Genomic DNA, 57671 nt, shown 5'->3' with positions numbered 1-57671 from the left:
GCCACTGAAAAGAAAGAATTAATTATAAATTAAATAACAAACAAGGTATGCCTGAAGATAATATTGATAAAATAAATTTCGAAGAAATTAGCAAATCTGCAATTTCTAAGCCTCTAGTTTCACATATATACACAGCTGATCCCTCGGCGCATGTATTTGAAAATAAAATATATATTTATCCTTCCCATGATATCGAAGCTGGGATTCCCTTTAATGATAATGGTGATCATTTTGGTATGAAAGATTATCATGTGTTTTCGATGGATTCTATAGAATCAGAAACGGTAGATCATGGTGTTGCACTACATGTCGATGATGTAGCATGGGCAGAAAAACAAATGTGGGCTCCAGATGCGGCGTGTAAAAATGGTAAGTATTATTTGTATTTCCCAGCAAAGCGTGCAGATGGAATTTTTCAAATTGGCGTTGCAGTGAGTAATTCGCCTACAGGGCCTTTTGAAGCTCAAAAAGAGGCGATAAGTGGAAGTTACAGTATTGACCCTGCTGTTTTTGAGGATGATAACGCTAAGCATTATATTTATTTTGGAGGTATTTGGGGTGGACAACTTCAAAAATATAGAAATAATAAATATGATATCAATAACCAAGAACCATCTGATACTGAACCTGCTTTAGGTCCCATCGTAGCAATGCTGTCAGATGACATGCTAGAATTTGCAGAAATACCAAGGGAAATTAAAATTCTCGATGAGAATGGAGAACCGCTGAAGGCTGGCGATAATGATCGCCGTTTCTTTGAAGCTTCTTGGGTTCATAAATACAATGGTCAATATTATTTTTCATATTCGACTGGAGATACACATTATATCTGTTATGCAATAGGCGACAATCCTTATGGCCCCTTTACTTATCAAGGCCGTATTCTTAATCCAGTGATAGGATGGACATCACATCATTCGATTTGTAAAGTAAATGACGAATGGTATTTGTTTTATCATGATTCGAGTTTGTCAAAAGGAGTGACGCATTTGCGAAGTATTAAAGTAACTAAAATCGACTATACAGATGACGGAAAAATCCTTACCATAGATCCATATGGTTTAAGAAGAGCAACGGAGTAAATGTAGCTTGTTAGAATCTTATGCAGTTTAATCAAATTATACTGCATAAGATTTTAATAATATAACGAGCAAAGTAATCAAGAAAAGTAAACTTAATTATCTGATAGTCTAGGGACGCTATTTGTTGAGGCCGAATGTGATTTTAATTTGTTTAATGAAGAGTAGGAAAATTACATAGTACTACATCTTATGTTTTTTTATGCAATTTTTCTTTCTCTGTTAAAAAAAATTAGAAAAAAAGTCATTCATTTTTTTACTCTATTTTTTAAAAAATAATTAATAGAATTTCAATTTTTGTGGAATTCAGATCGAATAAAATTGATAAAAAACAAATATTTTGTCAATTTTATTATAGAGACTGTTTTTTACTATACATTTTTTTGCTTATTTGTTAAAGATATTATCAAGCAACCGGTTGTTTTTTCAAATGTTTTTTTATATTTGTAATAAGTACACTTATTAATTATTTGCATTCAATTATTTTATAACCACACATTTCAAAGAGATGTTAAAATACAAGAACTAATTAAAATGAAACACCAAAAAATATTTCTACTGCTATCCTTATTATTTCTTTTTTCATTTAATGAAATAAAAATTAAAGATTCCCTTGTAAAAGCGCAAATTGGTAAAATGCCAATCTTTTCAAATGTTGTTTATACAGGCAATGATGATATTTATAAAAATAATCCTTTAAAATCAGACGAGTTTTATACTCCAATTTTGCAGGGATGTTATCCTGATCCTGCTATTACCAGAAAAGGAGATGACTATTATATGGTTTGCTCTTCTTTTGCCATGTTTCCAGGAGTGCCAATTTTTCATTCTAAAGATTTAGTGAATTGGACTGATTTAGGAGGGGTTTTAAATAAGGTTTCAGAATTTAATCCTCACGATACTGGAATTAGCCAAGGAGTATATGCGCCGGGTATAACTTATAATCCTCATAATGATACTTTTTATATGATTGTAACTGCCTTTACGGGAGGAATGGGGAATATTATAGTAAAAACAAAAGATCCAATGAAAGGTTGGGGAAGCCCTATTAAATTGGATTTTAACGGTATTGATCCTTGTATTTTTTTTGATGATAACGGAAAAGGATATATTGTACATAATGATGCACCAGACAAAGGAAAAGAATTGTATGAAGGTCATCGTGTAATTAAAGTTTGGGAGTATGACCTTGCAAATGATAAAGTAATTCCAGGCTCAGATAAAATTATTGTAGACGGAGGTGTCGATCTTTCTAAAAAACCAATTTGGATTGAAGCACCACATTTATATAAAAAAGACGGTCGTTATTATTTAATGTGTGCCGAAGGCGGAACTGGTGATAATCATAGCGAAGTTGTTTTTGTTAGTGACAGTCCGAAAGGTCCTTTTAAACCAGCATCAAACAACCCGATTCTGACACAAAGGTATTTTCCACAAGATAGACCTGAAAAAGTGGACTGGGCAGGACATGCTGATTTAGTATTAGGTCCTGACAATAAATATTATGGAGTATTTCTTGGTATTCGTCCTAATGATAAAAATAGAGTGAATATGGGACGAGAAACTTTTATGTTGCCTGTAGATTGGTCTGGCGTTTTTCCAGTTTTTGAAAACGGACTAGTTCCTCTCAAACCAAAAATGAAAATGCCTAATGGTGTTATTGAAAACAAAACTGGAAAAGACGGATTTTTTCCTAATGGAAATTTCACGTTTACTGAAAACTTTACATCTGAAAAATTAGATTACAGATGGATTGGACTTAGAGGACCTCGTGAAAATTTTATTTCGGTAACAAAAAGCGGACTCGAGATCAAGCCTTTTGCAGTAAATATTAAAGAAGTCAAACCAACTTCAACACTTTTTTATAGACAGCAGCACAATAATTTTTCTTTCACATCAACTTTAGATTATAAACCTTCATCTGAAAAGGATTTGGCTGGAATTGTTTGTATGCAGAGTGAGCGCTTCAATTATGTTTTTGGCATAACTAAAAAAGGCAAGGACACTTATATCATATTGGAAAGAACAGAAAAGGGAGAATCAAAAGTTATTGCAAGCGCTAAAATTGAGATCAATAAAAACATACGTCTTCAGGTAAAAGCAACAGGCGACAGTTACCAGTTTAGTTATGCTTTAAACGGTGTTGATTTTGAAAATTTAGGAGGAAGTGTTTCTGGCGATATTCTTTCTACAAATGTCGCTGGAGGTTTTACAGGAGCATTGGTAGGATTATACGCTACTAGTACAAATGACGCTTACGCAGAATAAAAAGAGAAATTTTAAAAACAGTTGAATTTTCTAATTCAACAATTAAACAATAATTTTTGACATTAAAATAGCACCATATAATGAAATCAATAATTAGATTTTTTGCATTTGCTGTTCTTTTTTTTATAGGACAAAAAGGATATTCTCAAGATCCAAATTTTCATGTTTATTTGAGTTTTGGCCAATCAAATATGGAGGGTTATGCTAAAATTGAACCGCAGGATATCACCGCAGTTGATGATCGTTTTCAAGTTTTAGCAACAGTAGATTGTCCAGAAAATGGGCGTTCAAAAGGCAATTGGTATACGGCAGTTCCTCCATTATGCCGATGTAATACTGGGCTGACTCCAGTAGATTATTTTGGAAGAACTTTAATTGCCAATCTACCAAAAAATATAAAAGTTGGGGTGATAAATGTGGCTGTTGGAGGCTGTAAAATCGAACTTTTTGATGTAAATAAAACATCAGAATATGTTGCAACTGCGCCAGATTGGATGAAAGGTATTCTAAAACAATACAACGACAATCCGTATCAAAGATTGGTTGAAATGGCTAAGATTGCTCAAAAAAAAGGTGTAATTAAAGGAATTTTACTGCATCAAGGAGAATCAAATACGGGTGATACACTTTGGCCGAAGAAAGTAAAAATCGTTTACGATAACCTGATGAAAGATTTAAATCTGGATCCTAATAAAGTTCCACTGCTTTCAGGTGAAACTGTAAATGAAGATCAAAATGGTAAATGCGGAAGTATGAATAAAATCATAGCCACACTTCCTAAAACAATACTAAATTCGTATGTCATTTCTTCAAGCGGATGCAAAGCCGAACCAGATTTTCTACATTTTAACGCAGCAGGTTATCGTGATTTAGGTAACCGTTACGGCGAAAAAATGCTATCGCTATTAGGCTATAAATTGTACAATGGAAAAGAGTTTTTCAGGGTTAGCGCGCCAATTGGTTTTGATCAGGTAAATTCAAATGCTCCAACGGGTAAAGTAGAAACAATCAGTTATGAGTCTAAAACGGTTGGAACGGTAAGAAAAGTAAATGTATATACGCCGCCTGGATTTAATAAAAAGAAAAAGTACTCTGTACTATACCTCCTGCATGGTATAGGCGGTGATGAAAATGAATGGTTGAAAGGAGGAAATCCGCAAATTATATTAGACAATCTTTATGCAGAAGGAAAATTAGAACCTATGATTGTTGTAATGCCAAACGGAAGAGCAATGAAAGATGATAGTGCTACAGGAAATATCATGGCTCCAGATAAAGTAAAGGCTTTTTCAACCTTCGAAAAAGATTTATTGGGTGATTTAATTCCGTTTATTGAAAAAAAATACCTTGTTTATAAAGACAGAGAACACCGTGCAATTGCCGGTTTGTCTATGGGTGGTGGACAATCTTTGAATTTTGGCTTAGGGAACTTGGATAAATTTGCTTGGGTTGGTGCATTTTCAGCTGCGCCAAATACCAAAATGCCAGAAGAATTACTCCCAAATCCTGAAGAAGCAAAAAAGAAATTAAAATTACTTTGGATTTCGTGCGGTGATAACGATTGGTTAATTAGCAACAGTAAACGCACTCACGAATATTTGTATAAAAATGATGTGCCTCACATTTACTATTTAGAGCCGGGTGTGCATGATTTCAAAGTTTGGAAAAATGGATTGTATATGTTTTCACAGTTTTTATTCAAATATGTCGATCAATCCAATTTTGCAGCATATACGATTTTAGGCGATCAGGCGCAGACCAATATTCGTAATGCTAAGTATCCGCAACTATTACCAGACAATCGTGTTGTTTTTAAAATTAAAGCGCCAGAAGCGTCAAAAGTTCAAATTGATTTAGGCAAAAAGTATGATATGTCCAGAGATTCAGACGGACTATGGACTACAACAACAGGAGTAATTAATAAAGGATTTAATTATTATTCTTTGCTAATTGATGGTGTAGCTGTAGCTGATCCTGCTAGTGAAACATTTTATGGTATGGGACGCATGGCCAGCGGTATTGAAATTCCAAATAAAGAAGGGGATTTTTACGAATTAAAAATGGTTCCCCATGGTGATATCAGAATCAAAAAATATTTTTCAAAAGCAACTAATTCTTGGCGTGAAATGTATGTTTATACACCACCCGGTTATGAAAATTCAATCGAAAAATATCCTGTTTTATATCTGCTTCATGGAGGAGGCGAAGACCAAACCGGATGGGCAACTCAAGGCAAGGCGAATTTGATTTTAGACAATTTAATAGCCGAAAGGAAAGCAAAGCCAATGATTATCGCCATGCTTGATGGAAATATGGGAACTGCAGGTTTCAATGAAAATGCATTGAAAGCATTTGAAAATGAATTAAAAGAGGGCGCAATTCCTTTTGTAGAAAGTAATTTTAAAGTAGCAACAGACGCTAAAAATAGAGCATTGGCCGGATTATCAATGGGAGGACTGCAGACATTGTACGCTGGGGTTAAAAATTCAGATATGTTTTCAAGTATAGGTGTATTCAGCTCGGGTTGGTGGGCCAATAATGATACATTGTCAGGACCTCAATATGAATTTATGAAAAATAATGCCACTGTTATTAATTCTAATATCAAGAATTTTTGGATTTCAATGGGAGGCAAGGAAGACATTGCTTATGAAAACTGCAAAATAATGTTGAGCAAATTTGACCAAATGGGAGTTAAATACAAATACAGCGAATATTCAGGAGGACACACATGGCCAGTTTGGAGACATGATTTGTTTCTGTTTGCGCCGTTATTGTTTAATTAATTAATTTTTAGATAGCAAGAATTTCCAAAAACAAAATAATGATGAAAAAAAGTCTGAGTACCATATTGATTCTATTGGGAATTTCATTAGCTGCACAGCAGAAAGATGATTTGAAACTTTGGTACAAAAATCCTTCAGGAACAGTATGGGAAAATGCCTTGCCAATTGGAAATGGCTTTCAAGGCGCTATGGTATATGGAAATGTCGAAAAAGAAATTTTTCAACTAAATGAAGCAAGTGTATGGAGCGGAAGTCCAAATAGGAATGATAATCCTGATGCAAAAAATGCACTAAGCGAAATTAGAAGACTTATTTTTCAGAAAGAATATAAAAAAGCAGAAAAACGCATCAATGAAAATATAATCACTAAAAAATCCCACGGGCAAATGTTTCAGCCTGTTGGAAATTTAGAATTGGATTTTTTGAATCATCAAAACTTTACCGATTATTACCGAGAACTTGATATAGAGAATGCGGTTATAAAAACAGTTTATAAAATACAGGGCGTTACCTATACCCGTGAAGCATTTATGTCTTTTCCTGATCGGGTTCTAGTGATAAAACTTTCTGCTGATAAACCGGGAAAATTGTCGTTTACAGCTGCTTTTACCTCTGAACATAAAAAACAGGAAATTAAAGTTGAAAATAACAATGAACTTTCACTTTCGGGAACTACAAGTGATCATGAAGGCATAGACGGAAAAGTCAATTTTAATGCATTGGCAAAGTTCAAAGTCAATGGCGGAGGAATAAAAAGTATTGGAAATTCTATAAAAATTGAAGGAGCAGATTCTGTTTTGATTTATGTATCTATTGCTAGTAACTTTATTAATTACGATGATATCAGCGGTAATGAAAAGGAACTTGCAAAATCTTTTTTGAACAAGGCATTTGATAAAGAGTATAACAATATGAAAAAAGCTCATATTGCTTATTATCAAAAATATTTTAAGAGAGTCAAACTTGATTTTGGAACAACTGAAGCATCCAAACTGCCAACAAATGAAAGATTAGCGAATTTCAGAAATGTTTCTGATCCATCTTTTGTAACGCTTTATTTTCAGTATGGCAGATATTTATTGATTTCATCTTCACAGCTTGGAGGTCAGCCTGCAAATCTTCAGGGAATTTGGAATCACAGCATGAATCCTGCATGGGACAGTAAATATACGATCAATATAAATACAGAAATGAATTACTGGCCCTCTGAGAAAACCAATTTATCAGAAATGCACGAGCCTCTTTTAAAAATGATCCAAGAATTAGCACAAACCGGAAAAGAGACTGCAAAAGTAATGTATGGAGCCCGTGGCTGGATGGCGCATCATAATACAGATATTTGGCGAATTAATGGTGCTGTTGATGGCGCAACTTGGGGAGTATGGAATGCAGGTGGAGGCTGGTTGAGCCAACATCTCTGGGAGCATTATCTCTATACAGGCGATAAGGATTATCTTCAATCGGTATATGAAACCCTTAAGGGAGCAGCGGATTTTTATGCTGATTTTTTGGTAAAAGATCCTGAAAGTGGCTGGTTGGTTGTAGTTCCAGCGAATTCACCTGAAAATGCTCCAGCAGCGCATCAAGGTTCTTCAGTAACTGCCGGATCTACGATGGACAATCAGATTGTTTTTGATGTTTTTAGTACAGCAATAAAAGCATCTGAAACATTAGGAAAAGACAAACAATACATTGATAGTTTAAAAACGTTGCGCAATATGCTTCCGCCAATGCAAATTGGTAAATACAATCAGTTGCAGGAATGGATGGATGATGTCGATGATCCTAAAGATAATCATCGCCATATTTCGCATTTATATGGGTTGTACCCTTCTAATCAGATTTCAGCTTATAAAACTCCAGAGCTTTTTGCAGCAGCAAAGAATACATTATTGCAAAGAGGAGATATATCTACGGGTTGGAGTATGGGCTGGAAAGTAAATTGGTGGGCAAAAATGCAGGATGGAAATCATGCTTACAGTTTGATTCAAAACCAATTGACTCCGCTTGGTGTGAACACCGGTGGAGGAGGCACTTATAATAATCTTTTTGACGCGCATCCACCTTTTCAAATTGACGGAAATTTTGGATGCACATCAGGAATTGCTGAAATGTTGATGCAAAGTTCAGATGAAGCGATTCATTTGCTTCCGGCTCTTCCAGATGCGTTGAAAGAATATGGAGAAATAGCAGGTTTGAAAGCGCGTGGAGGATTTGAAATTAAAGATATGAAATGGAAAAATGGAAAGTTAGTTGCTGTCAGTATTCAGTCCAATCTTGGTGGAAATCTTAGATTGAGAACTCCAAATCAAATCATTCCTAAAAATAAAATGGATTTTAAAACTGCTTCCGGAGGTAATTCAAATGTTTTTTACGAAACAGATGCGATCAAAAAGCCCATGATGGCTAAAGAATCAACGATAAGACCTTTAAATATTCAACCGACATATTTATATGATGTTGCTACTGAAAAAGGAAAAATATACCATTTTTCGATTAAGGAATAGAATGAATCAAATGCAGTCATTTCAAGAGAAGTGACTTAGATTAAAAGTTTTTTTTTTAAAATTTAAATTCAAAGAAAGCATGAAAATCAGTTATCTATTTATCATAAGTTTACTATCATTTTTTTGTGCCAATGCACAGCAATATCCTTTTAAGAATCCCTCGCTTAGTTCTGCTGAAAGAGCAAAAGATCTAATTTCACGATTGACTCTTGAAGAAAAAGCAACGTTAATGTGCGATCAGAGTGATGCTATACCACGATTAGGAATCAAAAAATTCAATTGGTGGAGCGAAGCTTTGCACGGTTATGCGAATAATGATAATGTGACGGTTTTTCCTGAACCTATTGGCATGGCAGCATCATTTGATGATCAGTTGTTATATCATGTTTTTGATGCGGTTTCAGATGAAGCCCGTGCCAAATACAATCAGTGGATTAAAAACGGCAACGAGAATAAGCGTTTTTTAAGCCTTTCGGTTTGGACGCCTAATGTAAATATTTTTAGAGATCCGCGCTGGGGCCGTGGTCAGGAAACTTATGGCGAAGACCCGTATCTTACTTCGCGAATGGGAATTTCTGTTGTTAAAGGATTACAAGGCCCTGAAGATGCTAAATACCGAAAACTTTTGGCTTGTGCGAAACATTTTGCGGTTCATTCAGGTCCTGAATGGAGCAGACATGAATTGAATCTTAATAATGTAAATCCTAGAGAGTTATATGAAACGTATCTGCCAGCATTTAAATCATTGGTTCAGGAAGCTGATGTTCGTCAGGTAATGTGTGCTTATCAGCGTTTAGATGATGAACCTTGCTGCAGTAATAGAAGATTGCTGCAAGGCATTCTTCGTGATGAATGGGGCTATAAATATATGGTAGTGTCGGATTGCGGAGCGGTTACTGATTTTTATACCACACATAAAGTTTCGTCTGATGCAACACATGCAGCATCTAAAGCGGTACTTGCAGGAACTGATGTCGAATGCGTTTGGGAAAAATATCCTTTTAAAAATTTGCCAGAAGCAGTAGAGAAAGATTTAATAAAAGAGGCTGATATCAACAAAAGCTTGCTTCGCGTTTTAATTGGTCGTTTTGATTTAGGCGAAATGGATGATGATGCTATTGTTCCCTACGCTCAAATTCCGGTAACTGTTCTCAATAGTAAAGAGCATCAAAAGTTAGCACTTGAAATGGCTCAGGAGTCAATGACACTTTTGCAAAACAAGAATAATATACTTCCTTTGAATAAATCCATAAATAAAGTTGCTGTTATTGGTCCAAATGCCGATGACGAGCCAATGTTATGGGGAAATTATAACGGTACGCCTGTTAAAACTATAACGATTAAAAACGGAATAGAATCAAAAATTTCGGCTAATAAAATCTTTTATGATAAAGGCTGTGATTTAGTAGAAGATAAAGTAAATCAAAGTTATTTCAGTCAAATTTCATTTGAAGGAAAAAAGGGGATGAAAGCAACTTTTTGGAATAATCCGAATAGAGAAGGTTCTCCGGTTGTTTCGCAACAAATATTGAATCCGATAAAAATGACAACTGCCGGTCAGCATGAATTTGCTTCTGGAGTTAAATTAGAAGGATTTTCGGCAAAATATGAGACTGAATTTTTAGCTACAACAAATGATACACTTGTATTTAAAACAGGAGCTTGCGGCGTTTTTGAATTACTAGTCAACGGAATTTCCAAAGCAAAATATACCACATGGAGAACGTTGCCTGGAAAAATTCCCTTTATAGTTGAAGCGGGTAAAAACTATAAAATTGAAATTCTGTACGCTCAGTCAAACAATTGGCAGGCAAATCTTGAATTTGATTTTGGAAAAGAGTTTGATATTGATTTTGGAGGATTAATCCAGAAATTAAAAGGCATTGATACTGTGGTTTTTGTAGGTGGACTTTCGACTTTGCTTGAGGGCGAAGAAATGCCGGTTTCTTATCCTGGTTTTAAAGGCGGTGACAGAACGAATATAGAACTTCCAGCAGTTCAAAGAAAATGTTTACAAGAATTAAAAGCTGCCGGTAAAAAAGTGGTTTTTGTAAACTGCTCAGGTTCTGCAATTGCTTTAACGCCAGAGACATCAAGTTGCGATGCCATTTTACAAGCATGGTATCCTGGAGAATTGGGAGGTCAGGCTGTCGCCGATGTGCTTTTTGGAGATTTTAACCCTGCTGGAAAACTTCCGGTTTCATTTTATAAAAACTCAGACATTTTAGGCGATTTTGAAGACTATTCGATGAAAGGACGTACATACAGATATGCAACAGATGTTTTGTTCCCTTTTGGTTTTGGTTTGAGTTATTCTAAATTCAATATAAGTACAGCAAAACTGTCAAAGACAAAAATAAAATCAAATGAAAGTACACAATTGAACTTTTCAATAAAAAACGTCAGCAAATGTGAAGGAACTGAGATTGTTCAGGTATACATCAAAAAAATAAATGATACAGATGGTCCATTAAAAACCTTAAAAGCTTTTAAACGAATCAATTTAAAAGCGGGAGAAAGTCAAAATGTAACGATTGATTTGCCATCATCTTCATTTGAATTTTATGATCAAAACACTAGAAATATGAAGGTAACTCCAGGTGAGTATGAGGTGTATTATGGTAATAGTTCAAAAACTCAAGATTTAAAAATGACTAAAGTTTCTGTTCAATAATCTACCAAAATTCAATGCCTGCTTGAGAAATACTGTTTTTTGAAGCAGGCTAAAATTCTAATAATATACTTAATTAACATGCATAAAAATTGCATTTTCAATTAAAAAGTATATATTTAATTTAAATTTCCTCAATAATGTATGGCTCCAAAAATTTGTGTTAAAGCGATAGTTATTCTATTTTTTATAGTAAACAATTTGTTTTCTCAGGATAAATTTGAAAACTATCAATTTAGATTAGTAGATAAAGAAGCTTCGAAAAGTGGTATTTATACCATATCACAGGATCAGTCTGGATTTATGTGGATGGGTACAAATGGTGCCGGTTTGTATAAATACGACGGAGTTAATTATGTTGCTTACGAACAAAATTCCAAACGCAGTAATTCTATTAATAGCAATTTAATTTATGTTACTTACGTTGATACTCGCAACCGGTTGTGGATAGGGACTGACGAAGGATTATGTCTGTATAATCGAAACTTAGACAATTTTGAAAGCATTGATATTCAGAAGAAAATTAAAAAAGAAACTGTAATTTCTATTAAAAGCATTATTGAAGACAATAATGGAAATCTAATGTTAGGAACAGTTAATAACGGTTTACTAAAATTAAGTACTACGACGCGGGAAATTACCAAAGTTAATTCTGATGTAGCAAATAACTCAAATTATCTTATCAATAGTCTTGCAAAAGATAAAAAAGGAACCATTTACTTGGGAACAAATTTAGGATTGAAAATATTCGATCCTATAAAGAATGAGACAAAAAAGGTTAACATTGGCAATGACAATCGGATACACTCGGCAAGCATTGTGTCTATGTGTTTAGATAGTAATCAAAACTTATGGATTGGCGACGGATTTAAAGGCTTGATAAAAGTTGATTTACATTCTAAAGTTAAACAAACCTTTTACTATCCTATTACTAAAAAAAGGATCATGTCAATTTTGGCAAGAGATTCTAAAACAATTCTTTGTGCAACCGAAAATGATGGATTAATCATAGTTGATGATCAGGGTGTTGTTCAAAAAAAATACGTAAACAGCAAGTTCAATACACGTAGTTTGAGTTCAAATTCGGTTTGGTCTTTATTATTAGACAGAGAGAATAGAATTTGGCTGGGCTATTATAATAAAGGTTTAGGCGTTTTTGATAAAATAAACAGTAAAGTCAATATCATAGAAAGTTTGCCTGGAAATCCACAATCCTTACAAACCAGTTGTGTGACCGGAATTGCTAAAGATCATCAGGGACAATTATGGATTTCTATGGAAGGTGGAGGAGTGGATGTTTACAATTCCATAACCAAAGACTTTAAACATATTACTAAATCAGATGGCAAATTATATTCTGGATTAACCAATGATAATATCACAAAGGTATTTATTGACAAAAAACAAAATGTTTGGCTATCGAGTTGGAACGAAGGAATTTTTCTTTTAAAGAAAGGAAGCAGGAGTTTTATTAATTATAATACCAAAAACACACCTAATCTAGCCTCAGATAATATTATGAGTATTACAGAAGATTCCAGAGGTATAATTTGGATTGGAACTTTTGCTAAAGGACTACATTATTATACTCCGTCAGACGGACAATTTCACCATTGTAATGCGAAGCCATTTTTGACAAATGCAATAACAAATATTGACATCAGAAATGTAATGGTTGATTCAGATGATGCCGTTTGGGTTGGTTCAACAACAGGACTTTATAAAGTGGTTACGAATGATTTTATTACTTTTTCTGTGACTTCTTTTAGAGATAAAATGTCGGAGAAACTTAAAAATCATAAAAGTACGCACACGATTAATGCTTTATATCAGGCTAAAAACAAAGAAATCTGGATTGGTACTGATGGCGCAGGATTATTCAGTTACAATAAAAAAACGGATGTCCTAAAATGGTACATAAATTTTAAAGGACTGCATGAAAAATCAATTTCGGCGATTACAGAATCTAATGATGAATGCATTTGGTTAAGTGGAAAAAAAGGAATTACGAGACTGGATCTAAAAAACAATACTACAGTCAACTATTCTACCTTTGATGGTTTGCTAGGTAATGATTTCAATAACAATGCAGTTTTAAGAGATGAAGTTGGAATGCTTTATTTTGGAAGTTACGAGGGGTTAAACTATTTTAATCCTTCTAATTTGGTTAAAAGTAAAAAGCAATTACCTATTTATTTTACTGATCTGAAGCTTTTTAATAAATCGGTCGGACCACTTGAAAAAAATTCGCCACTTATAAAAGTACTTTCCGAAACAAAAAAAATAATTCTTAAACACGATCAGTCTGTATTTACAATTGATTTTATTGCGGTGAATTATTCTTTTCCAGCTAGAAATGAATTTGCCTATTATTTAGAAGGTTTTGATGATTCTTGGAATTATGTCGGAAACAAACGTTCTGCAACTTACACCAATTTAGCTCCTGGAAATTATACATTTAAAGTTAAAGCTTCAGAAAAAAACGGAGCTTGGAGCAAGGTGCCGTTGGAGTTAAAAATTGAGATATTGCCGCCATGGTGGAAAACATCTTTTGCTTATTTATTTTATACGCTTTTACTTGGGGCAGCGATTCATTTTGCCAATCAGTATTATCAAAATCGATTTAAACAAAAACAAATGATCGAGTTTGAAAAACAGAAAGCGATTCAGATTGAAAAATTAAACAATAAAAAATTACAATTCTTTACCAATATTTCACATGAGTTCAGGACTCCATTAACATTGATTTTAAATCCTTTAGGAGATATCATAAAAAATAGCAGTCAGCAACTTCCTGAAGGTGTTCTGAATAAATTGCAAACGATTCAAAAAAGTTCTGACAGACTTTCCAGACTGATTAATGAGTTGATGGATTTTAATAAACTTCAGTTCAATAAAATGAATCTTCAATTACAATTGATTGAAGTGGTTGGTTTTACAAAAGAAGTTGTCAGTTATTTTAATGAAGAAGCATCAAGCCGCGGAATTGATTTGCAATTTGAATCCAATAAAACTTCACTGAAAGATTGGATCGACCCTAAAATGTTCGAAAAAATTATTTTTAATGTCGTTTCAAATGCTTTTAAAGTTACTCCGGATAATGGAAAAATTAAGGTAAAAATCATAATTAATAACGAACAAATTCATTTCCCTTTAATTGATTCATCAGATACGGCTCATTATTTTACGATAGTTGTTGAAGACACTGGTTCGGGATTGGATAAAAAAGATATTAAAAGAATTTTTGACCGTTTTTATCAGGTAAACAATTTGAACAAAGCGTATTATGGAAGTACAGGTATTGGCTTGGAAGTGGTTCGCGGATTTGTCGAATTGCATAAAGGAATAATTGAGGTTGAAAGTGAATTAGGAGTAGGCACTATTTTTAAATTGCTGTTTCCACTTGGAAAGGAATTTTTTAATGAAAACGAAATATTGTTTGAAGAATATAAAAGGGAAAATAAAATAAGCTTCAAACCAATTGTCGAAAAAGAGGAAATTCAATTGACTGATGATGAGGAACAGCAAGACCGAATTTATACGGTTTTGATTGTTGAAGACAATGTAGAACTTCGAAATTATCTAAAAAGTGAACTCAAAAAAGAGTACAAAGTCATCGTTGCAGAAAATGGGCAAGTTGGTTTAGATTTAGCTTTGCAAAAACTGCCTGATTTGATTTTAACCGACGTGATTATGCCTGTTATGAATGGTTTGGAATTATGTAAAAATATTAAAACCAATTTAAAAACAAGCCATATTCCGTTAATGATGTTGTCTGCAAAAGCCTTAGTTAAAGATAAATTGGAAGGAATTGATTCTGGTGCTGACATGTATTTAAGCAAACCTTTTGATATGGATATTTTGAGGTCCAGCTTAGGACAATTGATCAATAGCAGACAAATTATGTTCAATAAGTTCTATAACGGAATTACTTCAACAGCTAAAGAAAAAACTACAACTTTAGACAATGAATTCATAAAAAATGTTCTGAATTACATCAATGAAAATATTCGCGAAACCGAATTGAGCGTAGAAGTCTTGGCTTCGAATGTTTTTTTAAGCAGAAGCCAGTTGTATCGTAAAGTCAAGACATTAACCGGTGTATCAGTCAATGAATTTATCCGGAATGTTCGTTTAGAAAAGGCTAAAGAACTAATAGAATTAGGAAATGATAATATAACGGAAATCAGTTATAAAGTAGGTTTTAGTTCGCCATCTTATTTTACTAAATGTTATAAAGAAAAATTTGGATGCCTTCCAACACAAAAAGTAAGCAATAGTTAATTACATCAATTTTCCATCTAAAAAAGACGAAGTATTTCGTCTTTTTTTTTTGCTTTTTATGGATCATTAACTGGTTTTTACAAACTGGATATTATGATGCCTTAAGCATTTTTATTTTTTTTAAAAGAAGAAATATAGGGATCGATTTTTACTTTTTATTGATTGTGAAATATGAATATATTATTCGTTTATTTTTCTCATATCTAAAAAATAAGATACTAAAATTGGTAATAATATATTTTTCATTTCAATCGATTAAGAACTGTAAAACCCTGAATTCGCTATTTTTTTAACTGTCATGCTACAAATTTGATAGATTATGCATCAAATGTAGTATGTGAAATTTATGTTAACAATCTACTTTTGGTATAATCAAAATTAAAATAAACATGAAACAAATTACTAACAATCTTAAACCCATTTAGAACATGAATTAAAACCATATTTATGTATTGCAAGCGGCTTTTTAAATTAAAAAATGAGGGACAATATCAATACAATAAATAACAAACAAACAAAACTTTACAACCAACAATTATTTAACTAAAACAAAAAACCAATTATGAAGTTAAAATTAAAATTTGCAATAATCGCATTGCTGATGATAAGCTATCAGAATATGATAGCACAATCCAAGACCGTACAAGGTGTGGTTACAGATCCTTCGGGATTTCCATTACCTGGTGCCAGTATTACAGTACAAGGTTCAAACAATAGTGCATCGACAGATTTTGACGGTAAGTATTCTTTAAAAGGAGTTAATCCAACAGACAAAATAATATATTCTTATGTTGGCTTAGTTACGCAAACGGTTGCAGTAGGAACTCGTAGCACAATTGATGTTACACTTGTTGAATCAGCACAAAACTTGCAGGAAGTTGTTGTTGCCTACGGTACACAAAAAAGAACTAAGGTAACTGGAGCAATTTCAACCGTTACCTCAAAAGATATTACAGCAGTGCCTATTACTAATGCAGAGTCTGCTTTGCAAGGTAGAGCAGCAGGGGTTACTGTTGTAAATGGGGCACCAGGTACTAGTCCAACGGTTAGTATTCGTGGTTTAGCTACAATGGGAAATAGTACACCTTTATATGTAATCGATGGAGTTTTAACAGGCAACTTATCAGGATTAAATCCTAGTGACATTGAGAGTATTTCCGTTTTAAAAGATGCTTCAACAACTGCATTGTATGGTTCTAAAGCCTATAATGGTGTAGTTATGGTAACAACTAAAAAAGGGAAAAAAGGTGCAGGAACATTAAATTTTAGTTCTTATGCAGGTTTTCAAAGAATTACTAAACGATATGATGTTCTGAATACACAGCAATACCTAAAATATGCAAAAGATTTAGGAAGTGACTTAACAGCAAGAGCAGCTGAATTTGGAAACATAAATACAAATTGGCAAGACGAAATTTTTCAGGATGGTGTAATGCAGGATTACAATTTAAGTTTCTCAAACGGAACAGATAATTCTACAGGTCGCTATTCTGCTGGATATTTAAAACAAGAAGGAGCTGTTATAAATACTGGTTTTGAACGTTACTCTTTCAGAGCAAACAATACACAAACCATTGGAAGGCTAACAGTTGGAAGCAATATTGGAGTTTCTTTTAGCAAGACTAATCCAGAACGTGCATCAGGAGGTAGAACATTATTAGAGCATGCTATTAAAATGGCGCCTTATTTACCTGTTTACAATGCAAATAATTTAGGAGGTTATCAAGGTCCTTCTACTGCTGATGGACAAGATGCTGAAAACCCAGTTCGTGTGGCCAACTTAGGATATCAATATATTAAAGGTTTATCTATAATTGGAAACATTTATGCGGAAGTAGAAATCATCAAAGGATTGAAATTCAGATCACAAGTTGCATTGGATTATTTTACAAACGAAGACCATACTTTTATTCCAAGTTATGCTGATGGTTCAGCTCATAAACAAGCTTATTCATCAACTGCAGAAACAAATTCTCAAGGTCAAACTATTGTTTTCGATAATAGTTTAACTTATAAAACTACCATTGCAGAAAAACATCACGTAGAAGCAGTAGGAGTAATTACTAAAATTGAGAATAAATTTCAGAATCTTGTAGCAAGTAGCCGTTATTATATTTCAGATGAAATTGATCAATTGAGACTTCAAGATGCAAATTTAGCATCAACAAGCAGTGAAACAAATAATTTAGGTTATGTAGCTCGTATTAACTACGACTATGATGATAAATACCTATTCGCAATTTCAGGACGTAGAGATGCATCTTCTCGTTTTGGTTCTAATAATCGCTATGGTAATTTTTACTCTGTTGCTTTAGGTTGGAATATTGCAAAAGAAAGTTTTATGGCAAATTCTATATTTAGCACATTGAAACTTAGAGCGAGTACTGGAACAACAGGTAATGACCTTATCGACAATTATCAGTACAGTGGAACTTTAGCCGCAAATTATATTTATCCAATTAACGGAGCAGCTGCTTCAGGTGTTACAGCTGGTAGAGCTTCTAATCCAGATTTGAAGTGGGAGTCTAAAACAGATAGAAATATAGGTTTGGATTTTGGACTATTTGATGAGGCATTTACTGGAAGTTTTGAATATTTCAATAATAAAGGTAGTGATATCCTTTTCGCAGTACCGCTTCCTGCTTCTGTAGGTTCAGCTGGTGGAGGAACTCAAACTCAAAATATTGCTAATACAAAAGTACATGGATTTGAACTTTCACTTGGCTACAACGACAGAAAAGGTGATTTTACATGGTCAGCTGTTGCGAACTTAGGAACAAGTAAAAACGAGGTAACAAGTTTAGCACCGGGTGTAACTAGTGTATTAGGCGGACCATCAGGAAGAGCCGGTCTGGAAAGCTTTTCAAGATTAGAAGTTGGTCAGCCATTATTTTATTTCTGGGGTTATCAAACGAATGGAATTTATCAAAATCAAGCAGAAGTAGATGCAGCTTTAGGTGCAGGACAAACTACTGTACAACCTGGTGATATTAGATTTGTTGATAGAAACGGAGATAAAGTTATCAACTCAGAAGACAAAACAAATATTGGAAATCCATATCCAGACTTCACATATGGTCTAAATCTTACAGCAGCCTATAAAAAATTCGATTTTAATTGTTTTATAACTGGAGTTAGCGGAAATGACGTTTTCAATTCAAATAAATTTGATCTAGAAGCTATGCAGCGTTTATTTAATGCTAGTACAGATGTTTTAGACAGATCAATTGTTCAAAATGGAGTAGTTACCAACCCATCGGCTACATTGCCTAGAGCACTTGGAGCGGGTCAAAACTGGTCATCTGCAAGTCAAAGATATGTTGAAGATGGTTCTTATACAAGGTTAAAAAATGTGACCTTGGGGTATACTTTATCAGGAGACACTTTCGACAACCATTTTACAAACATACGCTTTTATCTAAGTGCGCAAAATCTTGTTACAATTACAAAGTACTCTGGCTTAGATCCTGAAATTGCTCGTGTAGATGCTAATGCAAATTCTGCTGGAATTGATATAGGAAGATACCCACAACCTAAATCAATAATTTTTGGACTTGATGTTACATTTTAATTTATAAAGATGATGAGAAAAATAAAATATACAGTTGCAATATTGTTAGGGATTTTTACAATAAATTCATGCAACGACAATGATTTAGAATTGAGTAATCCAAATGAGTTGTCACCTGAAACTTACTTTAAAAGTGAAACCCAGGTCCAAGCTTCAGTAAATGCTGCATATGCAAACTTACAAACCAGAGGACTATACGCAAGACATATTTTCTTTGCTTTAGACAATATGGCTCAGGAAAATAAAGGAAATCCTCAATTAGAAGGAAACAAAAAACCTTTTCTTGATTTCTCTTTTGATGCAAGTAGCGACATTATCCAATTTTATTGGGAAACTTGTTATTTAGGAATTTCCAAAGCGAATTTTGTCTTAGACAATGAAGATAAAATTAATGCTTTGCCAAGTTCAATTTTATCACAAGAGAAAAAGAATAAGTTTTTAGGAGAAGCTCATTTTTTAAGAGCATACTATTACTTTTTATTAGTACCTCGTTTTGGAGATCTGCCAATTTATACAAAACAGACTATCGTTGGTAATCCAAGAAGCCCTAAAGATGAAGTTTATAAATTGATTGTTTCTGATTTTGATTTTGCTTCTAAAAATTTATTAAGCAAAAGTGTTGAAGACAAAGGAAGAGCAACAAAAGAAGCTGCTTTTGCTTATTTAGGAAAAGCATTATTGTATCAAAAGAAATATGATGAAGCTTTAGCTGCTTTCAGTAAAGTGACAGGATTTAGCTTAGAAACTAATTTCTATAACAATTTTATGGATGAAACGGAGCATGGGCCTGAATCGATTTTTGAAATTGAATATGATGAAAAATTAGGAGTAGCAGATAAATGGGGTAGTGATACTGCTGGAGATGGTGTTGCCGAATCTACACTTAGAGGTCAGGAATATGGTAACCTAGGTTGGTACAATGTATATCCGTCTGATAATTTATTAGATGAATATGAGCCAGGTGACAAACGTTTTGGAGATACTTTTTACGTTCCGGGATCTAAATATAATAATGGAAACAACACCATGACAGCTGCTAATTTCTCTTCATCTGAAGGTTTAAGAAGAGCAGGCTGGAAAAAATATCAAAACTATTATAAGCGCACCGACGAAAATCTTGATTCAAGCATCAACTTCAAAGTTATGCGTTATTCTGATGTCTTGCTTATGATGGCAGAATGTGAAAGCTTAAGATCGGGTGGTGTGCAAGCAACAGCGATTGGTTACATCAATCAAGTTCGTGCAAGAGCAGGTGTACCATTGTTGGCTACAACTCTTACAAAAGACCAAGTTTTTACAGCTCTTATCCACGAACGCAAAGTAGAATTGGCTGGCGAGCAAGTTCGTTTTGATGATATCATTAGATGGGGCATTGCTAGTACTCAATTAGCAGGAACTGGCTTTAAAGCTGGTAAAAGCGAATTGTGGCCAATACCAAATAGAGAAACGTCTTCAAATCCAAATATTAAGCCAAGTAATAATAATCCTGGATATTAAATAAATTGAAGTTAGTTAGTTTAAGTTAAGTTAGTTAGTAGTTTGAGAAACAGCGCATGCAAGTGCGCTGTTTATCACTATTTTATATGTTGCAAAACCATTAAAATTTAGACACTTATAATTTGCTGTTTTACTATTAAAATACATTTTTAAATACCACAGACCAGTTTTATTCAAAATGAAAAAAATTGCATCACTTTTTTTAATCGTAACGTTGTTTTACAATGTTTTAGGATTTTACATCATGTTTGCTGAACAACAAGAGCAAGTGTGGGTGACTGCTATGGAAAAAACTGAAGATATAAATTTTGAAGTTATCGAAATTCAGATTGATCCTTACGCGTATGTTGTGGATTCTGGTTTTGAAGAGGTCAACGAAGATTTTACAATCGAAAATAAGACCTATCATGTTTTTAAGAAAAGAATTGTAAACAATGTATTAAAGTTATATTGCCTAAAAAATTCCTATACCAAAGTTTTTAGCAAGGATTTAAAAAAAATTGTCGACAGTCAAATATTTGACACCTCTTCTAACAAAGAAAATCCAAGTAAAAAATTAATGAAATCCTTTATTACGGATTACATTCCTAATAATGATACAATTGATTTGGTTGTTACTGCATCCAAAGCATTTTTTCCTGAAAAATTGTGTCCGTATACTCCAAAAAGAGACCTTCTTTCGGGGTATTTTACTACCATTTGTCCTCCTCCCGATATGGTATAATACTTCTTTCACGTTAAAAATTTAAAAGATCTTGACTATTAATCAAGTCCTCAATTCAATCTTTGGTGTTGCCATAAGATGAATTCTGATTATTTAAATTTTTCACTTAATCAATTAGAATAATTGATTTAAGAAACTATTACATAACCATATAAACCTAACCAAAAATGAAAATTTATAAATTTTTGTTTAAAGTACTTCTATTTAGTGCTTTAAGCACATCTGCGTTTGCTCAAAACAAAGACAATAAAAAACAACCTGAACCAACAGGAGTAAGCAATATGGCTTATAAATGGAGCGAAATTGCTATCACTGCAACGGCAAATGATACCGATAGATTCAAGCCAAGACCAACTGTTACTTCCCGTTTTTTAGGATTAACATTTGTTGCCATTTTTGATGCCTGGAGCCGTTATGATGAAAAGGCAATTCCTGTATATTTAAAAGATGCAGAAAGAAGACCTCAGAAAGAACAAACACTAAGAAATAAAGAGATTGCTATTAGTTATGCCGCTTACAATACATTGTGTGAATATTTTTTTTCAGACAAAGAAATTTTTAAAGCATATATGATAGAATTAGGATTGGATCCTAACGATAAATCTCTTGATCCTAAAACACCAGCAGGAATAGGGAATTTAGCCGCCAAATCAGTGATTGAAGCCAGAAAACATGACGGTTCAAATCAATATGGAGAAGAAGATGGATCAAATGGAACTCCCTATTTTAACTATGTAAATTATAAGCCAGTAAACACTGCCGACGAAATGGTTGATGTAAATCACTGGCAACCAAAATATTTTTCAGATGGAAAAGGCGGTAAGTTCGCGCCCGGCTGCATGACGCCATTTTGGGGTAAAGTAAAACCTGTTGGGTTAAAAACTGGAGATCAGTTTCGTGCAATGCCTCCACCTTCTTTAGATTCTGAACAACTCAAAAATGAAGTTAAAGAATTAATCGACTTGCAACATAATCTTACTAACGAACAAAAAGCATTAGTAGAATTTATGCGTGATGGCCCAAAATCAGTGCAACAAGCTGGACACTGGCTAAAATTTGCTCAGGATGTTTCAAGACGAGACAAGCACACGCTGGATCAGGATGTGAAAATGTTTTTTTATAATCAGGTGACGGCTATGGATTGTTTTATAGCATGCTGGGATACAAAAATGTTTTATGATTTTGCTCGTCCTTATGCTTTAGTACATTATTATTTTAAAGACAAAACTATAAATGCATGGGGCGGACCAGGTTATGGAAATATTGATATGAAAGGGCAAGACTGGAGACCATATTCGCCAGATATTTTTTTATGTCCTGCATTTCCCGGTTATGTTTCAGGACACAGCACAATCAGCGGAGGTTGCGGTGAAGCATTAAAACTATGGACAGGAAACGACAATTTCGGAGAGTCTGCAACAGTAAATGCGCCAGGATCAATGACAGAACCAGATAACGTAGGGAAACCTGTTGTACTAAAATTTCCAACATTTACAGAAACAGCAAATATGGCTGGAATTTCCAGAGTTATGGGAGGCTATCACATTCAGGCAGATAATGTTGAAGGACTTAAACTTGGAAGAAACGTAGCTCACGAGGTTTGGAAATTCTACAATTTTCATATCGGAAATAAAACTATAGATAAAATTACTTCAATTGAATAAGTGTTCCAATTTTAAAATGGAACTGATTTTTTCTGAAAATGTTTTAATTATGAAAATTAAGCCAGTAGTATTTTTATTGATAGTTTCTGTTTTGGCAGTTTCATGCGATTATTTTTCCAATCCGAATGACAAGATGATTAAGATTTTGGATGCGAGAAAAATGATGTATAATGTCAAGAGCAATCCTTTTGCCGCAAAGGCAGAAGTCGCTTATTATGATTCTATAATCAATAGTTCTGATGAAGGTTTTTTCAAATTATTCAACGAATTGAATAAAGGAAATGCTTTGCTGAAATTCGGAAAAGAAGCAGAATCTGTTTCAATTATGGAAAATGCCATCAAAAGAAAAAAAGCGATTGATGGCAAAGATGATCCACAAGCGCTTAAATGTTTGGCAATTGCTTATATGAGACTGGGTGAAAAGCAAAATTGTGTCAATTACCACAATCCAGAATCGTGTATTATGCCTATTCAAAAAAATGGTATTCATACTATACGTCAGGGATCTCAAAACGCAATCGAAATTTATAAAAAGTTATTGGATTTAGATTCAAATGATTATGAATCGAGATGGTTGCTTAATATTGCTTACATGACATTAGGGGGGTATCCTTCAAACGTTCCTCAAAAATGGCTGATACCTAATCTGAATAAAGATGATTCGGACTATCATGTAAAACCGTTTTTGGATGTTGCGCCAAACGTGGGCATAAAAAGCAGAAATATGTCGGGCGGAGTAATTGTTGATGATTTCAATAATGATGATTATCTGGATATTGTTACTTCAGATTGGAGTTTGGATGGCGTTATGCATTACTATCAAAATGATCTAAAAGGAAAATTTTCAGATGTATCCAAAATTTCAGAAATAGGCAGATTTAAAGGCGGTCTGAATATGATCCAGGCAGATTATGACAATGACGGCGATGTTGATATTTTTGTTTTAAGAGGAGCTTGGATGCATAAATTCGGCAGACAACCTAATTCATTATTACGTAACAACGGCGATGGCACTTTTACTGATGTCACTATTAAAAGTGGTTTGTATTCTGAATTTCCTACTCAAGCCGGAAACTGGAATGATTTTAATAATGACGGCTATTTAGATTTATTTATTGGCAATGAATCTTCAGATGATGGATCATATCCTTCTGAATTGTACATCAACAATCAGGATGGGACATTTACAAATGTTGCAAAAGAAGCAAAATGTGACATTGTTTCTTTTATCAAAGGAGCAACGTCGGCAGATTATGATAATGATGGCGATATTGATTTGTTTCTTTCTGGAATGAATAAAAAGAAGATATTATTAAAAAATACCGGACTTAAAAATGGCATTCCGCAATTTAAAGATGTTACAGACGAAGCTGGTTTAGCTGGAATCAATGTAATGACTTTTCCAACTTGGTTTTGGGATTACGACAATGATGGCTGGCAGGATATTTTTGTTTGCGGTTATCAGTTCAACGGATCGATTGCTGGTGAAACTGCGATGGAAGCATTAAATATTCCGAATGGAAGCAGCAAAATGTATTTGTACCACAATAATCATGACGGTACCTTCTCTGATGTTTCTGTGGTGTCCGGTTTAAGCAAAACGGTGTTTGCAATGGGCTCCAATTTTGGAGATTTTGATAATGACGGTTTTCTGGACATGTACCTCGGTACCGGAAATCCAGATTATAAATCCTTATCTCCTAATAAATTATTCAGAAATATGGGTAATGGAAAATTTGCTGATGTAACAGTTTCAAGTCGTATGGGGAATTTGCAAAAAGGACATGCCGTAGCGTTTAACGATCTTGATAACGACGGCGACAGCGATATTTTCATTGAAGTTGGAGGAGCTTATTTTGGAGATGCTTTCAATAATTCTTTATATCTGAATCCCGGCCAAAACAATAATCGCTGGATTAAGATTAAACTGGAAGGTACAGAAAGCAATCGTTCCGCAATTGGCGCCAAAGTAAAAGTAAGCTTTAAAGAAAACGGTATTTCACGATCTGTGTGCAGAATTCTAAATTCAGGTGGAAGTTTCGGAGCCTCGGCATTGCGAATGGAAATTGGAATTGGACAAGCTTCAATTATTGATCAAATCGAAATTATGTGGCCAAAAAATCAAAGAAAGCAAGTGTTTAAAAATGTAAAGCCAAACCAATTCATCAAAATAATTGAAGGCGAAAAAGAATTTTCAAACATAAATCTTAAAAAACTTTCCTTTCCTACGGCCGGAGCGAGATCGCCAATCTGTATGTAATACAATGCTCGGAGTTAAGAGGTTAATCCATTAGACAAATTGATAAATTTTAGAAATATAAAAATGAAAAACATAAATACGATAGCAGGTTTTTTGAGCATTGTGAGCTTACTAATACTTGCAAGCTGTTCTAAAGATTCTGATCAAAAGATCTTTACAACTTTAGATCGTTCTGATACAGGAATTGATTTCAGCAATAACCTGAAAGAAAATGATTCACTGAATTACTTTACCTACAACTATATTTATTTAGGAGGTGGAGTTGCAACAGGCGATATCAATAACGATGGTTTGGTTGATATTTATTTTACAGGAAATCAGGTTTCAAACAAATTATACTTAAACAAAGGAAATTTAAAATTTGAAGATATTACAGAAAAAGCTGGTGTAGGAGGCGATAGCCGTTGGTATACCGGAGTTACAATGGCCGATGTAAATGGAGACGGATTTTTAGATATTTATTGTAGCGTGGGAGGAAAATTTGGACCTAAAAACAACGAGCTATATATTAATAACGGAAATGGCACTTTTACAGAAAAAGCCAAAGAATACGGAATTGATGATATAGGAAACAGCGTTCAGGGAACTTTTTTTGATTATGATAAAGATGGTGATCTAGATTTGTTTGTTGCCAATTATCCGCCTACGAAATTTAATTCTGCAACGGGTGATTATGTCCAAATGATGCTTCATGTCAAAGACAATGAATCGGGGCATTTATACCGAAATGATGGAAATCATTTTACAAATGTTACCGAACAGGCAGGTGTAAAAAACTATGGTTTATCATTAAGCGCCACAGTGGGCGATTTAAATAATGATGGCTGGCCTGATATCTATGTTTCGAATGACTTCAACTCACCAGATTTCTTATACATAAACAATCAGGACGGAACATTCAAGGAAGTGGTAAAAGAAGCAATGGCGCATAATTCATTTTACGGAATGGGCGTTGATATTTCAGATTTCAATAACGATGGAAATTTAGATCTTTTTCAGGTTGACATGGACGCAAAGGACAATCGCCGTAAAAAGGCAAACATGTCTAGTATGAATCCGAAACTTTTTTGGGATGTAATTGATGCCGGTTTTAATTATCAATACATGCACAATTGTATGCAGTTAAATACGGGTGTTTATGAAAACGGGATTCCGCATTTTGGCAATGTATCGCGTATCACAGGAACATCTTCTACAGATTGGAGCTGGGGACCTTTATTTGCCGATTTTGATAACGACGGAAATAAAGATTTGTTTGTAACTAACGGAACAAGGAGGGAAATCAACAACAATGATTTCTTTCATAGCCTTGAAACGTTAAATCTAAAACCAAAAGATTTGCTGAAAAAATCACAGGAAATTCCATCTGAGAAAATCGATAATTTCATGTTTCAAAATAATGGAAATTTAAATTTTGAGCAGGCAAATAAAAAATGGGGAATTGAATATAAAGGTTTTTCAAATGGCGTTGCTTACGTTGATTTAGATAACGATGGCGACTTGGATATTGTAGTAAATAATATCGACGATTATGCATCAGTTTTCGAAAATTCAAGTTCAAAACTAAACAATTATGTCAAAGTAGATTTCAAAGGCAATTCAAAAAATGTTTATGGTCTTGGTAATCGTGTTTATGTGAGAACCAAAAAGGGAACTCAAATGCAAGAACTTACTTTAACAAGAGGATTTCAGTCATCAGTTGCTCCTGAACTGCATTTTGGTGTTGGTAAAGAAAATACAATTGACGAAGTAAAAGTGGTTTGGACAAATGGCAAAGTGCAAAAGTTAAACAATGTAAAAGCCAATCAAACGCTTCATTTAAAAGAGCAAGATGCGAAAGAAGAAGCAGTAGCATCTTCAGCTCCTAAAAATCAATTATTTGCAACTGAAACCAAAGTTTTTCCAGTTTTTAAACATGAAGAAAATAAATACGATGATTTTAAAGATCAGGTTTTATTGCCTCATAAAATGTCAACTTTCGGCCCTGTGATTGCTGTTGGAGATTTGAATAAAGATGGTCTTGACGATTATTTCATTGGAGGTTCAGCAACTTATTCCGGAAAAATGTTTTTTCAGACTAAAAATGGTTTTGTCGAAAAGAATATTCCTGCATTGGAACTGGATAAAGCGAGTGAAGATACAGGAGCATTAATTTTTGATGCTGATAATGATAGAGATAACGATTTGTATGTAGTGAGTGGTGGTTACGAGTTTTTGATTAATGACCCAAAATTACAAGACAGATTATATATCAACAACGGAAAAGGTGATTTTGCTAAAGCTCCAGCCGGAGTATTGCCATCAATGTTGGTAAGTGGTTCAAAAGTGTATCCAATCGATTATGATAAAGATGGAAAGCAGGATCTTTTGGTTTTAGGAAGACAAGTTCCGGGACAATATCCTTCGCCAACAACAACTTATTTGTTGCACAATATCAGCACTTCAACACAACCAAAATTTGAAATTTCTAAAAAAACTCCTAAAGAATTCATTAATCTCGGAATGGCAACAAGTGCCGTAATTACAGATATAAACAATGATAAATTAGATGATATTATTGTTGTTGGTGAATGGATGCCGATCCGAATTTTTCAAAATTCAAAAGCAGGTTTCAAAGAGGTTACAAAAGAAATGGGACTTAATGATGACACGACAGGCTGGTGGTGGAGCATTCAGCAAGGCGATTTTGACAAAGATGGCGACATGGATTATATCGTTGGAAATAATGGCTTGAATTACAAATACAAAGCTACTCCCAATGAGACTTTTGACATTTTTGTGAAAGATTTTGACAATGATAAACACAAAGATATTGTACTAAGCTATTACAATGATGGAAAACAATATCCAGTTCGTGGACGCGGTTGTTCGTCACAGCAAATTCCGAATATCAAGAAGAAATTCAAAGATTACGAAAGTTTTTCAGAAGCGACTTTGGTTGATGTTTATACCGAAAAATCACTTAAAGAAGCCTTGCATTATAAAGTGAAATCTTTTGCCAGTATTTATTTAGAAAATAGGAACGGAAAATTTGTTATTCATGAACTGCCTGTTGAAGCACAGCTTAGCTGTATCAATCAAATAATGATAGATGATTATGACAAAGACGGAAATCTAGATGCGTTGATTACAGGAAACATGTACAATTCTGAAGTCGAAACACCTCGAAACGATGCCGGTCATGGATTGTTTTTAAAAGGGAATGGAAAAGGAAAATTCAAATCGGTAACAGCAGTTGAAAGCGGATTTTTTACTCCGGGAGACGTTAAAAACATGGAAAAAATAAAAGTACAAGGAAAAACATATCTCTTAGTCACCAAAAACAATTCGTTTTTGCAAAGCGTCAGGATTAATTAAAAGTAAAAAACAAGTCAGGAAAAAATTCTAAACTCTGATTTTGAGTTCAAGCCTGACTTTTAAAAACAATACTTACAGTGTCATATAGACATTGTAAGTATTGTTTTTAGACATTCCTAAATTAATAATCCAAAATTTGAAGAAAAATGAAAACTACTTTTAATTCTTTCTATTTCTCATTAAGTGATAAAATAGGAAAACATGGTGTTTACTTAATGCGTTTGGCTCTTGTTATCATTTACATTTGGTTTGGACTTCTTAAAATCTTCGGCCTTAGTCCTGCAGGTGACATGGTGGCAAAAACGGTTTTTTGGTTAAAGCCAGAATTTTTTATTCCAATTCTTGGAACTTGTGAAGTATGTATAGGATTGGGATTGCTCTTTAGAAAATTAATTCCGGTAACTATTGTGCTGTTATTATTGCACATGACGGCAACGCTATCTACTTTTTTCATTCTAAAATCCAGCTGTTTTGAAATCTTTCCGTATGAACCAACATTGGCGGGACAGTATATTATCAAGAATATTGTCTTGGTTGCAGGAGCGCTGGTTATTGCCGGAAAATACAACGAGGATTATTATACAGCAATGAGTTTGAAAAAAGAGCAGGAAAAGTTTACTGCAAATGCTGAATGAGTAAACTGAAACAAACTATTAACCAACAAAAACAAATTTAAAAATGAAAAAAATATACTTGTGCTTTTTCTTCCTAATTCCCGTTATGATGAACGCACAAACTGATATAGATGCGCTTATGATGAAGAAAAATGATTTTTGCTTTGGAGCGGTTTATCAATACAGTAGTTGGGATAAATATTGGGAGGGAACCTTTAAAAGAGAAAATCTTAACCTTGGGACTGTATCTTCGCAAGGTCCTGCTTTTATGGGGGATTATGGAATATTAGACAAGTTAAATTTCCTTTTAACTGTTCCCTATATTGAAACCAAAGCGACCGCTGGAACTATGAAAGGTCAAAAAGGAATACAGGATTTAACTTTCACTCTAAAATACATGCCAATAAAAAAGAATATTGGTAATGTCCAGTATTCCTTAATTGTTTTGGGAAGTTATTCAACACCTGGATCAGATTATGCCGCTGATTATTTGCCATTAAGCCTTGGTCTTGAGAGCAATACCGGAACACTTAGATTGATGGGAGATGTTCAGTATAACCACTTTTTTGCTACGTTATCTGGAGCTTATGTGAAAAGAGGAAACATCACAATTGATAGAAATTCTTATTTAGATAATGAAATTCATTATACTAATGAAGTAGATATGCCAGATTTAATAAATGTAAATTTTAGATTCGGATACCGTTCCTCAAAACTGATTGCAGAAGCTATTATCGATAATTCGGTGACACAATCTGGAGGTTTTGACATTACAAAAAACAACATGCCTTTTCCAAGCAATACGATGAATGCTTTTAAATTGGGTGTGAATGGAAAATATACGGTTATAAAACAACCTGAATTAGCCATTGTTGGTGGATATAATGTAGTAACAGAAGGCAGAAATGTTGGAGAAGCAACTTCATTCTATGGAGGCATTTTCTATCTGATTAATTTTAATAAGAAAAACAACTAAGATGAAAAAGAGTATTCAAAATATAGCATTTAAAAGTCTGATAATTTTACTTTTAGGCATTGGACTAATATATTCCTGTGATGATGATATTGCACAGCGAAATGAAGAATTTCCACAATTAAATCCGAAAAATACTGATGTTGAAGCCGGCACTTGGAAAACATATCTTTTAACTGCGCCCGATCAATTTTCAATAGATGCGCCAGTAGCGACAAATTCAGCTGCATATACCAGAGAAATCAATGAAATAAAGAGCTTTCAGGTTGATATTACAAAAGAACAAAAAAGAATAATAGAGTATTGGAGTGCCGGCAGTGTGCTTCGTTGGAATGAAATTTTGCGAACTTTGGTCGCACGACACAATCGTCCACCGTATCAAAATGAAGATGGAACGTATCCAGCACCTTCAGCAGCAAATCCGTTTGCTTATCCTCAATTTCCATTTTCTAATCCTCCTTATGCGGCGAGAGCTTATGCGTATGTAAGCGCTGCTCAATACGATGCTCTCGTTGCTGCTTGGCATTTTAAAAAGCTTTACAACAGAGCGGCACCTTATACTGTTGATCCGAGTTTGCAGGTTCTAATTCCTAAAAGCACTTTGCCATCTTATCCTTCAGAAGATGCTGTAGTGACGGGAGTTACCGTTGAACTTTTGAAATTATTATTTCCAACTGAAATCGCTTATGTAAACGAAAAAGCCGAAGAAGAAAAATTATATCGCATTATCAGTGGTGCCAATGTTCGCTCTGATGTTGATGCCGGAATAATTTTAGGAAGAAAGGTTGCGGCAAAATTCATCACTCGTGCTTCAACAGATGGAGCGGGAGCAGCTATTGGTACGCCAGCAATTTGGGCAGCATTTGAAACTGAAACTGCAGCAAAAGGAGAAATTCCGTGGAAATCATTAGAAGTACCGGCAAGACCTCCAATGTTGCCATTATTCGGAAAAGTAAAATCATTTTTAATGACAGAAGCTGATGTTGTTGCAAATCGTCCGCCTGCACCGCCATCCACAAAATCTGAAGCTTTTGCCAAAGAATTAGCCGAGATTAAAAGTTTCAGTCAGGACAAGTCTCGTGAACATTTGGAAATTGTGAGTTTTTGGGCTGACGGAGTAGATACTTACACGCCTCCAGGACATTGGAACGCTATAGCTTCTGAAACTTTTGTACAGCAATCGTATAGCGAAGTTCGCTGGGCAAGAAATTTGGCTTTATTAAATGTTGCCATGATGGATGCTGCGATTAGCTGCTGGGACGCAAAATACGTCTACTTCAATCCACGTCCATGTCAAATGGATCCTTCGATTAAAACCACTATAGGAGTTCCTAATTTCCCAGCGTATGTTTCGGGACATTCTACTTTTAGTGCTGCTGCCAGTACCGTTTTATCGCATTTTGTTCCTGCTAAAAAAACGGAATACGAAGCTATGGCACTTGAAGCATCAAATTCAAGAATGTATGGTGCTATACATTACAGAAGTGATTGCGAAAAAGGATTAACACTTGGTAAAAAAGTGGCTGGATTTGCTGTTGCAAGGGCAACAACAGATGGCGCTGAATAATCAAATAATAATTATTTTTTTTAGGTTGTTTTCCAATTTTGAACCCGACAGGTTTCTAAAACCTGTCGGGTTTTATTTTCATGTTAATCTTTTTATATTAAAAATAACAAGCCAAAAAAATCTTTACGTATCGATTATTTGAAATTCTGTAAAAAATAAAATTGAGAAGTAATGTTATTAATTTTTGTGTTGAGTTTAGATTTTTATGCAATTATTTCATGCAAGTTTGCTTCATTTCTTATAGAAAATGCACGATTTGTTAGATTCTGATATACCGCATTGCTTTACTTTTGGAAGCTTGTTTAAAGATTTTTTTCTCTTATATCATTATAACCAAATTATCAATCTTGACCAAAAAGTTTTTTAAAAATATATAAAATGAAATTTAAAATTAGAACTATTATGTTGTTTTCACTATTCTTTCAAACTGCTTTTTCACAAACCGATGCCGTAACTGAAAAGAAGATCCAACATTTGATAAAAAAAATGACTTTGAAGGAAAAAGTGGGTATGTTGCATGGAAACTCTAAATTTTATACTTCAGAAATAAAACATCTTCGAATTCCGGAATGGGCATTGTCAGATGGTCCACATGGAGTCAGAGCAGAAATGAATCGTCATAATTGGCAATATACTGGGCAAACAGATGATGCTTCTACTTCTTTCCCTCCGGGAACTGCAATGGCAGCAAGCTGGAATTTAGATTTGGCAAAACAGCGCGGTATCGTTTTGGGTGAAGAAGCCCGTTTTCGTAAAAAAGATGTTTTGCTCGGACCCGGAATCAATATTATTCGTTCTCCGCTTTGTGGACGAAACTTTGAATATTTGAGCGAAGATCCATTTCTTATTTCTCAACTTTCAATAAGTTATATCAAAGCTTTGCAGACTCAGGATGTTGCTGCTTGTGTGAAGCATTTTGTAGCAAATAACCAAGAAGAAAATCGTTTTGTTATTGATGTTAATATGAGCGAACGTGCTTTTCGCGAAATTTATTTACCTGGTTTCAAATCGTCGATTGTTGATGCTGGAGTATTGGGAGTTATGGGAGCCTATAACAAATTTAGGGGTGAATACTGCACCGAAAATACTTATTTAGGCCGAACAATTCTTAGGGATGAATTCAAATTCAAAGGCGTTTATATGTCGGATTGGGATGCTGTGCATAGTACTGAAAAAGCGGCATTAGCTGGTTTAGATTTGGAAATGGGAACTGAAAAAGAAAATTATGATGAATGGTATTTTGCAGATCCACTCATTAAGGCAGTACAGGAAGGACACATAAAAGAAAGTGTAGTAGATGAGAAAGTAGCGAATATTTTACGAGTTATGATTAAAACCAAAGTTTTAGATCCTAAAACACGAATAACAGGTTCTATAAATACAAAAGAACACCAGCAAGCCGCTTATCGCTCTGCTGTCGAAGCGGTTGTTCTATTAAAAAATGAAAATCAAACTTTGCCTTTAAATATGAGTGCTTTAAAATCGGTTGCAATTATTGGAGATAATGCGACGCGCACGCATTGTGGTGGCGGATTTAGTTCGGAAATAAAAGCATTATATGAAGTAACGCCACTTCAGGCTATTACCGAAAAATATGGAAAATCGTTGCAAATAAATTTTTCGCAAGGATATGAAAAACAATCGCATGTTGTGGAAAGGAGCAGTAATGGCCAATTAAATACAGATAAAGTAGATTGGAAATTAATTGACGAAGCTGTAGCTCAGGCAAAAAAATCGGATGTAGCGATTGTTTTTGCAGGATTAAACCATGATTTTGATTCAGAATCATTTGACCGACTTCATATGCGTTTGCCTTACGGACAAGAAACTTTGATTCAGGAAGTAGCCAAAGCAAATCCTAAAACCATTGTTGTGATTATTGCCGGTTCGCCACTTGAATTGGCTGGAATTGAATCGAGAGTTCCTGCCTTGGTTTGGGGATGGTACGGTGGAATGGAAGCCGGAAATGCTGTAATTGATGTACTGAGCGGTAAAGAATTTCCTTCAGGAAAACTGCCTTTTACTATTCCTGCGACCTTAAGCCAATCACCAGCACATGCTTTAGGAGCGTATCCGGGCCATGATTTAAAGGTGAATTATGATGAAGATATTTTGGTTGGTTACCGCTGGTTTGATACCAAAGAAATTAAACCTCAATATCCTTTTGGTTACGGATTGTCTTATACTTCTTTTGAAATCTCAAATGTTGCTTCAGATAAAAAAGTCTATAGTTTAAATGATGAAATAGTATTGAAATTTGATATTAAAAATACAGGAAAAACAAATGGAGCAGAAGTTGTTCAATTATATGTGGGACAAACAAATGCGTCAGTCTTAAGGCCAAAAAAGGAATTAAAAGCATTTGATAAAATATTTCTGAAGGCAGAAGACAGCAAAACCATTGATCTAAAAGTAAAGGTTAAAGATCTGGCTTTTTACGATGAGAAAACTTCCAGCTGGAAAGTTGAAACTGGTGAATTTGTACTTTATACGGCTACATCAGCGAAAGATATCGTAAGCAGTCTGAAGATTATGGTACAATGATCAACATTAAAAAAATTAAAATTATGACGGTGTTTTATGACTGTCATAATTTTAATTTTATCTTCTTTCTCTTAAGTCATTTTCGATCTGAATTTCCATTTTTTTATCTATTTTGTAAAAGCACAACATAACAGCGCTTATAATAAAAATAAAGCCCGGATAAATACTGATAGAAAGTTTAATTCCTTCGACTGCAGCCGGAACCTGATTAACTTCTTCGGCTACATAACCGTATTTAGATAAAAATGCGGCGCCCAATGCACCACCAATACTAATTCCAATTTTTAATCCAACAAGCATGGCCGAAAAGACGGTAGCAGTTGCTCTTCGATGGTTTTTCCATTCGCTATAATCTGCCACATCAGCAATCATAGCCCACAATAAAGGAATGGTAACACCATAAATAAATCCGTGCGCTAATTGCGTCAGAAAAACGATCTCAATAGCTGTTCGGCTGTAAAAATTAAAAAGCAACAGACTTATAGCAGACAAAAAAATAAAACTGATGTAAATGTTTCTTTTTCCAAAGGCATCTGCGAGTGATTTCGAAAATAAAATGCCCAAAATCATAAAAAGAATTCCGCCCGCATTAAAAAGGCTAAATGCAGAAGTAGCAACATCCTTTGGCCATTGAAAATCAACTAATCCCATGGTTGTCAATGAAGTATTCAGATCATGAATAAATGCTGTAAAACCAATATCATTCAAAAAGACGGTTTGAGCGGCTGAATCTAAATAATATTTAAAATAAAACACATACATCCCGCCTTTTAAGGACAAGGTTATAAAAACTAAAATTGTGACCAGCAACATAACGAGCCAAGGACCGTTTTTAGACAAATCAATAAAATCCTGCTTTACTGAAGATTCTTGGTTTTTTGATGGTCGAATTCTTTCTTTGGTTGTAAAAAAAGTGATCAGCAAACAAATTGTGCCTATTACAGCAAATAAAATCATCGTATTTTTAAAACCAACTGCTTTATCACCATGACCAAAAATCAAGACTAAGGGCAATAAAAGGGACTGAATCACAAATTGAGCAATCATTACTGCTACAAAACGATAGGAAGAAAGGCTATTTCTTTCTTTCATTTCACCAGTTAAAACTCCACCTAAGGCAACATAAGGCAAATTATTTGCTGAGTAGATTAAGACTAGAAAAAAGTAAGTAAGTAAGGTATAGATGATTTTACCTGTTTCGTTAAAATTTGGCGTTAAAAAAGTCAGAACAGAACCAATTCCAAAAGGTAATGCAGTCCATAAAATCCAGGGTCTGAATTTTCCCCATTTTGTTTGGGTACGATCAGCAACAATACCCATAAAAATATTAAAGAAAGCACCGATAAAACCGCCAATAAAAATAATAATACTTGCTGTACCGGCAGGAATTTTATAAACATCAGTATAAAAGAAAGCTAAAAAAGTAAGCAAAGTTTGAAAAATCAAATTTGCTGCAAAATCTCCCAAACCGTAGCCTATTTTTTCTATTACAGAAAGTTTTTCAGATGTTTTACTAATGCTTATGTATTGTTTTTTGCTTCTATCTGTGAATTGGTTTATCGTTAAAATAGTATTGAGTTTTTTCATTTGCAAAAATTTCCTTCTTTAATAATTTGAATAAAATGCTACTTGTAAAAATAGCTTGAAAGTTCAAATAAGATTGTCACTTTTGAAGCCTTTAATAGAACATTTGAAGCATTCTTTCGTTTCGATAAATCTTTTAAATATAAATTGCTATTTTAGCTTCATAAGTTTTAAAAGCTTCTAAAATTCAAATCATTATAATCACTTTTACATTTCGTTTTTTATGCGCATTCTCTACCTTTTACTACTTGTTTCCTGCTTTTTTTTCAGTTGCAATAAAAAACAGGAAGACAAAGAATATCATAAATATACGAATGATTTGATCAATGAGACGAGTCCGTATCTTTTGCAGCATGCGCACAATCCTGTAAATTGGAAAGCATGGAATAAAGAAGCGTTGGATCAGGCAAAAAAAGAAAATAAACTGATTATTATTTCGGTAGGATATTCTTCTTGTCACTGGTGTCATGTTATGGAAAAGGAAAGTTTTGAAAACGATTCTGTTGCCAAATTAATGAATGACAATTTCATCAGTATAAAAGTAGATAGGGAAGAACGCCCAGACATTGACCAGATCTATATGAATGCCGTACAATTGATGACTGGCGAAGGCGGATGGCCATTAAATTGTATTGCGCTTCCTAATGGTCGTCCAATTTTTGGCGGAACTTATTTCACTAAAGAACAATGGACAAAAGCTTTAACCGAAATTTCTAATTTATATAAGAAAGACCCAAATAAGGCAAGTGAGTATGCAGACAAATTAGTAAAAGGAATTCAAGAATCGCAGTTGATTGCTGTCAATAATAAAGATGTCAATTTTAATAAAACCGAAATTTCGGCTGCTGTAAAATTATGGAAAGAACATTTAGATTATAAAGATGGAGGTTTAGTTGGTCAAACCAAATTTCCAATGCCGGCTTCTTTGCAATTTTTGCTTCGTTATGGTGTTCAGAATAAGGATAAATCAATTCAGAATTTTGTTGACAATACACTAACAAAAATGGCTGATGGTGGAATGTATGATGCAATTGGAGGAGGATTTTCAAGATATTCAGTAGATGCGAATTGGCATATTCCTCATTTTGAAAAAATGCTGTATGATAATACGCAATTAGTAAGTTTATATTCCGATGCTTATTTGGTTTCAAAAAATGAACATTATAAAAAAACAGTTTATGAGACTCTGGATTTTGTAGAAAAAGAACTTATGGCACCGAACGGAGCATTTTATTCTTCTATAGATGCTGATAGCAAAAACAAAGAAAATAAAATAGAAGAAGGCGCTTATTATGTTTGGGATAAAAAAGAATTGCAAGTTTTATTAAAATCAGATTACCCGCTTTTTCAGAAATATTATAATATTAATGAACACGGTTTATGGGAAAACCAAAAATATGTCTTGTTTAAAAATCAGTCAGATAAAGATTTTGCTGCCAAAAATAAATTGACTTCAGCGCAATTGGATTCAAAAATTAAAAATTGGAAACAAATACTTGTATCAGCAAGAAACAAAAGATCCCGACCACATGTAGACGATAAAACATTGACTTCATGGAATGCTTTAATGATAAAGGGTTATGTAGCTGCATATCGAGCATTTAAAAATCCACATTATAAAGAAATCGCTTTAAAAAGTGCCAATTTTATTGTCGACAATCAATTACAAAAAGATGGAAGTTTGAATCATAGTTATAAAGAAGGCAAAAGCAGTATTTCTGGTTTTTCTGAAGATTATGCTACCGTTGCTGATGCATTTATTTCGTTATACGAAATTACGCTTGACGAGAAATGGCTAACTAAATCCAAACAATTAACAGATTATGCGATAAAACATTTTCAGGATGAAAAATCAAATCTGTTCTATTTTACATCAAAGACTTCTGCAAATTTGATTGCTAGAAAAATGGAAATTGTAGACAATGTTATTCCGAGTTCCAACTCAATTTTGGCACATAATTTATTTTTATTAGGACATTATTATTCTAATGATATATATACAAAAATGTCGCAAAGCATGTTGAATAATGTAAAAGTTAATGCCTTGGAGTCACCGATGGAATATTATAATTGGTTGGATTTAATGCTCAATTATACAAATGATTATTTTGAAGTTGCCATATCAGGAAAAGATGCTGTGGCTAAAACAAATCAACTTCAAAGTTATTATTTGCCCAATATTCTAATTGCAGGATCCGCAAAAGAAAGTAAACTTCCTTTGTTAGAAGACCGTTTTGTCGAAAATGAAACCTACATATATATATGTGTAAACAAAGCTTGTAAAAAACCTGAAGTAGAAATTGCAACTGCGGTTGGTAAAATTAATCGTACTATTAAATAGTGGTGTAAATACTATTTCAATACTGCTGATTAATAATGTTTTACTAGTAAAAAAGTGGCCAATTTCTTTTACGACTTTTTCAAAGAATATTTAGTAATAGTTTTAAATCTGTAATTTTTTTCTGAAAGAATCAGTCTAAATACGAATATTCTATTTTATTGGCATAAAAAAGATATATATGATTTTTTTACAACTGTTTTTTTATTAAAAATTAATGATTTTTATTACACAACCGGTTGTTTTATGGTTTTATTTTTTATATTTGTAATAAATACACTTATTCAGGAATGCCAAATAAATTCAAGTTTAAAGGGGGAACACGGCATAACACATTAAATGTTGATTGATAGCAAGACATTTTGAATAAGAAAAGAAGTTCGAATTATAATTAAAGTTCCTAAATATCTCGCTTTTAGTTCGCTAAATATTGAAAAATAAGAATTGGTTTAAAAAGTTGATGGTGTGTTATAAGTGTTATTTTACAGAATCTATTTATAACTGAGTGCCTTAGTTTTTAAATCGTAAAGCCGGAAGCTTAATCCCTTTCGGCTTTTTCATTACGCTACAATTATACTATCTGAAATAGTACTAATCGAATTATTTAAAATCATGAAATTAAAAATTATTGTACTGCTTTTTGCTTTATTAAATTGGTCACAAAGCTGGTCGCAAAATATCATTTTGCAATCACCAAATAAAAAAATCATAACTGGTTTGCATGTTGCTGATTTGAATACCAAAGGGGAATGTTATTTGCAAGTGTCGTATAAAGTGAATCAGATAATCGAAATAATTCCGAAGATCAATTTAGGAATTTTAAGAAGTGATCAGGATTTTTCAAAGGAACTTCGTTTTTTAAAAGCAACAAAGCCAAAACTAATTAATGATCGATATGAACTTCCATTTGGGAAAAAGTCTGTGCGTGAAAATTCGGCGAACGAAATAACTGTTTTTTTTGAAAATCCGAGCAAAGCCAAATTAAATCTTATCATAAGAACGTATAATGATGGCATTACATTTCGTTATGAATTTCCAGAAAAAAAAGGTTCGTTTATAATTAATGATGAATTAACGGCGTACCAAATACCAAAAGAAAATAAACGATGGTTGGAAAAGTGGAATCCGGCCAATGAAGGATTATACGCTTCATCCAGTGATGATAAAATACTTCAGCAAGAATGGTGTTATCCAGCATTATTTAATTCCTCAGATAAATCATGTTGGTTTTTATTACATGAAGCCGATTTAAATCGCACTTATTGCGGCACAAAATTAAGCAACACAACAGACATCAATACCTACAAGCTTACATTTCCTGATCAACAGGATGCGAGAGGTACTGGCGAATCGAAACCAAAAATTTCACTTCCGTGGAAGTCACCATGGAGAGTCATTACGATAGGAAGTTTAGGTGCTATTGTAGAAAGTACTTTAATCGATGATGTATCGACTCCAACTGCTTTTAAAACTACTGATTGGGTAAAACCCGGAAAAGTTTCCTGGAATTATTGGTCAAGCAATCACGGAACGAAAGATTACAAAATTGTATGCAAGTTTACAGATTTAGCTTTAGAAATGAATTGGCCTTATACGCTTTTAGATTGGGAATGGGATGCTATGGCAAACGGCGGAAATCTAGAAGATGCTTTAAAATATATCCATTCAAAAGGGATAAAACCTTTGATGTGGTATAATTCTGGAGGAGATCACACATGGGTTCCATCTACGCCGAAAGACCGAATGCTGACGCATAAAAATAGAGTAGAAGAATTTACAAAACTTAAAAAACTGGGTGTTGCCGGGGTTAAAGTTGATTTTTTCGAAAGCGAAAAACAGGATATGATCAACTATTATTTGGATATTTTAGAAGATGCCGCCCAATTTGAAATCATGGTCTATTTTCATGGCTGTATTGTACCGCGTGGCTGGTCAAGAACTTATCCAAATTTAATGACTTATGAAGCTGTACGCGGAGCGGAATGGTACAATAATGGTCCAGATTTTTCGACCACAGCGCCAGAACATAATACCATTTTGCCTTTTACAAGAAATGTAGTAGGGGCAATGGATTATACTCCCGTGACTTTTACCAGTTCTCAGTTTCCACATCACACTTCTTATGGACATGAATTGGCGCTTTCCGTACTTTTTGAGTCTCCTTTCCAACATTTTGCAGACAGGCCTGAAGGATATTACCAATTACCTGACGAGGCGAAAAACTTCTTAAAAGAAGTTCCAACAACGTGGGATGCAACCAAACTTATAGATGGTTATCCAGGCAAAGATGTGATAATGGCGCGCAGAAAAGGAGGCTCTTGGTACATTGGCGGAATTAGTGCCTCTGAGCGTGAAGAGCTTACAAAAGAAATCAAACTGGATTTTTTAGATGAAGGGATTGATTATCGTGCCGTTGTTATTGCAGATGGAAAACACGATAAAGCATTTTCTTTTCAAGTTTTGGAAGTAAATAAGGATAAAACTATTGAAGTGAAATTACTTCGAAGAGGAGGCTTTGTGATTTCCTTAATTCCCATAAATAAATAGTTTCAAATTAGTAAACAATACGATCAATAACTATAAAACCAAACCGAAAACCATGATAATGAAAAAAACAATTAGAATAGTATTTATGCTAATGTGCTTTTTATCAGTAATAAAAATGAAAGCGCAAAATCCTATTATCAAAGATATTTTTACTGCTGATCCCGCTCCAATCGTGCATAAAGGAACATTGTATTTATATACAGGCCATGACGTGGCAACGGAACAAGATACCAATTATAAAATGGCCGATTGGCATGTATTTTCTACAACCAACATGAAAGATTGGAAAGATCATGGAGCATTGCTATCGCCAAGTACATTTTCATGGGCAACCGGAGATGCTTATGCCGCTCAATGTATTGAAAGAGATGGAAAATTCTATTGGTTTGTCTCTACATTTCATAAAAAAGATGATAGAAGTGGAGGTGGTGCAGCAATAGGGGTAGCTGTTTCGGATAGTCCTATTGGGCCTTTTAAAGATGCAATTGGCAAAGCGCTTATTATAAATGAAATGACAACAGACATGAAATACGCTTGGGACGATATTGACCCGACTGTTTTTGTTGATGATGATGGCCAAGCCTATATGTTTTGGGGAAATGGAAGCTGTAAATGGGTCAAAATTAAAAAGAACATGACAGAATTGGATGGGGAGATAACTACTTTCAAACCTAAAAATTATATCGAAGGACCTTGGGTTTATAAAAGAAAAGGGCTTTACTATTTAGTATATGCCAGCGCAGGAACCAAACCAGAAATGATAGAATACTGCACGGCTAAAAGCATTACAGGACCATGGACCTATCAAGGTATTATTCAGGAAAATGTGCAAAATAGTTTTACCACACATCCCGGTATTATTGACTTTAAAGGCAAATCATATTTTTTCTATCATAACGGAAGTCTGCCAACGGGTGGAAGCTACAGACGCTCTATTTGTGTAGATTATATGCATTATAATAAAGACGGAACGATTCAGAAAATAATACAAACAACTGAAGGTATAGGCAAAATCAAGTAATATGGATTTTAATTTTTTATGTTATGAAAAAAAGAATTAGCTTGATTTTTACCTTCCTCATTTTGATTGTTCAGATGACTGCTTCAGCGCAAGGAAAAAAAGCTCAAAATCCGATAATTTTTTCTGATGTGCCCGATCTTTCTATTATAAGAGTTGGTAAAAATTATTACATGAGCAGCACTACAATGCACATGAGTCCGGGTTTGCCTATTATGAAATCTAAAGATTTGGTTAATTGGACATTAATAAATTATGCCTATGATACTTTGGCAGATATGCCCGAATTAAATTTAACAGATGGAAAAAGTACCTACGGAAGAGGTTCATGGGCAAGCAGTTTGCGTTTCCACAAAGGAACTTATTATGTGACAACTTTTGCACAGACCACCGGTGAAACCTATATTTTTAAAACAAAAGATATAGAAAAAGGAAATTGGCAAAGGGTTTCTTTTGAACCTGCTTATCACGACCATTCCTTGTTTTTTGATGACGATGGAAAAGCATATTTGATTTACGGAACGGGTCAAATCAAATTAGTAGAACTAAACGATGACTTAACTGGAATCAAACAAAATGCTCCTGAAAAAATCATTATAGAAAATGCCAGTGAACCCGCTGGAAATATTATTATGCTGAGAGCCGAAGGTTCACAATTATTCAAAATTAAAGGAAAATATTATTTATTTAATATCTGTTGGCCGAAAGACGGAATGCGAACTGTGATTATACATAAAGCAGATAATATCACAGGTCCTTGGGAAGGAAAAATAGGCTTGCAGGATTTAGGTGTTGCACAAGGCGGACTTATTAATACTACTGATGGACGCTGGTTCTCTTATCTTTTTCGTGATTTTGGCGCTGTTGGCAGAATTCCATATTTAGTCCCAGTAAAATGGGAAAACGATTGGCCAATTTTGGGTAAAAACAATAAAGTTCCAAAAACCTTAGACTTGCCATCCAATAAAAGTTTAATTCCGAATTTGGTTGCTTCTGATGAATTTAATCGAAAGAAAGGGCAAGAAACGCTGCCATTAGTTTGGCAATGGAATCATAATCCTGATAATGCACTTTGGTCTTTAAAAGAAAGAAAAGGATTTCTGCGTCTAAAAACAGGAAGAATTGATACTGATTTTCTCCAGGCAAGAAATACACTTACACAACGTACTATCGGTCCAACGAGCAAAGCTTCTGTTTTATTGGATGTTTCACAAATGAAAGAAGGAGATTTTGCAGGCTTGAGTGCCTTGCAAAAAGAGTACGGTTTGGTAGGAGTAAAAGCTGAAAAGGATCAAAAAGTTGTAGTTATGGAAAATACTATTAAGGATAAACCGGTTGAAATACAACGAATTCCTTTGCTTCAAAATCAGGTTTATTTAAAGATCGAATGTGATTTTACCAATAAAAAAGATGAAGCAAGTTTCTTCTATAGTTTAGATGGAAAAGTTTGGAATCCGATAGGTGAAACTTTAAAAATGAAATATACACTTCCTCACTTTATGGGTTATCGTTTTGGATTGTTCAATTATGCAACAAAAAATATTGGCGGATATGTAGATTTTGACTGGTTTCGAATTAATTATTAATAAAGAAAAAAAACAAAAATGATAATAGATAAAAATTTCGCAAGCGAATCCCTTGTCAGACTTCACTATTTGGTGCTGATTTTGGGATTGATTTTTCCAGTTTTAGTTATTAGTCAGAATAAAAAGAAAGAAGAAAAATCAGAATTTAAAGCTCCTCAATATCGTAATCTTTTTAAAGAAGCGGGTTATAGCCAAAATGAGATTGATAAAAAATTGGCCAAAGCCTATTACGATGTTTTTGAAGGATCAAACAAAGTTTATTTTGAAGAAGGTGATTCTTTAGGATATGTATCGGATATTAAAAATAAGGATGCGCGTACAGAAGGAATGTCATACGGAATGATGGTTGCGGTTCAGCTTAATAAAAAAGAAGTATTTGACCGTCTTTGGAGATGGTCTGTAAAGTACATGCAACATCAGGATGGCCCAAGAGAAGGTTATTTTGCATGGAGTGTAAATCCGGAAACCAAAAAGCAAAATTCGGCTGGATCTGCTTCAGATGGCGAGTTATATTTTGTAACAAGCTTGCTTTTTGCTTCAAATAGATGGGGCAATACTACAGGAATAGATTATTACAAAGAAGGCAGAAGAATATTGGATAATATGTGGAAAAAAGATGGTACTGGCAACATTTACAATATTATCAATACTGAACATAAGCAAATATCATTCGTGCCTGAAGGTGGTGGTTACAATTGGACAGATCCTTCATATCATGTTCCAGCATTTTTCGAAATATGGGCATTGTATGCAAAAGATGGACATGAACAGTTTTACAAAGAATGTGCTGATGTTTCGCGACAATTTCTGCATAAAGCAACGCATCCGATAACAGGATTAAACTCAGATTATACCGAGTTTACTGGCGAACCTCATCCTACACCATGGATGCCACCGGGATTTCGATATGATTCCTGGCGAGTTCCTATGAACATTGCAATGGATTATGCTTGGTACGGAAAAGATAAAAAATGGCAGGAAGAATACGCTTCTAAATTTCAAAATTTCCTCAGATCAAAAGGATTGGACACTTTTGAAGATCAATTCAATCTGGATGGTTCTAAACCTGATTTTATTTTGCAAGCTGGTTCTGTTAAAAAACTAAGACATTCGATTGGATTGGTAGCAACTTCGGCAACTGCATCATTAGTTAATAAAGATAAAAAAAGTATAGATTTTGTTCATGCTGTCTGGAATGCAAAACTTGAACCTTATGAAGACTGCTACTTTGATCCTTATTATGATGGATTGATGTACCTCTTTAGTTTAATGCATCTTAGTGGGAATTATCAAATCATAAATCCGGCAGTTAAATAAATTTTAAACTTAAAAATAAAATTATGAAACAGTATGCAATTGTTATTTTATTGTTTAGTCTTTCTAATATCTCATTTTCTCAAAATTTAGTATTAAATGAAAAAGAATATTTTGAAACAGTGGGACTGAATGTCTGGGTTTTTAATAACGAATACAACGGAATGTTCTTCGATGAGAAAACAGCTGGTATAGAATTCATTCATCATGGCGTGAGAACTGTTACTGGTGGCGCTATCAGACTTCAAAACACACCAGAACAATGGGATTTAATTCCAAAGATGACGAGTCGAAAAGTAGACAAAGTAAACAATACCATCGAAGTTACATTGCGATATGAAGAGTTTGATTTTGATTCCAAAATTATAGTGACTTCAAAAGGAAAAGGTTTTGTAATTACAGTTATATTGGATAAACCTGTTCCAAAGAAATTAGAAGGAAGAGCAGGATTTAACATAGAATTTTTGCCTTCTTCTTACGCTGAAAGTAATTATTTGGCGGATGGAAAAGCGGCAACATTTCCCAGATATCCTGCAGGAAATACTCAAATGCAACCTTTATCTCAAAAAATACCGCAGTTTGCAGGACATACCACTTTTGATGATCGCGGAAGAAATGAATTTATAGTAACACATCCATTGGCATCTGGCAAGGATTTTTTATTTGCTCCAGAAAATCCTGAGCGAACTGTAAAAATTCAATCTGAAGATCAGGAAATTTTGCTTTTTGACGGAAGAAACCTTGGGCAGAATGGATGGTTTATTGCGCGAAGTATGCTTCCTTCAAATAAAACAGGAAAAGTGTTGACTTGGTATGTAGAACCTAATGCAATTCCCAACTGGAAAAGAGAACCTGTAATTGGATTCTCTCAGGTGGGTTATATGCCAAACCAAACCAAAGTGGCTGTTATTGAATTGGATAAAAATGATAAAGCATTAAGCAGCGCATCGATATTTAAGCTTGGCGAAGATGGAAAATTTACTGAAAAACTAAAAGGCGATGTAAAAGTTTGGGGAAATTATCTAAGATATAATTATGCTCAATTTGATTTTAGTTCCATAAAGGAAAAGGGACTTTATTACATTCAATATGGAAATCATAAAACCAACACTTTTCAGATTGAAGATGATGTTTATTCACAAGTATGGCATCCTACAATGGATGTTTGGTTTCCTGTTCAAATGGACCATATGGAAGTCAATGAGGCTTACAGAGTTTGGCACGGAAAACCATTTTTAGATGATTGTCTTCAGGCACCTTTGAATCACGAACATTTTGATGGTTACAAACAAGGTCCGACCACAGAAACTAAATATAAACCTTTAGAACGTATTCCAGGAATGTCTGTTGGAGGTTGGTTTGATGCGGGTGATTTTGATATACAAACTTTTTCGCATGTCAGCGTAATCAACAGTTTTGTAGAATCTTGGGAACAGTTCAAAGTAAATCGAGATGAAACTTATATTGACCAAAAAACGCAGTTTGTAGACATTCACCGTCCCGATGGCCAACCAGATTTATTACAGCAAATTGAGCATGGCGTTTTGAATCTTGTGGCACAAGTTGAGAATATTGGTCATCCCGTTAGAGGAATTGTGGTACCTAATCTGCACCAGTATCATCATTTGGGTGACGCTTCTACCGAGACAGATAATCTTCCGTATAATCCTTCTCTCAAACCATATGAATCCAATGGCGTTTCAAGTGGCACGATGGATGATAGATGGGCATTTACAAATCGCTCTTCATTTCTTGATTACAGAACCGCAGGCGCTTTAGCATCAGCAAGCAGAGCTTTAAAAGACTACAATGACGAGCTTTCTGCTAAATGTTTGTCTCTTGCTATAAAGCTGTACAACGAAGCAACAGAAATAGAAAAAAAGGCAAAACCGGATAATAGTCCAATGTCAAGATGGGGCAAGGGAAGTGATATGATTGCGATATTACAGCTTTATTTAAGCACAAAAGACCAAAATTACAAAAAAGGTTTTCTGGATAGAATTTGGAAATTACTGGATGAAAATTTAGAATTCAATATTAATTCAGCTCTCTTGGCTGTGCCTTCTATGGATGATAGCTACAAAGTAAAATTACGAAGCTATGTTATTAAGTATAAAGAAAAAACAAATAAAGAGAATACTGATAATCCTTATGGAGTTCCTTTGGTTAAGAGAGGCTGGGGCGGCACTTCGCAAGTAATTAATTGGGCAAGCACCAATTATTACATTCATAAAATATATCCGGATATCATGGATAAGGAATATGTTTATCAGGGGTTGAACTATATTTTTGGATGTCATCCTTATTCCAATTTATCTTTTGTGAATGCGGTAGGAAACAGATCTAAAAAAGTAGCTTATGGAAACAACCGTGCCGATTTTACAACCATTGCTGGTGGAGTAGTACCAGGACTTATCTTTTTAAAGCCGGATTATTTAGAAAATAAAGATGACTGGCCATTTTTTTGGGGAGAAAATGAGTGTATTATAGATGGTGGAGCTTGGTTTGTATTTCTCGCTAATGCGGTAAATGATTTGGCTAGAGAGAAATAATAACCTTAAAAAAGCAAAGATGAAACGATATTTAGATATAGTCATTATAGTTTTAAGCTTGTGTTTTCAGTCAGGCTGGAGTCAGGAAACACAAATTGTTGAAGATTTCAAACCTTCAACAATGAATCAGTCAGAAAAACAATTTCCACAGGTAAATTCGCAAAGACGCGTACGTGCCAGTATTGCTGCTCCCAATGCAAATAAGGTGCAACTCGACATTGGTGGTGTAAAATATGATATGCGAAAAGATGCCAATGGAGTTTGGACAGGAGAATCTAATCTGCAAGATGAGGGATTTCATTATTATCAGTTAAACATTGATGGAGCTTCAGTGCCAGATCCTGGAAGTTTGTATTTCTACGGCGCAGGAAGATGGGGAAGCGGAATCGAAATTCCGTCGAGAGATCAGGAATTCTTCGAATTGAAAAATGTGCCTCACGGTCTTGTCATTGAAAATATTTATTTCTCAAAGCTGATCAATTCTTTTAGACGTTGTTTTATTTATACACCTGCGGGTTATTATGAAAATACAAAAGCACGTTATCCTGTTCTTTATTTACAACATGGAAGTTTTGAAGATGAGACAGGTTGGTCTTCTCAAGGCAAAGCAAATTTAATTTTAGATAATCTAATTGCTTCAAAAAAGGCAACACCGATGATTATTGTAATGGATAATGGGTATGCTTTTAAACCGCAAAGCAATGAAGCCAAAGAGAAAAAAGAACGTCCCGAATCTATTTTTGAAGAAGTTCTTATTACCGAAGTTATTCCGATGATTGATGCTAAGTTCCGTACTATCGCCAATCGTGAAAATAGAGCTATTGCAGGCCTTTCAATGGGCGCCAATCAAACAATGAGGATTATGATGAATAATCTGGAAACTTTCTCGTACTATGGAGGCTTTAGCGGTACAGCAAATTATCCGAGTACAGATCCTCTTGATGCTTCTACTTTTTTGGATGGAAAATATAAAGACGGCAGTGCATTAAATAAAAAAATAAAGCTTTTTTGGTTAGGTTTAGGTACGAAAGAACCGGCTCCTTTTCCTAAATCAGTAGGAGCATTTCGAACGATGCTGGAACAACAAGGAATTAAATATGATTATTACGAATCTCCTGAAACTGCGCATGAATGGTTGACATGGAGAAGATGTTTATATCAGTTTGCTTTTAAGCTGTTTAAATAAGTAATTCTAACCTCTAAAAACTAGCTAATCTACCATATGACCAAAACCATTCTAATTGCAGTATTCCTAATTAATTTTACTGCTGTTATTTCACAAACTAAAATAGATACGATAAAAACGCATAAACTTTCTCCGGTAACGGTGGAAGGAAATCGGATACCGCTGGACATTCATCGGCTTGAACCCGTACAAGGTACTTACATTTATTCTGGAAAAAAGAATGAAGTAATAGATATGGCGCAAAAAAATGGTGCTATTACAGAGAAATACGGCAGACAAATTTTTGCCAAAATACCGGGTATTTTTGTTTATGATATGGATGGAACAGGAAATCAAATAAATATTTCTACTCGTGGACTTGACGCACATCGCAGTTGGGAATTCAATGTCCGCAAAGACGGAATCATTACGAACTCTGATATGTATGGTTATCCTGCCAGTCATTATAATATTCCAATGGAAGCAGTAGAACGCATTGAATTAGTTCGAGGTACGGCTTCACTGCAATACGGCGCGCAATTTGGAGGTATGCTGAACTATATCAGCAAACAGCCTGATCCCAACAAAAAAGTTGTTTTTGAAACCGTCAATACGTTGGGATCTTATGGTCTGGTAAGCACTTACAACAGTCTTTCTGGCACATTAGGTAAGTTTCGATATTCTGCGTGGGTAAATGGTAAATGGATTACAGGTTATAGAGATAATAGTGACTCTAGTTTTGATGCTGAAGGAATTTCGCTTTATTATGATGTATCAAAAGATCTAACCTTCAAGTTAGAATGGACACATTCAAACTATATTACACATATTCCGGGGCCTTTGACAGACAGCATGTTTTATGAAGATCCAAAAATGTCAACCCGTTCCCGTAATTATTACCAACCCAATATTCACATTCCGTCCATAACAGCGGATTGGAATGTTGCTCCTTCGACAAAACTGCGACTTGCAACGTCGGCTGTTTTAGGAGCAAGAAACAGTGTAATGTTTGACAAGCCAGCCAATATTGCCGACACTATTGTTCCTGCTACACTTCAATACAACAATCGTCAGGTTGATATTGATCATTTTAATAGTTATACCACAGAATTGAGGATGCTTCAATCGTACAAATTATTTCAGCAAACAAATTCTCTTGCTGCAGGAATTCAGTATATGAACAACGACCTGCACCGTCAACAGCAAGGAAAAGGAACAACAGGAAGCGATTTTGATTTAACTCTTGTAACACCAGTCTGGGGAAGAGATCTGCATTTCAAAACAAAAAACATTGCATTTTTTGCAGAAAACCGATGGCTTTTAGCAAAACGATTTTCAGTTAATACAGGAGTTAGAATGGAAATTGGCGAAACGAATATGACAGGTACTACTATTTATTATTCGGAAAAGGATCTGTCAAATAAAATTGAACATCACTTTCCGTTGTTTGGCGTAAATGCGCAATATGATTTAACACCAAATATCAATATTTATGGAGGATGGTCGCAAGCATATAGGCCTGTTATTTTCAAAGACATTATTCCGCAGTCGGTTTATGAAGTAAGTGATAAAAATTTAAAAGATGCCTATGGTTATAATACAGAAATCGGTTTTAGAGGCAAATGGAAATTTCTGAATTGGGATGCAACAGGTTTTTATTTAAAGTACAACAATCGTTTGGGAACACTTGCACAAACCGATACAGCAAATAATCTGATTATTTTTAGAACCAACATTGGAGATTCCCGAACTACTGGATTGGAATTCTTTTTGCAGGGAGATTTTTCATTAGGCAAAAAGACGAGTTTGTCATTGTTTACCTCAACTTCATTTATGGATGCCCGTTACGAAGATGCTGTAGTTAGATCAGGCAATACCAATGTAAATATCGACGGCAATAAAGTAGAAAGTGTTCCATCTTGGATTTCAAGAAATGGCATTACATTTAAATATTCATCAGCTAGTTTCTCGGCACTTTACAGTTATACTTCTGAAAGTTATGCCGATGCACTTAATACTGTTACGTCTTCTGCAAGCGGAGCCGTTGGTTTGGTTCCTGCTTATCAGCTACTGGATTTAAATTTTGCTATACGATTGACAGAAATCATAAAATTGCAATTTAATCTGAGTAATGTTTTTGATGAGCATTATTTTACAAAACGCCCTCAGTTTTATCCAGGGCCAGGTGTTTGGCCATCAGACGGAAGAACATTTTCAGGAACCGTATCTATAAAAATATAATTGGAATAAATTTATGCAAAGTGATAGAATATAGAATGCTCTTCTATATTCTATCGCTTTTAAAATTTAATCTGCGAAATGTTTTTGAACAGCCAGTATCAAAAACATAAAATCTGTAGATCCGCCACCCATAACATATTCTGTTTGTTGCCAAAAGTAAGGCCATTTTTTAAGCTCGGGCAAGTTTGGTCTGATAAGCGCCGTTCCCGAAGTTACTCCGCCAGGAATATAAGACCAATCGGCACGATTCATGCCGTAAGCGACCAATACTGAATTAGATCCAATTCCCGATGCAAAGGAAGCTGTATTATTGCCCGGATGAACTCCAAGTATGAAATTCAAAGCGTTACTATACACTTCATAATTTGCAAACTCTGGCCATGATTTTGAAAAATAATATTGCTTTACGCCAAATTCCTGTAAAGTCCAGCCAGCTCCCCAAATATTAGGTGTATACGGAACTCCATATGGAGAATCTGCAAGGGAATTGTTTTTGGTTTTCAGACTAAATTTTTGCGCCTCAACATTCAATTTGTCCAGAAAGGATTTATCTTTAATAAGATGTTTTATTCGCCCAACTCTCCATCCTAAATTATCGAAATTTTTTAATACATCTCCTTGTAAATCTGTAATTTGATTGATGTAACTTGTTTCATTTGTTGACAGTGCTAATTCAACAAGAATAGCTATTTTATTTTCTGTTCTTTTTGATTTTGCCAAAGATGTTTTGTAAAGCGCTTTGGCCGTTTCCAAACATTCATTGGCCAATTTGGGATTTGTTTTCTTTAAAGCCCGGTAAGAAGCAGCAAGTCCAGCGGCAACATATAATTCCCGGTCAGGATTATCTTCGGTAAAAACCCATCGATCATCATCTTTGGCACTTGGATTAGCAGTCCATTTATTATCTGTAACTCCTCCAAAATCGCCAAGCAAAACATATTGTTTTAGATCGTTGGTAATTATTCCTCTATATAAACGTCCCATCGAACGGTATGCGCCCAAAATTGAGGCGAGTCCGTGTTCCATTTGCTGCAAAGCATCCGACTTGCCGTCGGGCTGATGAATTTCAACTATCTTTTTATCAATGTCAATACTAGTCGCATCATAAGATTCGATATTAAACTCTTCTAGCATAAGTGCCAGATTCCATACTGTACCTATTTGAGATTCGACTCTTAAATCGTCGTCTCCCGCATCATGCCATCCTCCTTGATTTAGATTCGGAACCACTTCATTCGATTTATATTTTGTAAGTGTCGATGGTCCCTGAATATATCCATCAAAATGATTCAGATTTACTGGCGCCATTTGGGCATCATCCAAATGACAGAAGTTATGCCAAATTCGGTACTTTTCATTGACTCTCATGTGGCACATTTGTACCGGTAAAAAGTATTCCAGAATAGGTTGCCAAACATCTCGATCATAAAGTCTTTTGCTTATCTGAAATGGAGAAGTTTCATTTCCTCTATAGCTCAATGTGTACATTCCTTCCTCATTTACCTCAGAAAAATCTATTTGATAATAATTATACCTTAAAAAGTCGCCCCATTTTTTCGGTTTTATAGTTTTGATGTTTTTCTTGCCAAGCTCATCATGTTTTATCAAAATTACTTCCGATGTTTCTGTATCATTTGGATCTGTTTCCAGAATAGCTACTTTAGATTGTTTCGGATAATAGCCGACTTGTGAAACCTGAACAACGGGCTTGTAAGTCCAATTCGGAATAACATTTGGAGAAACAACAATGTCTATAACCCTTTTTCCGGATCTGGCAGAAATAGGGGAACGGATAATAAACCATCCGTTATTATGATTGATTCTTCCATCCCATAAAGCAATATCTTCTATATTAGACTGGATCGTTACTCTCGATAAATCGCTTTCAGGTGCAATTGTGATTTTTTTTCCTTTACAGAGAGGAGTGCCAAGATTCTGTCCATCCATTTGTGATTGAAGAGGCCCATAAGGAGAATGAGTAAAAATGCCGAAATTTCCATCACATATATAAGATTTTCCAAATAAATCACCAGGAAACAATTCGATATTAAACCCAATTTTCCCTAACCATTTTATATCAGCTTCATTTTCCAAATCAACCGTAATTCGGAAATTATTTCCTTCTGTCGGTGTTACGTTTACTTTATATTTCAACTTCAAATCCGGATAATTTATCGGATTAAAACCAATATGATTTTTAGTTTCATCAGGATAGGATAAACTTTGAGAAATCGTGTTTGTGGAAGGATCTATTTTCTTCTCTACTTCTTTTGGAACAGGAGACCATTGACCAGGCGAAATCTCTAAACGTAAATCTCCATTTGCCATAACACGTTCACCATGTTGAATCATCGTGACACCTGTTTGATGGCCGTCAGGATAAATGTCATCAAACACGGTTACATCTAATCCGCGAGCAGTAAAATAACCTTTTGGATGAAGTTTTAAGTTTTGTGCCTCCATTTTTATTTGAAGCATTACCGTCAGTAATACAAAAACAATTAGAGTTTTGTTTTTCATTATTTTATAAATTATTGCGATTAATATTTATTAACTTATGCTTAATAAGAACATAAGCTTATAAATGTAGTTTTCTGCTAATAATCTGAATAATAAATTTGAAGCGTAATATAGAAGAATTGATGCGCTTTGGATTGCTTAATTCTATGCACGAGCAGTTTTAACGATCAAAGGTGATAAAAGTGTGAATTTATTGTAAGGAAGTATTGATCGGATAGTATTATAAATATCAGCTATGTGTTTTTCTATATTGAAGAGGAGCCATCCCAATTTGGTTTTTGAACTGAAATAAATCAATTTTTGGCTTTAATGTAAAAACAATCAATGAGGTAGTTGTCTAATATGTTCACGCAAAAACAAAATCAATCAAGAAGTAAAATTAAACGCAATATTTTCATAGAAATTTGAAAATATTGCGTTTATAGTTTGGATTGGAATCAAATCGAAATAATAACAGCAGGAAAATTTTAGTGAATGACCTAAAACTAGCCATAGTTCTATTTTACTATTTTTGTATCTCTTGTGTACCTTATAATTGGGTCATGTTAAAAACAGACTTAAATGTTATTGTCTGGGAGTGTATTTCACAATATGCATTTTCTGAATTCAAAGTCCATTTTTAAAAAATGGACTTTTTTTTGCCCTATTTTTAGTATTTTTCTAAATCTTTCATTGTAGGTCTTTAGTGATTTTATGTCCCCTCAAGTGACCCTACTACACAATTTACAAACCATTTTATGAAGAATTTAAAGAAACTAACTTATTTTCAGGTGAATTTGTAAGATAATTGTTTTGTATTTATTGTAGCGGTTAAAGTCAATTTCAAAAATGTCTTTCTCTTATGATAAATAATTTAATCTATAATAAATTATGAATCTAAAATTGCTAGTGCCAGTGCATCAGGGTTTTCGATATTCGGCACATGTCCGGTATCAAGTATGAGAGATTTACGGATTCCAATTTGTTCAATTAAATTTCTTTGTGCAGTAGATGAAATGATTTTATCGTTCTCACAGATAATGTATGTTTTGTCAATTTTGCCGAAAGTATTGGCAGTGGTTGCAACTACAGCAAAGAACGGCTGGGTAGCTTGACGTACTAAATTCGGTGTAGCTTCAATGATTTGTTCTGCGGAGGCTCTGTTGTACACAACATTTTTAAGCGTTTCCTCATTTACTGTAGCCCAGCTTTTGTCTTCTGAAAAAATTAAGTTTTGCAAAAGCTGACTTTTTGTATCTGCGCTAATTATGTCAAAAGCAGTTTTTCCTTCATAGGGAATCATAGCGGATATGAATACCAATTTTTCAATTCTGTCCGGTATTTCTTCGGCTACCTGCGAAACTACAAACCCTGCTAAACTGTGTCCCACCAAAACAACAGGCTCATTCAATTTAAGGATTTCATCTTTTACCTTTTGAACATAGGCAGCAAGCGAAATATCTTTAATTTCAGTCTTGTCTTTACCATGTCCCGGTAAGTCAAAAGTGATTACTTTTACATCTGATTCTTCTAATTTCTTTTTAGTCTTATCGAAAGACCATGCACCATGCCATGCCGCATGTACAAGTACGAATGTTTTTTTATTATTTTTCATTTATTTATTATTTTAAATTGTAGAATGCAAAATTTTGTTCCTAATACATTTTTGAGTATTGGACTACTTTGAAATTGACAAGGCTCAGTATTGTACTGTAGCCATAGCCATCAAATAGATTAATTTGAATTTGAATATAAGTTTTTTGTGAATAAAACATGATGGCGATCAGCCGCCGATGATGCAAAACTTGTATTGGTGACTGTTCTCTTCAATCATTCTGATTTATGTTTTTAAAATTAATTTGATGAAATCATTATTGAAGATTTCTCTAACTATTTTTTGTGAAGTAACTGGTTCTTGTAAAGGATGTTGCTGAAAAACATCCTTGTTCAGGTCTTCAATTGTATTTGTAATTGGCAATGCGTTATGTTCTGACACTTCGTAAATTTTTTTCTTATAACGAGTGTTGAATACCAAATTATTAGGGTCTACAAAACCTGCCTTAATGTATGCCTTTGTTTTTTTTGCACACCTGCAAGGGTTAGACTTGTTTACCAATCCACATCTTTCGTTCATCCAATTATATAAGTCCTGCCTTGCCCTCATTAAACGTATCCGAAAATTACCTGCAGAAATTCCTAAAATTTCAGAACCTAAATTGTGGTCAATACAAAACATTTCTCCAAGAATATAAATCATCCTCTGTTCTCTGTCAAGACAAAGCAGCATTCCTGCTGTACAATTAATTCTAATTTCTTCTATTGAGTCGGTGAGCTCATTTTGTTCATCCGTTGTTAAGGTATGATTAGGAATAGTATCAATTGAATCGAAGTATGTTTCAAAGTCTGTTGTTTGTAATTCAGCCTTACTTTTTTTAGTATTTAGAAAATGATTTATAGTAATTCTGTACAGCCAGGTTCTAAAGCTGCTTTTACCTTCGAATTTAGCCAAAGCCGTAATAGCTTTAATAAATACTTCTTGTGTTAAATCTTCAGCATCTTCAACGCCTTTTGTCATTTTTAAGGCAAGGTTATATATAAATAACTGGTGTCTAATAATAAGATTTTGTAATGCTTTTTTATCGCCACTGATAGCAAGTTTAACCAAGTCTGTATCTATTTGGTCAGTATAATTAAGTTGAAAAGGATTTTTCATGATTATAAGATAAAGCCAACTGCAAACCGTAAAGTTTACAGTTGACTGATTTATAGATTAAACTTGATTTATACCACCATCTACAGCTATTTCGTGTCCAGTAATATATGATGAGTCATTTGAGGCTAGAAATAGCACTGCTTTCGCAACTTCTTCAGGCTGTCCAAATCTTTTTAGTGCCGTTTGATTGGTTATTGCTTCGGCAGCACCTTGTAAAACATCGTCCGATAATCCAATTTTGCCCCAAAAGGGTGTTCCTATCGGTCCAGGGCTCACCGCATTCACTCTAATTCCTTGTGAAGCAAGTTCGGCGTTGGCAACGCGTACAACTGAACGAAGTGCGGCCTTGCTGGCACTCAATAAACTACTTCCGCCAAAGCCAATTTCATTTAACCAAGAAGTAGTAATAATGATAGAAGCATTTGGATTTAAATGTGCAATAGCCTTTTGTAAAGAAAAATATGCTCCTTTCAGGTTTACATTAATCATTTCATCAAAAAAGGTTTCTGATGTTTCAGCAATTGGAGCCAATTTTCCTTGTCCTACGTTTACAAAGACAATATCTATTCCGCCAAATTTTGATTTTGTGTCGGTGTATAATTTTTCTAAATCGGAAATATTAGTTACATCGCCCTGAATTCCATAGCACATAGAGCCCAACTCTTTTGTTATTTCGTCAAGTGACTGCTTATTTCTTCCAAAGATAACAACCTTTGCACCATTTGCGATAAATTCTTTGGCTGTCGCTAAACCAATTCCACTGCTACCTCCTGTTATTACGGCAACTTTGTTTTTTAATTTGTCCATTATTTTAAAATTTAACAGTAACAGTATTGTTACTATTATTTGGACAAGTAAAAAATAGTCGTGTTACAAAAGTCAATGAATTATTTTGAAGAACAATATTTTGGTGGTTTTATGTGCGATAAATTCATAATAATAAATACATATTTTACTAACTGAAATATTTGAACTCATTTCAATTTGATTTTTTAAGTAAGTTCTATAAAGTTAGTCAGTTAAAACTAAAAGAATAGTTAATTAAATAATATTTAATTATATCGTTTTAAAGATCGGAGAATTTAAACAAAAAATTAATTCGGCTTACTTCATTTTTATTGAAACAGTAGAATTTTGGGAGTGGAATTCGCAATATGCTTTTCTACACTCAAAGTCCATTTTTTTAAGATGGACTTTTTTTGCCCTATTTTTAGTCTTTTTCTAAGTCTTTTTCTTGTAAGTATTTACTGTTTTTATGTCCCGTCAAGTGACCCCTAAAGGACAGATTACAAACCATTTTATGGAGGATTTAAAGAGATTGGCGTACTGGAAGTAGAGGCTGTCTTTCTATGTCTTCAGTATTTTGGTTTGGATGTACCGTTGGGGATTGAAGCAGAAATATATTTAGTTTTATATGTTATTTTACCCTAAATAAAAAGAAACAGCCTTAATTTTTTGTAAAAAAAAAGATATCAATTCCTTACATTTAAAGTTTTGAGCTGACAATAAAATGGTAATCAAAATCTCTTATACAATTGACTATTACTATTGTCGCATAGTAATTATATAAAAAGCCCTGAAATTTCAGGGCTTAATTGTAATTTATTTTCAGCAGACTACATTTTTGGAAGCAGTACTGTATCCACTACATGAATGACACCATTAGATTGATTTACATCTGAAATTGTAACTTTAGCTTTATTGCCACTTTCGTCACTAATGTACAAATCTTTTCCATCCATCCAGGC

General features: G+C 34.2%; 30 protein-coding genes (1 of these 30 only partly in view). 24 read left to right on the top strand and 6 right to left on the bottom strand.

Features of this window, described 5'->3' with window-relative positions:
• Positions 1 to 47 precede the first annotated feature (47 nt).
• The 16 genes from FN795_RS20790 to FN795_RS20715 all read left to right on the top strand — a co-directional run bounded on the left by FN795_RS20790 (position 48) and on the right by FN795_RS20715 (position 34366).
• On the top strand, positions 48 to 1082 hold the full coding sequence (locus FN795_RS20790) for a glycoside hydrolase family 43 protein (RefSeq protein WP_142452403.1): 1035 nt from the start codon (positions 48 to 50) through the stop codon (positions 1080 to 1082).
• A gap of 531 nt (positions 1083 to 1613) precedes the next feature.
• Positions 1614 to 3347, top strand: a complete 1734-nt coding sequence (locus tag FN795_RS20785; RefSeq protein ID WP_142452402.1) for a glycoside hydrolase family 43 protein — start codon at positions 1614 to 1616, stop codon at positions 3345 to 3347.
• Positions 3348 to 3427: 80 nt separating this feature from the next.
• On the top strand, positions 3428 to 6133 hold the full coding sequence (locus FN795_RS20780; protein WP_142452401.1) for an alpha/beta hydrolase-fold protein: 2706 nt from the start codon (positions 3428 to 3430) through the stop codon (positions 6131 to 6133).
• 38 nt (positions 6134 to 6171) lie between these two features.
• Positions 6172 to 8640 (top strand): glycoside hydrolase family 95 protein, encoded by a 2469-nt coding sequence (locus FN795_RS20775; RefSeq protein WP_244290019.1) that lies wholly within the window; start codon positions 6172 to 6174, stop codon positions 8638 to 8640.
• A 79-nt stretch (positions 8641 to 8719) separates the two neighbouring features.
• Positions 8720 to 11314, top strand: a complete 2595-nt coding sequence (gene xyl3A / locus FN795_RS20770) for a xylan 1,4-beta-xylosidase (protein WP_142452400.1) — start codon at positions 8720 to 8722, stop codon at positions 11312 to 11314.
• A gap of 141 nt (positions 11315 to 11455) precedes the next feature.
• Positions 11456 to 15595, top strand: coding sequence for a hybrid sensor histidine kinase/response regulator transcription factor (locus FN795_RS20765; protein WP_142452399.1), 4140 nt, complete (start codon positions 11456 to 11458; stop codon positions 15593 to 15595).
• Positions 15596 to 16157: 562 nt separating this feature from the next.
• Positions 16158 to 19166: a SusC/RagA family TonB-linked outer membrane protein gene (locus FN795_RS20760; protein WP_142452398.1), complete on the top strand. Its 3009-nt coding sequence runs from the start codon at positions 16158 to 16160 to the stop codon at positions 19164 to 19166.
• Positions 19167 to 19175: 9 nt separating this feature from the next.
• Positions 19176 to 20663, top strand: coding sequence for a RagB/SusD family nutrient uptake outer membrane protein (locus FN795_RS20755; RefSeq protein WP_142452397.1), 1488 nt, complete (start codon positions 19176 to 19178; stop codon positions 20661 to 20663).
• A gap of 178 nt (positions 20664 to 20841) precedes the next feature.
• Positions 20842 to 21387, top strand: a complete 546-nt coding sequence (locus FN795_RS20750) for a hypothetical protein (RefSeq protein ID WP_142452396.1) — start codon at positions 20842 to 20844, stop codon at positions 21385 to 21387.
• A gap of 167 nt (positions 21388 to 21554) precedes the next feature.
• The gene (locus tag FN795_RS20745) at positions 21555 to 23051 is read left to right on the top strand and encodes a vanadium-dependent haloperoxidase (RefSeq protein WP_142452395.1); all 1497 of its coding nucleotides are present in this window, start codon (positions 21555 to 21557) and stop codon (positions 23049 to 23051) included.
• A gap of 49 nt (positions 23052 to 23100) precedes the next feature.
• The gene (locus FN795_RS20740; RefSeq protein ID WP_167498108.1) at positions 23101 to 25311 is read left to right on the top strand and encodes a CRTAC1 family protein; all 2211 of its coding nucleotides are present in this window, start codon (positions 23101 to 23103) and stop codon (positions 25309 to 25311) included.
• Between the two features lie 63 nt (positions 25312 to 25374).
• Positions 25375 to 28668, top strand: coding sequence for a VCBS repeat-containing protein (locus FN795_RS20735; RefSeq protein WP_142452393.1), 3294 nt, complete (start codon positions 25375 to 25377; stop codon positions 28666 to 28668).
• Positions 28669 to 28814: 146 nt separating this feature from the next.
• Entirely contained in the window at positions 28815 to 29303 is a 489-nt protein-coding gene (locus FN795_RS20730; protein ID WP_142452392.1) for a hypothetical protein, read from the top strand.
• A gap of 43 nt (positions 29304 to 29346) precedes the next feature.
• Positions 29347 to 30258 carry a hypothetical protein gene (locus FN795_RS20725; RefSeq protein WP_142452391.1) on the top strand — a complete coding sequence of 304 codons (912 nt, stop codon included), beginning with the start codon at positions 29347 to 29349 and terminating at the stop codon, positions 30256 to 30258.
• Position 30259: 1 nt separating this feature from the next.
• A complete protein-coding gene (locus tag FN795_RS20720; protein ID WP_142452390.1) occupies positions 30260 to 31822 on the top strand; it encodes a phosphatase PAP2 family protein in 1563 nt (520 codons plus the stop codon).
• A gap of 378 nt (positions 31823 to 32200) precedes the next feature.
• Positions 32201 to 34366, top strand: coding sequence for a beta-glucosidase (locus FN795_RS20715; RefSeq protein WP_142452389.1), 2166 nt, complete (start codon positions 32201 to 32203; stop codon positions 34364 to 34366).
• A gap of 57 nt (positions 34367 to 34423) precedes the next feature.
• Here the strand turns inward: FN795_RS20715 and FN795_RS20710 are convergent, their stop codons facing one another.
• Entirely contained in the window at positions 34424 to 35953 is a 1530-nt protein-coding gene (locus tag FN795_RS20710) for an MFS transporter (protein ID WP_154275394.1), read from the bottom strand.
• A 220-nt stretch (positions 35954 to 36173) separates the two neighbouring features.
• Here FN795_RS20710 and FN795_RS20705 point away from each other — a divergent pair, with 220 nt between their 5' ends.
• The 8 genes from FN795_RS20705 to FN795_RS20670 all read left to right on the top strand — a co-directional run bounded on the left by FN795_RS20705 (position 36174) and on the right by FN795_RS20670 (position 50711).
• A complete protein-coding gene (locus FN795_RS20705) occupies positions 36174 to 38291 on the top strand; it encodes a thioredoxin domain-containing protein (RefSeq protein ID WP_142452388.1) in 2118 nt (705 codons plus the stop codon).
• Positions 38292 to 38900: 609 nt separating this feature from the next.
• The gene (locus FN795_RS20700) at positions 38901 to 40835 is read left to right on the top strand and encodes a glycoside hydrolase family 97 protein (protein WP_142452387.1); all 1935 of its coding nucleotides are present in this window, start codon (positions 38901 to 38903) and stop codon (positions 40833 to 40835) included.
• A gap of 58 nt (positions 40836 to 40893) precedes the next feature.
• Positions 40894 to 41856: a glycoside hydrolase family 43 protein gene (locus FN795_RS20695; protein ID WP_142452386.1), complete on the top strand. Its 963-nt coding sequence runs from the start codon at positions 40894 to 40896 to the stop codon at positions 41854 to 41856.
• A gap of 23 nt (positions 41857 to 41879) precedes the next feature.
• Positions 41880 to 43439, top strand: a complete 1560-nt coding sequence (locus FN795_RS20690) for a glycoside hydrolase family 43 protein (protein ID WP_142452385.1) — start codon at positions 41880 to 41882, stop codon at positions 43437 to 43439.
• A gap of 18 nt (positions 43440 to 43457) precedes the next feature.
• The gene (locus FN795_RS20685; protein ID WP_142452384.1) at positions 43458 to 44756 is read left to right on the top strand and encodes a glycosyl hydrolase family 8; all 1299 of its coding nucleotides are present in this window, start codon (positions 43458 to 43460) and stop codon (positions 44754 to 44756) included.
• Between the two features lie 23 nt (positions 44757 to 44779).
• The gene (locus FN795_RS20680) at positions 44780 to 47305 is read left to right on the top strand and encodes a glycoside hydrolase family 9 protein (protein ID WP_142452383.1); all 2526 of its coding nucleotides are present in this window, start codon (positions 44780 to 44782) and stop codon (positions 47303 to 47305) included.
• 19 nt (positions 47306 to 47324) lie between these two features.
• Positions 47325 to 48491: an alpha/beta hydrolase-fold protein gene (locus tag FN795_RS20675; RefSeq protein ID WP_142452382.1), complete on the top strand. Its 1167-nt coding sequence runs from the start codon at positions 47325 to 47327 to the stop codon at positions 48489 to 48491.
• 36 nt (positions 48492 to 48527) lie between these two features.
• Positions 48528 to 50711: a TonB-dependent receptor family protein gene (locus FN795_RS20670; RefSeq protein ID WP_142452381.1), complete on the top strand. Its 2184-nt coding sequence runs from the start codon at positions 48528 to 48530 to the stop codon at positions 50709 to 50711.
• 66 nt (positions 50712 to 50777) lie between these two features.
• Here the strand turns inward: FN795_RS20670 and FN795_RS20665 are convergent, their stop codons facing one another.
• From FN795_RS20665 to FN795_RS20645, 5 genes are all read right to left on the bottom strand, one after another.
• Complete coding sequence (locus FN795_RS20665; RefSeq protein ID WP_142452380.1) at positions 50778 to 53231, bottom strand: glycoside hydrolase family 9 protein; 2454 nt, start codon at positions 53229 to 53231, stop codon at positions 50778 to 50780.
• Between the two features lie 868 nt (positions 53232 to 54099).
• The gene (locus FN795_RS20660) at positions 54100 to 54825 is read right to left on the bottom strand and encodes an alpha/beta fold hydrolase (protein WP_142452379.1); all 726 of its coding nucleotides are present in this window, start codon (positions 54823 to 54825) and stop codon (positions 54100 to 54102) included.
• A 225-nt stretch (positions 54826 to 55050) separates the two neighbouring features.
• A complete protein-coding gene (locus tag FN795_RS20655) occupies positions 55051 to 55923 on the bottom strand; it encodes an RNA polymerase sigma factor (protein WP_142452378.1) in 873 nt (290 codons plus the stop codon).
• A 57-nt stretch (positions 55924 to 55980) separates the two neighbouring features.
• A complete protein-coding gene (locus tag FN795_RS20650) occupies positions 55981 to 56730 on the bottom strand; it encodes an SDR family oxidoreductase (protein WP_142452377.1) in 750 nt (249 codons plus the stop codon).
• 809 nt (positions 56731 to 57539) lie between these two features.
• On the bottom strand, positions 57540 to 57671 hold the end of the coding sequence (locus FN795_RS20645) for a fasciclin domain-containing protein (protein WP_095955070.1). The gene runs 423 nt beyond the window's last position; only the last 132 of its 555 coding nucleotides appear in the window; the start codon falls outside the window, past its right edge — the gene reads right to left on this strand; it ends in the stop codon at positions 57540 to 57542.

The sequence above is a fragment of the Flavobacterium resistens genome (assembly GCF_900182645.1).
In the GTDB taxonomy this organism is placed as follows: Bacteria; Bacteroidota; Bacteroidia; order Flavobacteriales; family Flavobacteriaceae; genus Flavobacterium; species Flavobacterium resistens.
Note: the sequence above shows the minus strand (reverse complement) of the source record. Positions and strands in the feature narration are given on the sequence as shown.

Coding starts and splice junctions, on each gene's coding strand:
- FN795_RS20790 (WP_142452403.1), top strand. CDS start 48: ATGCCTGAAGATAATATTGATAAAATAAATTTCGAAGAAATTAGCAAA.
- FN795_RS20785 (WP_142452402.1), top strand. CDS start 1,614: ATGAAACACCAAAAAATATTTCTACTGCTATCCTTATTATTTCTTTTT.
- FN795_RS20780 (WP_142452401.1), top strand. CDS start 3,428: ATGAAATCAATAATTAGATTTTTTGCATTTGCTGTTCTTTTTTTTATA.
- FN795_RS20775 (WP_244290019.1), top strand. CDS start 6,172: ATGATGAAAAAAAGTCTGAGTACCATATTGATTCTATTGGGAATTTCA.
- xyl3A (WP_142452400.1), top strand. CDS start 8,720: ATGAAAATCAGTTATCTATTTATCATAAGTTTACTATCATTTTTTTGT.
- FN795_RS20765 (WP_142452399.1), top strand. CDS start 11,456: ATGGCTCCAAAAATTTGTGTTAAAGCGATAGTTATTCTATTTTTTATA.
- FN795_RS20760 (WP_142452398.1), top strand. CDS start 16,158: ATGAAGTTAAAATTAAAATTTGCAATAATCGCATTGCTGATGATAAGC.
- FN795_RS20755 (WP_142452397.1), top strand. CDS start 19,176: ATGATGAGAAAAATAAAATATACAGTTGCAATATTGTTAGGGATTTTT.
- FN795_RS20750 (WP_142452396.1), top strand. CDS start 20,842: ATGAAAAAAATTGCATCACTTTTTTTAATCGTAACGTTGTTTTACAAT.
- FN795_RS20745 (WP_142452395.1), top strand. CDS start 21,555: ATGAAAATTTATAAATTTTTGTTTAAAGTACTTCTATTTAGTGCTTTA.
- FN795_RS20740 (WP_167498108.1), top strand. CDS start 23,101: ATGAAAATTAAGCCAGTAGTATTTTTATTGATAGTTTCTGTTTTGGCA.
- FN795_RS20735 (WP_142452393.1), top strand. CDS start 25,375: ATGAAAAACATAAATACGATAGCAGGTTTTTTGAGCATTGTGAGCTTA.
- FN795_RS20730 (WP_142452392.1), top strand. CDS start 28,815: ATGAAAACTACTTTTAATTCTTTCTATTTCTCATTAAGTGATAAAATA.
- FN795_RS20725 (WP_142452391.1), top strand. CDS start 29,347: ATGAAAAAAATATACTTGTGCTTTTTCTTCCTAATTCCCGTTATGATG.
- FN795_RS20720 (WP_142452390.1), top strand. CDS start 30,260: ATGAAAAAGAGTATTCAAAATATAGCATTTAAAAGTCTGATAATTTTA.
- FN795_RS20715 (WP_142452389.1), top strand. CDS start 32,201: ATGAAATTTAAAATTAGAACTATTATGTTGTTTTCACTATTCTTTCAA.
- FN795_RS20710 (WP_154275394.1), bottom strand. CDS start 35,953: ATGAAAAAACTCAATACTATTTTAACGATAAACCAATTCACAGATAGA.
- FN795_RS20705 (WP_142452388.1), top strand. CDS start 36,174: ATGCGCATTCTCTACCTTTTACTACTTGTTTCCTGCTTTTTTTTCAGT.
- FN795_RS20700 (WP_142452387.1), top strand. CDS start 38,901: ATGAAATTAAAAATTATTGTACTGCTTTTTGCTTTATTAAATTGGTCA.
- FN795_RS20695 (WP_142452386.1), top strand. CDS start 40,894: ATGAAAAAAACAATTAGAATAGTATTTATGCTAATGTGCTTTTTATCA.
- FN795_RS20690 (WP_142452385.1), top strand. CDS start 41,880: ATGAAAAAAAGAATTAGCTTGATTTTTACCTTCCTCATTTTGATTGTT.
- FN795_RS20685 (WP_142452384.1), top strand. CDS start 43,458: ATGATAATAGATAAAAATTTCGCAAGCGAATCCCTTGTCAGACTTCAC.
- FN795_RS20680 (WP_142452383.1), top strand. CDS start 44,780: ATGAAACAGTATGCAATTGTTATTTTATTGTTTAGTCTTTCTAATATC.
- FN795_RS20675 (WP_142452382.1), top strand. CDS start 47,325: ATGAAACGATATTTAGATATAGTCATTATAGTTTTAAGCTTGTGTTTT.
- FN795_RS20670 (WP_142452381.1), top strand. CDS start 48,528: ATGACCAAAACCATTCTAATTGCAGTATTCCTAATTAATTTTACTGCT.
- FN795_RS20665 (WP_142452380.1), bottom strand. CDS start 53,231: ATGAAAAACAAAACTCTAATTGTTTTTGTATTACTGACGGTAATGCTT.
- FN795_RS20660 (WP_142452379.1), bottom strand. CDS start 54,825: ATGAAAAATAATAAAAAAACATTCGTACTTGTACATGCGGCATGGCAT.
- FN795_RS20655 (WP_142452378.1), bottom strand. CDS start 55,923: ATGAAAAATCCTTTTCAACTTAATTATACTGACCAAATAGATACAGAC.
- FN795_RS20650 (WP_142452377.1), bottom strand. CDS start 56,730: ATGGACAAATTAAAAAACAAAGTTGCCGTAATAACAGGAGGTAGCAGT.